The 57,671-nt window shown below is 32.3% G+C and carries 29 protein-coding genes (1 of these 29 running past the window's edge); 20 read left to right on the top strand and 9 right to left on the bottom strand.

Annotation, left to right across the window (positions count from 1 at the left end; translation table 11 throughout):
* Positions 1-90, top strand: partial view of a rhodanese-like domain-containing protein gene (locus DK508_RS03010; RefSeq protein WP_109299275.1) — the final stretch only. 309 nt of this gene lie to the left of the window's left edge; only the last 90 of its 399 coding nucleotides appear in the window; its start codon lies off the left edge, out of view; the stop codon is at positions 88-90.
* 211 nt (positions 91-301) lie between these two features.
* Here DK508_RS03010 and DK508_RS03005 read toward each other — a convergent pair whose 3' ends face one another.
* The 9 genes from DK508_RS03005 to DK508_RS02965 all read right to left on the bottom strand — a co-directional run bounded on the left by DK508_RS03005 (position 302) and on the right by DK508_RS02965 (position 10,921).
* On the bottom strand, positions 302-1,615 hold the full coding sequence (locus DK508_RS03005; RefSeq protein ID WP_109299274.1) for a lytic polysaccharide monooxygenase: 1,314 nt from the start codon (positions 1,613-1,615) through the stop codon (positions 302-304).
* A gap of 565 nt (positions 1,616-2,180) precedes the next feature.
* On the bottom strand, positions 2,181-3,257 hold the full coding sequence (locus tag DK508_RS03000; protein ID WP_109299273.1) for a Gfo/Idh/MocA family protein: 1,077 nt from the start codon (positions 3,255-3,257) through the stop codon (positions 2,181-2,183).
* 27 nt (positions 3,258-3,284) lie between these two features.
* Positions 3,285-4,043 carry an SDR family NAD(P)-dependent oxidoreductase gene (locus DK508_RS02995; protein ID WP_109299272.1) on the bottom strand — a complete coding sequence of 253 codons (759 nt, stop codon included), beginning with the start codon at positions 4,041-4,043 and terminating at the stop codon, positions 3,285-3,287.
* Between the two features lie 67 nt (positions 4,044-4,110).
* Positions 4,111-5,082 carry an aldo/keto reductase gene (locus DK508_RS02990; RefSeq protein WP_109299271.1) on the bottom strand — a complete coding sequence of 324 codons (972 nt, stop codon included), beginning with the start codon at positions 5,080-5,082 and terminating at the stop codon, positions 4,111-4,113.
* A 55-nt stretch (positions 5,083-5,137) separates the two neighbouring features.
* Positions 5,138-6,316 carry a glycoside hydrolase family 18 protein gene (locus DK508_RS02985; protein ID WP_109299270.1) on the bottom strand — a complete coding sequence of 393 codons (1,179 nt, stop codon included), beginning with the start codon at positions 6,314-6,316 and terminating at the stop codon, positions 5,138-5,140.
* Positions 6,317-6,399: 83 nt separating this feature from the next.
* Positions 6,400-7,494: a heparan-alpha-glucosaminide N-acetyltransferase gene (locus DK508_RS02980; protein WP_109299269.1), complete on the bottom strand. Its 1,095-nt coding sequence runs from the start codon at positions 7,492-7,494 to the stop codon at positions 6,400-6,402.
* A complete protein-coding gene (locus DK508_RS02975; RefSeq protein WP_109299268.1) occupies positions 7,491-9,302 on the bottom strand; it encodes a sodium:solute symporter family protein in 1,812 nt (603 codons plus the stop codon). Before DK508_RS02975 ends, DK508_RS02980 begins: the two co-directional genes overlap by 4 nt.
* 108 nt (positions 9,303-9,410) lie before the next feature.
* The gene (locus tag DK508_RS02970) at positions 9,411-10,139 is read right to left on the bottom strand and encodes a LytTR family DNA-binding domain-containing protein (RefSeq protein ID WP_109299267.1); all 729 of its coding nucleotides are present in this window, start codon (positions 10,137-10,139) and stop codon (positions 9,411-9,413) included.
* Complete coding sequence (locus DK508_RS02965) at positions 10,136-10,921, bottom strand: sensor histidine kinase (protein WP_235016261.1); 786 nt, start codon at positions 10,919-10,921, stop codon at positions 10,136-10,138. Before DK508_RS02965 ends, DK508_RS02970 begins: the two co-directional genes overlap by 4 nt.
* A gap of 491 nt (positions 10,922-11,412) precedes the next feature.
* Here DK508_RS02965 and DK508_RS02960 point away from each other — a divergent pair, with 491 nt between their 5' ends.
* From DK508_RS02960 to DK508_RS02870, 19 genes are all read left to right on the top strand, one after another.
* On the top strand, positions 11,413-14,532 hold the full coding sequence (locus DK508_RS02960) for a SusC/RagA family TonB-linked outer membrane protein (protein ID WP_109299266.1): 3,120 nt from the start codon (positions 11,413-11,415) through the stop codon (positions 14,530-14,532).
* Between the two features lie 39 nt (positions 14,533-14,571).
* Complete coding sequence (locus tag DK508_RS02955; protein WP_160114543.1) at positions 14,572-16,107, top strand: SusD/RagB family nutrient-binding outer membrane lipoprotein; 1,536 nt, start codon at positions 14,572-14,574, stop codon at positions 16,105-16,107.
* Between the two features lie 134 nt (positions 16,108-16,241).
* Positions 16,242-18,170, top strand: coding sequence for a glucosamine-6-phosphate deaminase (nagB, locus tag DK508_RS02950; RefSeq protein ID WP_109299264.1), 1,929 nt, complete (start codon positions 16,242-16,244; stop codon positions 18,168-18,170).
* Positions 18,171-18,265: 95 nt separating this feature from the next.
* The gene (locus DK508_RS02945; protein WP_160114542.1) at positions 18,266-20,257 is read left to right on the top strand and encodes a beta-N-acetylhexosaminidase; all 1,992 of its coding nucleotides are present in this window, start codon (positions 18,266-18,268) and stop codon (positions 20,255-20,257) included.
* Between the two features lie 31 nt (positions 20,258-20,288).
* Positions 20,289-21,128, top strand: coding sequence for an SMP-30/gluconolactonase/LRE family protein (locus DK508_RS02940; RefSeq protein WP_235016259.1), 840 nt, complete (start codon positions 20,289-20,291; stop codon positions 21,126-21,128).
* Between the two features lie 25 nt (positions 21,129-21,153).
* A complete protein-coding gene (locus DK508_RS02935) occupies positions 21,154-22,032 on the top strand; it encodes an N-acetylglucosamine kinase (protein WP_109299261.1) in 879 nt (292 codons plus the stop codon).
* Positions 22,033-24,366 carry a family 20 glycosylhydrolase gene (locus DK508_RS02930; RefSeq protein WP_109299260.1) on the top strand — a complete coding sequence of 778 codons (2,334 nt, stop codon included), beginning with the start codon at positions 22,033-22,035 and terminating at the stop codon, positions 24,364-24,366.
* 11 nt (positions 24,367-24,377) lie between these two features.
* Complete coding sequence (acs, locus tag DK508_RS02925) at positions 24,378-26,294, top strand: acetate--CoA ligase (protein ID WP_109299259.1); 1,917 nt, start codon at positions 24,378-24,380, stop codon at positions 26,292-26,294.
* Between the two features lie 145 nt (positions 26,295-26,439).
* Positions 26,440-28,038 (top strand): carbohydrate-binding protein, encoded by a 1,599-nt coding sequence (locus tag DK508_RS02920; RefSeq protein ID WP_109299258.1) that lies wholly within the window; start codon positions 26,440-26,442, stop codon positions 28,036-28,038.
* 302 nt (positions 28,039-28,340) lie between these two features.
* Positions 28,341-32,918, top strand: a complete 4,578-nt coding sequence (locus DK508_RS21320) for an Ig-like domain-containing protein (RefSeq protein ID WP_200831834.1) — start codon at positions 28,341-28,343, stop codon at positions 32,916-32,918.
* A gap of 109 nt (positions 32,919-33,027) precedes the next feature.
* A complete protein-coding gene (locus DK508_RS02910) occupies positions 33,028-36,408 on the top strand; it encodes a VCBS repeat-containing protein (protein WP_160114541.1) in 3,381 nt (1,126 codons plus the stop codon).
* A gap of 245 nt (positions 36,409-36,653) precedes the next feature.
* Complete coding sequence (locus tag DK508_RS02905; RefSeq protein WP_109299255.1) at positions 36,654-37,352, top strand: 4'-phosphopantetheinyl transferase superfamily protein; 699 nt, start codon at positions 36,654-36,656, stop codon at positions 37,350-37,352.
* A 697-nt stretch (positions 37,353-38,049) separates the two neighbouring features.
* Positions 38,050-44,538 (top strand): non-ribosomal peptide synthetase, encoded by a 6,489-nt coding sequence (locus DK508_RS02900; protein ID WP_109299254.1) that lies wholly within the window; start codon positions 38,050-38,052, stop codon positions 44,536-44,538.
* A 185-nt stretch (positions 44,539-44,723) separates the two neighbouring features.
* Positions 44,724-45,704, top strand: coding sequence for a 2,3-diaminopropionate biosynthesis protein SbnA (gene sbnA / locus DK508_RS02895; protein ID WP_109299253.1), 981 nt, complete (start codon positions 44,724-44,726; stop codon positions 45,702-45,704).
* Positions 45,705-45,773: 69 nt separating this feature from the next.
* Entirely contained in the window at positions 45,774-46,748 is a 975-nt protein-coding gene (locus DK508_RS02890; RefSeq protein WP_109299252.1) for a 2,3-diaminopropionate biosynthesis protein SbnB, read from the top strand.
* A 162-nt stretch (positions 46,749-46,910) separates the two neighbouring features.
* Positions 46,911-48,395 carry a serine hydrolase gene (locus DK508_RS02885; protein WP_109299251.1) on the top strand — a complete coding sequence of 495 codons (1,485 nt, stop codon included), beginning with the start codon at positions 46,911-46,913 and terminating at the stop codon, positions 48,393-48,395.
* A 39-nt stretch (positions 48,396-48,434) separates the two neighbouring features.
* Positions 48,435-50,825: an ABC transporter permease gene (locus DK508_RS02880; protein WP_109299250.1), complete on the top strand. Its 2,391-nt coding sequence runs from the start codon at positions 48,435-48,437 to the stop codon at positions 50,823-50,825.
* Between the two features lie 235 nt (positions 50,826-51,060).
* A complete protein-coding gene (locus DK508_RS02875; protein WP_109299249.1) occupies positions 51,061-55,806 on the top strand; it encodes an aminotransferase class V-fold PLP-dependent enzyme in 4,746 nt (1,581 codons plus the stop codon).
* A gap of 26 nt (positions 55,807-55,832) precedes the next feature.
* The coding region (locus tag DK508_RS02870) for a condensation domain-containing protein (RefSeq protein WP_160114540.1) at positions 55,833-57,671 on the top strand (1,839 nt) is incomplete at its 3' end.

The raw sequence follows: 57,671 nt of genomic DNA, 5'->3' as shown, positions 1-57,671 counted from the left end.
TATATGAAAAAAGCTGGCTTTACTAAGATTTATGATTTAGATGGTGGTATTACCGAATGGAAGTTTAAAGGCAAGAAAACCGTTAAATAAAATAATTTAATCGTTATACGTTATCAAAAAAAGCAAAACCTCATGGTTTTGCTTTTTTTATTACTTATTTAATTTATAGCGTTCTCGAAAATTAAGGCTCAAAAAAATATTAATCGCTCAACGTTTAACTTGATAATAAAAAGGGCTGTCTACATCTTTTTAGACAACCCTTTTGTAAATAAGATGAAAAAATAATATTTCTTTTTTTACATTACTTTATGAAAATCTTTTGGACCTGAGTCTTATTTCCTGTAGTAACATGCATAAAATAGATACCTGGTGACAGATGATTTAGTTTTATTGTTTGATTTATTTTAGTTGTTCCTTCAGGTGATTTTAATATTATGGTTTCTAAAGTCCTTCCATTGATATCTTTAATACTCATCATAGAAGATGAAGATTTCAGATTATAAACCTCCAGATTAAGAACATCTTTTGCTGGGTTAGGGAAGACAACGAAATTTAACTCTCCAGAATAGAATGCTTCATTAGTAATGTTAGACTTCGAGGTACATGATCCAAGATTTTTCCATACTTCCCATTGACCTGAGTTTTGTTCTGGGTTTTTTCCTGTATTCCACCATTTGGCTTCATATTCTACCTCATTGTATACGACTTTATTACCAGCAACATAGGTTGCATTGGTAGACCAAGCACTTATACCAGCACAACCAGCTCCTCCAGAACATTGTCCTGTAGAGTTATAGGTTGTTTGATTACAAGTAATAGTAAAATTACCTATTTGATCCCCTGATGGATTTCTGGTTTCCCATTGGCTTCCCACCTTAGCAGTTGTAGCATAAGAACCTCCTGCATTGGCAGACCCTTGTAAAGAATTATTCTGATAATACTGTAATGTACAATCTGTATTATTGGTAAAAGTCGCACTTATTGCATCACCGGTAGTACATCCAGCACCACCACCTTCAACTATTATATCACTTACAGAATAAAATGCTTCATGACTCTCACTGTAATCTCTTTGCCATATACTTACTAAAGCAGCTCTTTTACCGGCATAAGAATCAGGAATAAAAGATCTGATAATTGTAGATGATGCTGGAGGCCCTTGTCCTACACTACCAATTTCGATTAGGTCATTCCATCGTAATGGTTCTGTAGGGTCCCAATTTAACTGAGTAATGTAAACCTTATAATATTGAGTTTTATGAGGTGCGGTATTCGTCCATTCCACATCAATATAACCATGATTAACAGTTGTTGCTGGCCAATCACTACTTAGTGCATCAAGACAACTAAAATCTACTGCACTACCGTTACCACCACTGGCAATTTGGCCGTCAGGAATTAAAGCCTGGTGATTTCCGAAATTGGTATCCGGTTGTAAAACTCCCCTCCATTCATAAATTGCTCCGCCACAAGGGGTGCAAATGGGGGTGGATGAATTGTTGAAACAATTGTAAATCCTGCTAGGAGGATAAATAACAGTACCGTGTGAGAATACTGGTTGAGCAATGCCCAATAAGAAAAGAAAAAATCCGAGAAATTTAAGAGTTTTCTTCATAATTGAAAATGGTTTTAAGTTATAAATGGATTAACGACCTGAGATTTTTAGTAGTAATCTTAGGCTTAATTTTTTTATCTACTGTAGTAGATCAAGAATAGATGTATTGATCACTAGCTAATGGATAACATCGATATACGCTATCCTTTACAATGACTCTGAATACGGGTAACCTATTTTGTTTGTTGGATAATTGTAGAAATATTTTTCTAACCAATTATTTATTACTGCACGTGGTAATAAAAAATGGAATAGGTTAATAAGTAATTTTGAAAAATATTAAATAGGTATAGAAATTTTTGGTAATAGTAGATTGCTTCGGTTCATGTTGATTTGTGTTTTAATGGTTGCATAAATTTAAACATCGCTTTTGCTAAAAAGAAAATATTTAGACCAACTGCATAGTTTTGAAGACATCATGTTTTTAAAATCCTACCAAATGCTTTTTTGAAAAGAATAAACCTTGAAAATGAATAAGGTAAAACACTGAATATTTTGTGTTTATGCCTTTTTTTTAGAAAAAAATATGAATTAATTTTCTATTGGTTATCTAATGTAACATTTTCTAATTCGTATTAAGCATTATTGTTTTACCCAGTTTATGAGATTGATCCGCGGCAAAAACAATTTTCATGCTCTCGAGTACGCTATTCATGTGATCTGTTAAATCAATATTTGTCGTTATAGTTTTTAACAAAAACTCTTGCTCCAAGAAGCATAATTCATCATGGTTTGGTTCATCATTAGTATATATAAACTCATCACTAAAGGCAAATTCACCTTTAGAATCTAATACACTATGATGTATTTTGATACCTTCTGTTTTTGTGTGACCTTCAATGTTTTGTGATTTTTCTTGTGATTTATTGGTCATGGATACAGATCCTTTGGGTCCAAAAACATCTTTTATAAAAAATGCAGACTCACTAATCATCGGACCCCATCCTGCCTCATACCATCCAACAGAATCATCATCAAATCGTATTTGTAACTGGCCATAATTATACATATTAGGTGAGATCTCTTCTGATAGTCTAGCACCAATAGCAGATACAGTTATAGGTTTAGCCTGGGTCATTAAACACATCATATCTGTATAATGCACACCACAATCTACTATGGGAGATACACTTTTCATTAATTCTTTGTGAGTATTCCATTGTGTACCAGAACTTTGTTGATTCAAATTCATACGCATGACTAATGGTTTTCCTAATGTTTGAGCAAGCTCTTTAAACTTTTTCCATGCAGGATGCACTCTTAGGATATAACCGATAACGAGTTTTTTGTTTTCTTGCAAAGCAAGTTTTATTAAGGAACTAGCTTCTTCTAGTGTTGTGGCTAAAGGTTTCTCTACAAAAACATGAGCACCAGCTTGCAAACTTTTACGTACATATGCTGCATGTGTATCTGGATATGTATTTATAGAAACAACATCTGGTTGCGTCATTTTCAAAGCATTTTCGAAATCACTAAACATGGGTAAACTGCCTAATTCTAGTGATAATTTTTCACGACTTTCTGGACTCCGACTCACAAGACCGACAATAGCGAACTCTTCTATTTTATGATATGCTCTCGCATGAGAAGCTCCCATGTTTCCACATCCCACTACCAAGACTTTTATTTTTTTTGCCTTCATGATGTTTTTTTGGTATTAATTTGACTTTTAATGAGAAACCATTATTCCTCCATCAATAGTTATTGCCGAACCTGTCATCCATGAAGATTTTTCTGAAGCCAAAAATACAGCTAGCTCAGCTATATCTTCTGGAGACCCCAAACGTCGTAATGGTGTGGATTCTTTAACAGCATTTACAGCTTCTCGCGGTTGATCAAATGCTTTTGCCGAATCCCAAATTAACGGTGTATCTACAGGACCAGGACATATTGCATTAACTCGTATGTTAGGCCCGTAGTCTAGTGCCATTTGTTTTACCAAAGAAACCATTGCTGCCTTTGAAGCACAATAAGCTGGATGATTAGGGAAATTTTTGAATGCCGCAATAGATGCATTGGCAATAATAACACCTTTTTGTTTGATTATATGGGGGATAGCGAACTTACTTAGATAAAAAAAAGAATTAAAATTGGTGTCAAAAGTATGTTGCCAATCATTGATCGAAATATCAGTGATTTTACCCAAACCCAGTATTCCGGCATTAGCAATAATACCATCTAATCGCCCAAAAGTCTCTAATGCACATTTTACTAGTTTTTCATTTATTGCTGGTTTCCCAACATCACCCTGAACAAATAAAGCTTTTTTGTTATTACCAAGTAGTATCTCTAGAACTTCATTGCCTCGTTCATTATTTCTTCCATTGATAACCAAAATAGCCCCTTCTTTGGCAAATTGAAGTGCTATAGATTTACCCATACCACTGGTAGCACCTGTTATGATAAATACTTTGTTTTTAAGAATCATTGTTTAGTATTATTTTTTAGATAAAAGTGCCGTAGCTATAAAACGTAACATTATTGTATAAACCTGTTTAACAAGACCAATTGGTAGGAACCCTATCCCATCGATGATTTCTTAAGTTTGATATCCAATGTTTTGATAAGCCAAGACCATCACTTATTGCCATATTAGCTTTTACATTTCGTAATTGCCTCATTCCTGGGATCATTGCGCTAACAGTTGGGTTGGATGCGATAAATCGTAATGCTAATTCGGCCAATGGCATCTCTTCTCCTAACACTTTTTTTAATTGTGAAATACGCTCAATGGTGGGAGGCAGGTTTTCTGGTCCAAAATATATATTTCTAAAATCACCTTGTTCCCATTTAGATTGTAATGATAGTTTTCCTGTAAGAGATCCTTCATCAAAAGGTACTCTTGCAATTACAGCAATATCATTTTTTTTGCAATAAGGAAACAATTGATCTTCAGGAGATTGATCAAATATATTGTAAATGACTTGTACCGCATCAATCAATCCACTTTCTAAGGCTTTTATACAATTAGAAGGTTCCCAGCGGTTTGCGCTAATTCCAAATGCAGAAACTTTTCCTTCTTTTTTTAATTTGAGAATGGCTTCTTTCCACTCATCATTATCTGCCCAACTATCTTCCCAAACATGAAATTGTTGTAAATCAATAGTTTCAACACCTAAATTCATCAAACTTTTTTCAGTGTATTCTATGATATGGTCTGAAGGATATATATCCTCCAAGGTTGAAGATTTACTAGGAGGCCATTGATCAATTTTTGGAGGGATTTTCGTAGCAGTGTACAGTTTTTTTTCAGAATGTCTTTTGAGTACTCCAGCTAAAATCCTTTCACTTCTTCCTTCGGCATAACCCCAAGCCGTATCAAAAAAATTACATCCTAATTCTACAGCTTTATCAAGAGATTTATTTGAAGTAATATCGTCGGATTCTGACCATCCTGCCATACCCCACATGCCATATCCTACCTGACTAATTTTCCAATCTAATTTTCCGAATTTTTTGTAGACCATGTTTTTGTTTTCTATAATAGTTTTATTTTGAAAAAAAATGTTTGAAATAGATTTCTTAATCTATAAGTAAGTTTTTATAAATGGTTTTTGTTAATGTTCCATCATCGCCTTCTAGTCGCCAAAACATGATTCCTCCCATTTCTTTTTCTTTCACAAAATTTGTTTTATACTGTATTGATTTTGCATTATCATAGGTTAAAAAAAGAGAATCTTTTTTTCTCCATATGTAAGGTGTTTTAGTCTCATCATTCCAATAAGCGGTAAATTTGTTTTGTTTTAGACTATCCGTAATTTGGTAATAATCATACGAACCAGATAAATTACCTTGAACAAACTGATATTGACCATTAGATGTAGGTAACACGCTTTTCCACCATCTGCCATAAAAAGGAATTCCAAGTACAATTTTATGGACCGGTATTCCTGCTTTTATGTGTTGTTGTACTGCTATTTCTGCACTCCTTACAGATTGCTCTGCTTGTTCTGATTTGGCTGCATATAAATTGGCATGATGTCCAGTTTTTTTGGACCATCCGCCGCAAAAATCATAGGTCATTATATTTATAAAATCTAAATATTGCTGTGCTTCTTTCATATTCGTATGATCCAAATAATCTTGACTCGCACCAGTGGCTATGGTTAATAAATAAGTCGCTTCAGTTTGTTGAGATAATGAATCCATTTTCTTTCTGATCAATCGTAAAATAGATGTGAAATTTTCTTTATCCTCAGGTCGATGTACATTACCGTTTCCTTCAAGTCCTGGATATTCCCAATCTAGATCTATTCCATTAATTTGATGTTTTTGTAAAAAACGAATAGTACTATTTGCAAATTTCTCTCTTGAAGCATTTGTTAAAACTGCATCCGAAAAATTACCAGACCAAGTCCAACCTCCTATAGAAATCAATGTCTGGAGGTTAGGATTTATTTCTTTTAATTCATTCAATTTGCTAATATGTAATGAGTCGGTATCTTTACCCTCTACAATTTCTCCACCCTTAATATTGGCAAAAGCATAATTAATGTGTGTTATTTGATTCGCTCGTTCAAAATTGGACCCCCATTGATCCTTGTTCCAGTCGGTAACATAGGCAATGATTTTCTTATTCGTTAGGTTGGTGTTTTTAACAGTTTCTTTTTTAACACTATTGTTTTCTCGTTTTTTCTGACAAGCTATTAGAAAAAAACTAATAAGAAGGAGGAGTGAGATTCCTTTTTTAAGAGTTGTCATAAGTATTGTGTTTTATTGATTTAACAATTTTAAAAATGTCTATTTTTTAATATTTACTTTGTTAAGTAAAAGATTGTATGGTATCACACTTTGATAAAAACCTTCTTTTTATGTAATAAATAAGCTACGATTAGATAAAAACACACAACTAGTATAGCATAGATAAAAGATGAGAATTTAAGGCTCAAAAAATCATATACAAGAAATGTTTCAAATAACCAATGATGTATGCTGGTCTCTGCTTTTATAGTAATGAGGTAAAAAGATTTTGCTATAAAAATGGATAAGAAATATATGAGGATTGAATTGGCTCCTACTGCTTTAATAATATTACCTATCTGTATTTTTTTTTCATCCTGTATATAATATAAAAAGGCTAATACAATAGTTGCGTATCCAGCAGTTACAAGAACGAAACTACTTGTCCAAATAGCTTTGTTAATCGGAAAAGTAAAATCCCAAATATAGCCAGTTATGAGCAGTGCAATTCCTAATGTTAAAAGAATAAAATGTTTATTTTTTCGATAACTTATTAGTATTCTTCCAATAACCGAACCAATGCAAGCGGTTGCGATCGAAGGAATTGTACTTAAAACTCCTTCCGGATCATAATCATGCTTCCAGAGATGCCCTTTTAAAAAAAGAACATCAATATAATTTGCCCAATTATGAGTACTCCTATCTAGTGTAGGAGTTATATTATCCGGAAGAGGTACAAAGACCAGCCATACCCAATAAAGAATAAGACTAGCTATAATTAGTGTAATAAAATAGGCTTTACTACATATGATATATAAAATTGAAGTTATAAAAAAAACAACTCCTATACGCTGTAATACTCCTGGTATTCTTAGTGTATTAAAACTTTCGAAAAAAGGGAAATACGGTAGAAAAGCATTTAAAAAAAGGCCCAATACAATAAGTTTTAAACTTCGAGTCAATATTTTTTTAAACATGCCCAACTCCATTCTCTTTTCTCTATAAACTAATGCAATTGATATGCCTATTATGTATAGGAAAAATGGGAACACAAGGTCGGCAAAGGTTAATCCATGCCATTTTGCATGTAATAATGGAGCATATACATAGGACCAACTGCCAGGGTTATTGACTAATATCATAAGAATAATAGTAAGCCCTCTTAGAAAGTCTACAGAAGCTATCCTAGCATTAATCATTCAATTAGATTTTTACCTATTTTATTCCAAACTCTTTTAAGTAAAAAACCTGCTAACAATGTTGTTACACCTGTAATTGCGGCATTTTGAACCTCTCCATAAAGCATATAACCCGTTGTAAACAGGGCTCCATATACAAGGCAACATCCTAATAACATGGCTAATATCCCAGAGGGGACAGCCCATTTTTTATTATCGGTAACAATAGCAACATTTTTTTGATCAGCCTTATCAATAATTACTTTCCAACCGGGTCCACCTGGTTGTAATTTTTTATAAAAACTAAAAAGTTTTTCGTCTGTATCAGGTTTTGTTAGAAAAGTCACAATGATCCAAACAAATGTGGTTATAATAACTACAAATGGAATGCTAAACCAGGTAGGAAAAATACCATTAGTACCAAAAAGAGTTTCATTAACTCCAGATTGTGTTATGATTAGGGATATAATTCCCGAAGAAAACATAGCCGAGATTTCACTCCATGCATTTATTCTCCACCAAAACCATCTAAGAATAAATATGAGCCCTGTTCCCGAACCAAACATTATGATATATGTAAATATTTGTTCGGCATTATTTAATGCTAATGCTAGCAAAACACTTAATGCCATTAGTACTACGGTCGATAATCGACCAAACCCTACCATTTCTTTTTCGGTGGCATTAGGCTTTATAAATTGGCGATATACATCATTAACCAAGTAAGAAGCTCCCCAATTTAAATGGGTCGAAATACTTGACATATATGCAGCTATTAGAGAAGCTACTACAATTCCTAAAAGCCCACTTGGTAACTTGGTTAACATTGCTGGATAAGCTAAATCATGCCCTAGTTTATCTGCTGTCACATCTGGAAAAGCTTCTTGAATACTTGCCAAATCTGGAAATACTATTAATGATGTAAGTGCAACTAATATCCATGGCCATGGTCGCAGAGCATAATGCATAATGTTGAAAAAGAATGTGGCGCCGATAGCATGGTTCTCATTTTTTGCAGCAAGCATACGTTGTGCTACATATCCACCACCACCAGGCTCTGATCCTGGATACCATGAACTCCACCATTGTACTGCTAATGGTATAAATAGTAAAGTAATAACCGCTTCTTTATTTCCGAAATCAGGAAGTAATGAGATTTTATCGGCTACATTGGGATGGGATATTAAATTTTGTAACCCGTTAACTTCGGGTAAATTTACACAATAGTATGCTGCGCCTATGGCTCCAGCCATAGCAACAAAGAAAAGCAAGAAATCTGAATATACTACTCCTTTAAACCCTCCTAATGCGCTAAATATTACAGTAACTACAGCGGCATATCCAACAGTTTCTATTGCGCTTAATCCTAGCATTACTTGACCAATCTTTATGGCAGCTAATGTAATACCAGACATGGCTAAAACATTAAAAATCAAACCTAAGTATACAGATCGAAAAATTCGTAAGAAACGAGCTGGTTTTCCGGAATAACGAAGTTCATAAAATTCCATGTCTGTATTCACATTAGATCGTCTCCATAGACGTGCATATATAAAAACTGTAAGTAAACCTGTTAATAAAAAAGCCCACCAAGCCCAATTACCTGCCACTCCTTTTTGTCGTACAAGATCTGTAACCAAATTGGGAGTATCTGTCGAGAAAGTAGTTGCAACCATAGAGAAACCTAATAACCACCATGGCATGTTACGACCTGATAAAAAATACTCAGAAGCACTTTTTCCTGATTTTTTGGATACTATTAGGCCTATAAATAATGTGGTTAAGAAAAAAAATATGATGATTCCGTAATCGAGTTTACTTAAAGTCATTTTATTGTATTTGTTGATTAAGCATTTAAGTTGCTAATGATTTATTTTTGAAATGTGTTGATGCGTTGAAAATCAATTTTATTTGGAGAAACAATGTTGTTTGTATATTTATTCATTTAGAAGATTTCCTTTGTTTCTCAATATTTTTTGTTTGGCATGTATGGTATAATTCCGCCCAATAGGAATTCGTTTATTTTCTATTTCAATTTGGTTTCCTTCTATAGATTTTACTTTGTCGATGGCTATTGTATATGATTTGTGTACTCTGATAAAGTTTTCTTCGGGAAGTTCGTCAGTTATACTACTTAATGACTTATGAGAAACATATGTACCTTCTATACTAGATACTTTGATATAATCCCTTAAACTTTCTATATATAATATATCATGTAAAAATATTTTCATCAATTTCCGATCTACCTTCAAGAAAATATGAGGAGCTTGAGAAAATTCTGGAGAAGTTTTAGTTTTCTCCAAGTTTACAAATCTGGCCATTAATTTATTAATAGATTTTAAGAATCGATTAAATGGGATAGGTTTTACTAAATAATCTAATACTTCTAATTCATAACTCTCGATAGCATATTCTTTGTATGCAGTGGTTATAATAATTTGAGGGTACTTATTAAGACTTTTTAAAAACTCGATACCATTCATTCTTGGCATATTAATATCCAAAAATATTACATCGATATCACCACTTTCCAAAATTGGTAAGGCTTCTAAAGGATTCTTATAAATACCAGAAATCTCAATGTTCTTAAATTCTTCTAAGTATGATTCTATGATACCTACAGCTAAGTGCTCATCATCGATTATAATACTTTTAATAATCATGTTTTAGGGGTTTTTAATGTGACCTTATAGATCTCGTCTGTAGTTTCTATTTTAAGTTCATAATTTTTTCCATACAATAAATCTAATCTTCGTATAACGTTTTTTATACCTATACCATTTTTAAATTTAGATAAAGTTTTTGGGTCATAGCTATTTTCTGATATAAACGTTAATGTTTTATCCTCGGCTTCAAAAAAAACCTTTAAATCCATTTGCCCATTATTTTTAAAACCATGTTTAAAAGCGTTTTCAATGAAAGGTAAAAAAAGTAAAGGAGTAACTTCTATATTATCGATATTACCAATAATATTTACTTCAGTATTTATTAGATCACCATATCTTATGTTTTCTAAATCTATATAATTATCAATATATCTAATTTCTTGTAACAAAAACACCTTTTTTTTATTTGCATCATATATTATATATGACATAAATTGAGATAATTTAACAACAACTTCAGAAGCTTTTGATGATTTATGCAGAGTTAATGCATACAAACTATTAAGCGTGTTAAAGAAAAAATGAGGTTGTATTTGAGCTTTAAGATATTGCAATTCTGTTTTATAGTGTAGTGCTTTAAGTTGCTGATTTTTGCTCCTTTCTAAAATAAAATCTACGCTAAACTTTATTGATGAAGTAAGTCCTAATACATATAATTCGCCAAGTGTAACTGCTATAATATGATTAAAGCCAAAAGGCTGATTTTCTCCTTGAGCTTCTGGCCATATGTTTTCGGTAACAAGCCAATAATTTAAACCAGACCTTATTATATAATGCATTCCCAAGCTAAGAATTAAGAAAACAATATATTTGAGATACTTGCTCCTTAATAAGTACTTAGGAATAAGATAATAGATATTAAAATATACAATTATCAAATGGAGCGGGAATTCTACCAAATTCGATTTTAATGAATACCAATAATCATTGAAATAACTACCCCAACGTATCACATTAAAAAGAAAATAGGCACTCCAAAAGAAAAAGTGATATTTCCTTTTAATTGTCTTTCCCACGGGATTATCATAATTTTTAACTTCCTCTATATACAATGCAAAATTCCTTAAGTAATCATTAAAAACTGGTAAAAAGTATTACTAATTGTGTTAAAAAACAAAAAATAAACAGATAACAAAAAATTAACATTCGGGATGTCTTTTCATACATGTCGTTTGTTGTTTATTTTTTGTAGTTGGTATAAAAAAAATTTTTAAAGAATCGCGATTCCATACTTTAGAAGCAGTAAATAATCAATACAAAAGGAGAAAACATGAAAAAACTATTTTTATTCTTATTTCTATTTTCATTAGTAATACCTAATGTATTCTCGCAAGAGATACAGGTATCTGGGACTGTTACAGATTCAGATAAAAACCTTCCATTACCAGGTGTAAATATATTAGTAAAGGGAACTAGTATAGGAGCACAAACAGATTTTGATGGTAATTATACAATTAAGGCATCAACAGGAAATATTTTGGTGTTTTCTTATCTAGGTTTAAAAACTATTGAAGTTGCAGTAGGCACATCAAACAAGATTAATGCTGTCATGGAACAAGATTCAGAACAGCTAGACGAAATCGTTGTAACGGCATTTGGTATAAAACAAGAATCAAAAAAACTCGGATATGCAGTGCAACAACTTAAGTCTGAAACTTTGGTTCAAACTGCAGATCCTAATATTGGATCTGCTATTCGAGGAAAATTAGCAGGAGTTAATATTAATGCAAATTCAGGAGGTATAGGATCTTCGGTTTCTATAAATGTAAGAGGAATTAGTTCTTTGAGTCCTAATAATCAGCCGTTAATTGTTTTGGATGGTGTGATTATCGATAACAATCAAGGAGCGCAAGGAGATTTTGCTGAAGGAGTTGATTACGGAAATACATTATCGAACTTAAACCCAAATGATATAGAGAACATTTCACTCCTTAAGGGAGGAAATGCTACCGCATTATATGGATTTAGAGGAATTAATGGTGTTTTAGTAATTACCTCAAAAAAAGGAAGATCAGATCGGCCAACTGTCGAAATAAATACTTCTGTAACAGGAAGTTCTATTCTTAGAGCACCAAAACTTCAAAATCAGTTCGGTCAAGGTTTTTTTGACACAGCTAATAACGAACTTACTTATAGTATTACAGACGGTAATAGTTTTGGGCCTAGATTAGACGGATCTCAGCGCGAACGATTTGATGGTGTAGGGACGGCACCGTATTCTGGAAATGATAATGATTTCAAGGATTTTTTTAGAACTGGTTTTTCTTTTCTTAATTCAATAGCTGTCTCTCAAGGTACGGCAGATTATGATTATCGTTTTAGTTATTCTCGATCAGATGATGAATCTATTGTACCAGGAAGTGAATTGGTTAGACAGAATTTTAGTATCAAAGCAGGTGCAAAAATTACTGATTGGATGAAAGTTGTAGGAAAAATTGATTACATTAATCAAGATGCAAGAAATAGACCAGAGTTAACAGGAGGTCAAACAAATATAACACGAGCTCTTTCTTTGCGACCAAGAAATATCTCAAATACTTTACTTAGAGATAATTTTTTAGAACCAGATGGCACACCAAATACTTGGGCAGGAGCCTTTTTAACGAATCCTTATTATACAGCGAACGCAAAGTTAAACGAAGATGAAACAGATCGTTATTTAAGTTTGTTAGAGCTTAATTTTGATATTGTAAAAGGATTAAAAGCTATAGCAAGAGTTTCTCAAGATCATATTGTAACCAGTCAGCAAATATTTAACCCTCTGGGTGCTTTTGATATTGCTGCAAATGGTAGATTTATTGATACAAACTCAACGTCTAGAACGAATAATTATGACCTTATATTTACTTATAATACCAACTTAAACAATGCTATAAGTTTGGCTTCTACAGTAGGGTTTAGTCATTCTGATGTTTCATTTAAATCATTACGAGCTACAGGAGAAACATTTTTAATACCAAATTTTTTCTCTTTAAATAATTTTGAAGGTGTAAGTGTTACTCCTGGTGCAGCACGAAACTCATCTAACTCTGTATTTGGATCGGTTACATTTGGAGTTAATGACTTTTTGTTTACCGAATTTACAGCTAGAAATGATTGGAGTTCTACATTACCTATTGATAATGCATCGTTCTTTTACCCTTCAGTAGGTGTAAGTTTTGTAGCTACAGAAGCTATTCCGGCGCTTAGAGATAATGAGGTATTAACAAATTTAAAATTGAGAGGTAGTTATGCGCAAACCGGAAATGCAACAGGCGCTTTTTCACTCGTTAATACATTTAATGTCTCTTCTAATTTATTTAATGGACAGCGATTTTTCTTTTTCGGAAATGCAGAAGAAGGCGCTGGTGCTGGCCCGCAACTTAAAAATCCAAATCTTGTTCCAGAAATTTCTAACACTTTAGAATTTGGTCTTGATGCAGGTTTCCTAAGTAATAGAATAAATTTGTCGGCAACATATTATAGTATACGAACCGAAGATCAAATTCTCAGTTTAACACTTACTCCAGCTAGTGGAGCGGCAAATCAAGTTATTAATGCTGGATTAGTTACGAGTAAAGGTCTCGAATTTTCAATTAATGCTGATATCATAAAAAATGAAAATTTTAGCTGGTCGACAAGCATAAACTATACTACAAACGAAAATGAAGTAAAAGAATTAGCGCAAGGAATCACTCGAAACCCTTTATTTACTGATTTTAATGGTAGGATAATAGTGGCAGCCGAAGTAGGTACAAGCCCACAAGCATTATTTGGATCTACGTTTAATAGAGACGATAATGGAAATATAATTTATGATACTGCAGGTCTTCCTGAAGTAGGTGAAGTTGGAAAAATTGGTGACGCCGCACCAGATGCTTTTGTAAACTGGGGAAACACATTTACATACAAACAGTTTTCTTTAGGGTTCTTATTTGATGCTCGTTTTGGTGGTGATATCTTTTCTTTTTCAGATAGCCAGAGACATACAAGTGGTACCGCAATCGAGACTCTAGAAGGGCGAGAGTTTTTTACAGGAGGACAAGGAATTGCTTTACCTGCCAATGCAGTAATCAATGGTACTTTGAATCCAGGAGTAGCAGAAAATGGCGTGAACCCACAAACATATTGGGGTAGAGTAGGAGGAATTTCAGAAAACTGGATTGTTGATGGAAGTTTTATTAAGCTTAGAGAAATTTCATTAGGATATTCTTTTCCTAAAAAAATGATTAAATCTTTAGGGTTAAGCAATCTATCATTGAATTACATAGGAAGAAATCTAGCAATACTTCATAGTAACACAGATAATTTTGATCCAGAAACTGGATTTAATACCAGTGTAGGCGGGCTCGAATTTTTCGGGATACCATCAGCTTCTAGTCATGGTTTAAAAGTAAACATGACTTTCTAAATGATTATAAATAAAATGTTGGATGTAAATAAAAATAATATGAAAACTAAACAGAATGTATTAATAGCATTAGCTACTATTTTTATACTGGCAATGACGGTATCCTCGTGTACCAAAGATTTTGAAGAAATCAATACAAACCCTGTTGATCCAGAAAATGCTTCTATAGATGGAATCATGGCTGGTGTACAATATTTCGAATTCGCTGAACCTCGTTTTTTGACCTGGAGAGGAAATCTAATTTACTCAAGTCAATTCGCAAATCAGTTTAGTTATAATGCTGAAGGTTCTTGGTTTGGAGGTGATGCTTATGTGAATAACCAAGGTTGGACAGACGCTATATTTAATGCATCGTATCAAAAAGTTTCTCTGAATGCTAGGAATTTATTAGGAACCTATAATGATTTAGGAGATGCTAATGGGGCTGCAGTAGCACAAATAATGATGTCTTGGTTTTATCAAAAAATGACAGATATCTATGGAAATATCCCATACAGTGAAGTTATCGGAGATGAACTTATATTAGAAAACCCACAGCCTAAATATGATAACCAGAAGGATATATATATGGGTATCCTAACAAATCTTAAAGCGCAAATGGATGCTATAGGATCTTCTACACAAGTAATACAAGGAGCTGAAGGGGATTTTCTATATCAAGGAGATCCACAAAAATGGAAAACTTTTGCAAATACACTTCGACTTAGAATGGCGATACGGGCAAGAGATGCGTTCATTCAATCTGGTGATCAGGCATTTGTAGATGGAGTAATTAATGATTGTTTGAGTAATGCATTGATAGATGAATCTAATCAAGCCCTAGTATCGAAATCAGAAAGCGCACTGATTTTATCATTTCTTGATGGAGGTTTTGAAGATATATATCATGGATTTGGAGGTTTAGGATCTAAATGGGTGTTTTCGGATCGCTATATGGGGTTGTTAAATGATAATAACGATCCTAGAAGAGAGCAAATGGCAGAAGCTTCAACAACAGGAATGTATGAAGGTACAGCAATTTCTCAAAGAGGAGTAATCCCAAGAGATGATCTTGCCATTCCATCTGTGAAAATAATCGGTACTTCTACTACAGATGTTGCCAGTGTAGTTCCTACACAAGTATTTACCGCCGGTGAATCCTATTTTTTACAAGCCGAAGCTGCCTTACTAGGGTATTCAGGAAATGCTCAATCATTATATGAATTAGGAATAAGAGCAAGTATGAATTTTTGGGGTGTTGAAGGATCAGATATCGATGACTTTATTAGAGACGAAGCTATAGCAACTTTATCAGGTACCCCAGAGCAACAATTAGAGAGTGTATGGAATCAACGTTGGTTGGCATTGCTTATGAATGGATATGAGGCGTGGTCTTTAGTTAGAAGAACAGATCTTATTCCTACGCTTACGGATAATGACGTGTTTTTTGTTTCGGCTCCAAACAATGGTAGAGTCCCGAGAAGACTACAATATTCTACAGGAGAACTTGTCGCGAACGAAGCAAATGTACAACAAGCAATCGAAGATCAAGGACCAGATCAAATGACTACAAATTTATGGTGGGATATTCAATAACCCATTAATATTCAATCTTAGAAAAAGATAAAACAATCACATTAATATTAAAACAGATTCGATTAATGTGATTGTTTCCAATCAGAATATAGAAATGTGTACACATTAGTTCAATACCAAAATTAAAATTGATAATGATAAAAGATATTAAATTCAGACAAGTAGGTAAGTTCGAGGACACGAAATTTGAAAAAATTCATAGTGAAATATTTCAAGAATCTTCTTATGCATCTAAGTTAGTTGCTCATGAAATATCTGATCTGATTAAGCAAAAACAAAAAGAAGGTAAACCTTGTGTTTTGGGATTGGCTACTGGATCGTCTCCGATAAAAGTTTATGAGGAATTGGTGAATTTATATACTCAAGGAGAATTGAGTTTTAAAAATGTAATCACATTTAATCTGGATGAGTATTATCCTATGAATCCGGATAATCAGCAAAGTTATTATCATTTTATGCATCAGCATCTTTTTGATCATATTGATATAAACCCTCAAAACATTAATATTCCATCAGGTAATATTGCTCAAGAAGAAATAGACCAATATTGTATTGATTATGAGATGAAAATCAAAGAGTTAGGTGGTCTTGATTTTCAGCTTTTAGGAATCGGAAGAACTGGACATGTAGGATTTAATGAACCTGGGTCTCATCAAAATTCTGGAACGAGAATTATTACCCTGGATCATATTACACGTAGAGATGCTGCATCAGATTTTAATGGAATAGAAAACGTACCAAAACGTGCTATTACAATGGGGATAAGTACTATTATGAATGCTAAGCGAATTTTACTTTTAGCTTGGGGGCATAAAAAAGCAACTATCGTTAAAGAAATGATCGAGGGTAAGATCATTTCAAGAATTCCGGCTTCCTTTTTACAAGAACATAAAAATGTTACCATTGTTATGGATAGCGAAGCGGCTGGTGAATTAACAAGAATTAAAACTCCATGGCTGGTTGATCAATGTATTTGGACAGAAGAGTTAAAATTAAAAGCTGTTACCTGGTTAAGTCAAAAAGTAAATAAACCTCTACTTAAATTAACAGATAAAGATTATAATGATAACGGTATGTCTGGCCTTCTTACATTAGAAGGGTCTGCTTATAAGCTCAATATCAAGATGTTTAACCATCTACAACATACAATCACAGGTTGGCCAGGAGGTAAACCAGATTCAGACGATACCAAACGTCCAGAGAGGGCACTTCCTTCTAAAAAAAGAGTACTATTATTTAGCCCACATCCCGATGATGACGTTATTTCTATGGGAGGTACGTTCTCAAGATTAATTGATCAAGGACATGATGTTTATGTTGCGTATCAAACTTCAGGTAATATTGCAGTGACGGATGAAGAAGCTTTGAAATTTGGAGAAGTAGCTATAAAGCTCACCGAATTTGCGAATACTCAAGAATGTGATGTTTTTAAGGATATAGTAACTACTATTAAATCTAAAAATCAAGGAGATATTGATGCCCCCGAAGTAAGAAAAACAAAAGGGTTGATTAGAAGAATGGAATCATATGCAGCTACGAGATACTTAGGGTTGCCAGATCAAAAAGTACACTTTCTTGACCTTCCATTTTATGAAACGGGACGAATAAAGAAAAATCCAATAGGAGAAGATGACATCAGTATTATCTCCAATTTAATTTCAGAAATCAAACCGCATCAAATATATGCCGCAGGAGATTTGGCAGATCCTCATGGAACACATAAACTTTGTTTAGACTCCATATTCGAATCATTGGATCGCCTTAAAAAGCTTGACTTTATGAAGGATTGTTGGGTTTGGCTATATAGAGGTGCTTGGCATGAATGGGATATTCATGAAATAGAAATGTCAGTACCGCTAAGCCCCGATGAGGTAAATCGAAAAACAAATGCTATTCTATTTCATCAATCCCAAAAAGATAGGGTGATGTTTCAAGGAGAAGACTCTAGAGAATTTTGGATGAGAGCGCAAGACAGAAATAGAAATACAGCAATACTATATGATAATCTTGGGTTAGCCAACTATGAAGCTATTGAAGCTTTTAAGAGATATCATTTTATTTAGTGACAGGCAAGTTTAATCTCTACAATTTTGAAGATGCAAGTATTATGTGTGATTTAAAAAATAAAATCGTAGTCTTTTTCATAGTGGTACTATCTATGATGCACTTTTGTTATGGGGTGACAGATAGTATTGGTACTACTAGTAGAGATGTAAATATTTTGCCTTGGCCTAAACATATTTCATTGGAAAGTACAGGTCAGTTTGTACTTTCCAATGATTTTTCGGTACATGTAAAGGGAGATTATAATCCCAGAATTAATACGGCCATATCTTATTTTCTGGATAGAATCGATCAAAAAACAGGAATCTTATTCATAGACAAGGATATAGTTGGCGATAGTCACAAGAGTAATCTTATTATTAGCATAAAACGCCAGGGTGATTTAGAATTATTTGAAGATGAGTCGTATACACTAAAAATTACAGCATCCAAAATTCTTTTAAATGCTACAACAGATCTAGGCGCAATACATGGTTTAGAAACATTATTACAGTTATTAACTCATAATAAAACATCATTTTTTTTTCCTTTAGCAGATATTGCCGATACGCCAAGATTTCCTTGGAGAGGGTTAATGATAGATGTTGCAAGGCATTATCAGCCAGTTCACGTTATTAAACGCAATATAGCGGCTATGTCGGCTGTGAAATTAAATGTGTTTCATTGGCATTTAAGCGATGATCAAGGTTTTAGAGTAGAAATAAAAAGTTATCCAAAGTTGCAAGAATTAGCTTCTGATGGATTGTATTATACTCAGGAAGAAATTAAGGAAGTTGTTCAATTTGCATCAGATAAGGGAATACGCGTGATTCCAGAAATTGACGTTCCTGGCCATGCAACAGCTATTCTTACTGCTTATCCCGAATTAGCAAGTAAGGATACACTATATCATATAGAACGCGGTAAAGGAGTTTTTGATGCTACTTTAGATCCAACGAATAAACAAACATATGAATTTTTAGAATCTATTATATCAGAATTGGCAGTGCTATTTCCTGATAAATATTTTCATATCGGAGGAGACGAAAACAAAGGGAAGCATTGGGGTGAAAATATAAAAATCCAAGAGTTTAAGAGAAAAAACAACCTGAAAAACAATCATGAAATTCAGACCTTTTTCAATATTAAATTACAAGAAATATTGAAAAAGAATGGAAAAATAATGATGGGATGGGATGAGATATTTCAACCTAATTTACCAAAAGATATCGTTATTCATTCTTGGAGAGGAAAAGAAGCGATGATCGAATCGGCAAAGAAGGGGTATCAATCTATTTTATCAAAAGGATATTATATTGATTTACTCTTTGATACAAAAACACATTATGTTAATGATCCTATTCCTTTGGATCATGGTTTGAAACCACAACAATTAAAAAATATACTGGGAGGAGAGGCAACTATGTGGGCAGAATTGGTTAGTTCGATAAATATAGATTCTAGAATATGGCCAAGAACAGCAGCTATTGCAGAACGATTTTGGTCCGAAAAAACCATTACAGATTTCAATAACTTAATTCCTAGACTTAATGCTGTAAGTATCTCTTTAGAAGATCATGGTCTAACACATTTAAAAAGTAGAAGACAAATATTGAGAAATCTTTTTCAAACGTTAGACATCGAACATCTTGTTGTATTATCAGAAGTCTGTAAACCGATAACAGCTCGCGAACGAGTTGGTCAATTTTATAAAACATTTCACCCGCTTACTTTATTTGTTGATGCGTGCACTCCCGATACACCTCAAACGATTCGTTTTTTTGGACTAGTACAAAAGTTTATGGCAAATCAAGAGAATAAAGAGGAGATCATAGAGATGTTAACGCTCTGGAAAGAAAATCATCAAAATATAATGGATAGTACAAAAAATCCAATACTAAATGAATTGTTAGAACTCTCGAAAACACTTGAAATGCTTTCAGAGATGACACTTAAAAAAATTAAAAATGAAGAAATATTCACTGTCCAAGAATTAAAAAAAGCAGATGACCTTTTGGTTATAGCAGATATGCCAATACAAAATGTTCGATTGGCTATTGTAGATGAATTTAAATCTCTGATAAAAGCAATTAATACTCATTATTAAGAAAATGGCGAATACTCTTAAATATTTTATTTTGTCAATACTTGTAGCACAATTCTTCATTTCGTGTTCTCTAAATGTAGATAGTAAAGATTTTACAGAAGAGGATCAGTTTACCGAAGGTATAGAAGGGCCAGCAACAGATAGTGAAGGCAATATTTATGCGGTAAATTTCCAGAGGCAAGGAACTATTGGTAAAATAACAAAAAATGGTAATGCTTCGATTTTTGTAGAGTTACCTAATGGTAGTATTGGTAATGGAATTAGATATAGAGGTACAGATCATATATATGTAGCCGACTATACTAATCATAATATTTTAAAAATTAACCTTGTTACTAAAGGGATAAAAGTTCTTGCCAATCAGCCTTTGGCTAATCAACCCAATGATTTAACAATTGCTCCAAATGGCACGATCTACGCAAGTGATCCAAATTGGAGTAATGAGACTGGTAATTTATGGAAAATTACCAAAGAGAAAGGGTTTGAGCTTTTAGAAAAAAATATGGGTACAACAAACGGAATAGAAGTAAGTCCAGATGGAAAAAAACTATATGTAAATGAATCTATACAACGAAATATATGGGTATATGATATTGATAAGGATAATAATCTAAGCAATAAGAAACTCCTTACCAGATTTAAAGATTTTGGTATGGATGGAATGCGCTGTACCTCTAAAGGTAATTTATATGTATGTCGATACGGAAAAGGTAGTGTAGTGGTTTTAACTCCAAATGGAAAAATTGTAAAAGAGTTTTTTCTAAAGGGGAAAAAACCAACCAATATAACTTTTAGTAACGATTATGAAATAGCCTATGTAACTCTTGCAGATAGAGGTTGTATAGAGAAGTTTAAAACACTTCAATATTAAGTTTTTAATTTTAAAAAAGGATCTAATGATATTAGTAGCAGATAGTGGTTCTACCAAGTGTGATTGGGTAATTATTGATAATACCGGAAAACGCATTGTAACCTATGCAACCGAAGGAGTAAACCCTCTGATATTGTCTCAATCCGATATTATGAATACGATTAACAAATCATCAGAGATTGTATATCTGAAGAGTTTGGTTTCTGAAATCTATTTTTATGGAGCGGGATGTGGCACAGAAAAAGCAAATAACAAGATAAAAACATGTTTGTTATCTGTTTTTAAAAACGCCGAATTAATTGATATACATGAGGATATAATTGCAGCCGTACATGCCACTACAAAACAACCTGGGGTGATAGCTATTTTAGGTACAGGTTCTAATTGCTGTTATTTTGATGGAATCGAAGTGATACAAAAAGTACCTTCGTTAGGTTATATTCTCGCAGACGATGCAAGCGGTAATTATTTTGGTAAAGAGCTACTTAAGAGTTTCTATTTACATCAAATGCCTAAAGACATTGAAGTAGATTTCAAAAATACTTTTGATTCGGATCTTAACATACTTTTTCAAAAATTATATAATTCGCAATACCCTAATCGATATTTAGCATCTTATGCTGGTTTTCTTTTTAAACATATCCAACATCCATTTATTAAAAAAATATTGGATAAAGGAATTCGCTTATTTATAGAAAACTATTTGATGTTATATGCTAAAGAATTGGCCAATGCTCCTGTTCATTTTGTGGGGTCTATTGCATATTATTCTCAGGATACTATCAATCACCAGCTACATGAAAAAGGTTTTCATGCCAAGAGTTTTATAAAAAAACCAATAGATAAACTCATTACCGCTATAATTTCTAACACAACTTCTACTGCTTTAAAAAAGATATCATAAATGAAAAGAATAATAACAATGCTTGGCTTCATAACCCTTTTTGGATCTTGTACCACATCTTCGACAAATGAGATTATAACAACCACAGATGTAGCAATTATCCCAAAACCTAATTCAATTACAAAAAGTGAAGGTATTTTCGAATTAAGAAATACAACTTCGTTTAAGTTTAATGATGTTTCCATTCAGCCAGTTGTAGATCTTTTTGTAGAAAAAATAAAGTATCTAACAGGTGTTTCAGTTCAAATTAATAAGGAGAAGGAAGAAGAAAGTAATATCCGTCTTGTAATAAATAAAGAGTTGGATATTAATGAAGAAGGATATCTATTTTATGTTAAAAATGAACATATAGTTATCGAGGCAAAATCGGCAAAAGGAATTTTCTATGGATTGCAATCTTTTGTTCAATTACTCCCTATAATTTCAGAAGAAAAAAAGTCTGAAGAATTGATCATTCATATTCCAAAAGTTGAAATCAAGGATGAACCTGCATTTGCGTGGCGTGGAACCATGTTAGATGTTTCCAGGCACTTTTTTTCCGTAGATTTTATAAAGAAACAATTAGATGTTCTTGCATCATTTAAAATAAATAAATTTCATTGGCATCTTACCGATGATCAAGGTTGGCGAATAGAAATCAAAAAATACCCGAAACTTACTCAAATTGGAGCTAAAAGAGGTGATAATAGTAACACTATGTATCATGGGTTTTATACACAAGAAGAAATTAAGGAGGTTGTAGCATACGCAAAAGAAAGGTTTATAGATGTTATACCAGAATTTGATATTCCTGGTCATGCATCAGCGATTTTAGCGTCATATCCTGATATGGCTTGCGTAAAGGGGCCTTTTGAAATCAGAAAAATTTGGGGGATTGATTATAATATTCTTTGCGCCGGAAAAGAAAATGTATATGTGTTTGTTGAAGACGTAATTAATGAAATGACAAAATTATTCCCGTACGAATATTTTCATGTTGGAGGAGATGAGGTACCAAAGAAACATTGGAAAGATTGTGAGTTATGCCAAAAAAAGATAAAGAAAGAAGGCCTTAAAAATGAAGAAGGACTACAAAGTTATTTTATGGCTAGAGTAGAAGAGATGCTTCAAAAAAGAAACAAGAAGATGATTGGATGGGATGAAATTCTAGAAGGAGGAATTACAGCAACCACTAATATTATGTCTTGGCAAGGAGAAGAAGGGGGTATAGAGGCGGCAAATAAAGGGCATGATGTGATTATGACACCTTTGGATTACACGTATTTAAATTTTTATCAAGGGGATCATATTGCAGAGCCAATGGCGTTTGGAGGATATACACTGTTAGAAAAGGTATATAATTATATACCTGTACCTAAAGCTATAGATAAAGATAAACGACATCATATTCTTGGATTACAAGGTAATTTTTGGGCAGAGCATGGCAATAGTGATTCTATAGCCGAATATCAGTTGTATCCAAGGATTTTGGCAATTGCCGAAGTAGGTTGGACAACTAATAAAAATTACAAAAACTTTCTTAAACGATTAGAAAAAACATATCCTCTATTGGATCAATATACTATTAATTATCATATACCATTGCCAGAAGGACCTATTTCTAATCGAATTGTTTTTAATGATAAAAAAACTTTAGAGTTTGAAACTACCCATCCTGTAGAGATGGTATATACAGTTGATGGGTCAGAACCTAATCAAAATAGCGAATTGTATAAAAAACCACTGACTTTTGATGAAACAACAATTCTAAAAATAGCTTCTGTTTTACCTCATGGTAAGATGAGTATGACTAGAGAATTATTACTTAAAAAGGAAGACCTAATACCTTCGGTGTCTCAATTCAAAAAATTATCCAAAGGCCTACAAGTAAAAACTATTATGGGGCATTTTGTTGATGTTAATACTATTAATGATACGCTAACTACAACCTATGAAACCATAAAGGAAATTAAGGATGTTAATGATACTTATGATTGGGGGCATGCTATTAAGGAAGAAAATTTCAAAGCAGTATTTATAGAAGGATATATTGATATTTTGGAAGATGGGGTTTATTTCTTTTCTAGTACTCAAGATCAAGTATGGATTGCAGATCAATTGGTTATAGATTATAAAAAAACAATAAAAAAACATCCGGAGACTAGTTCTATTGCTTTAAAAAAAGGGAAACATAAGCTTAAAATTGTATATCTAAACAATATAATAGATGGCTGGGCTTCCGATTGGAATACAGTCGAAATAAAATATAAGAAAGAAAAAGACACCGTATTTAATACCGTAGGTAAGGATATGATCTATTATCAAAATTCAGAAACAGATCTTTCTCTAAAATAATCCGCAAAAGCATGGAAACAGATCAAAAAAATGAATTAAAAATGATTTCTTCATATGAAGATTATCATACAAAATATGAACAAAGTGTAAAAGACCCAGAATCTTTTTGGTCAGAAATAGCAAATACTTTTGTTTGGCATCAAAAATGGGATAAAGTATTAGCATATGATTGGGAAATTCCAACAACAAAATGGTTTACGAATGCTAAACTTAATATTACCGAAAATTGCCTAGATAGACACTTAGAGTTTAGAGCCGATCAAACAGCAATTATTTGGGAGCCGAATGATCCCAGTCAACCTTCAAAGAAATATACGTACCGAGAATTGCATGCAAAGGTTTGTCAATTTGCCAATGTACTTAAAAATAAAGGTATTCAAAAAGGAGATCGAGTATGTATATATATGCCAATGGTGGTTGAACTTACGGTTGCAATGTTGGCCTGTGCCCGGATAGGGGCTGTTCATTCTATTGTATTTGCTGGATTTTCTTCTGAAGCACTGGCAACCAGAATAAATGACTCTTCCTGTAAAATGTTGATAACGGCAGATGGAGCATATAGAGGAACCAAAAACATCCCTTTAAAAAACATTGTCGATGAAGCATTAAAAAGATGCCCTATCATCGAATCTACAATCATTCTTAAAAATACGGCTCAAGATATTCACTGGGTACCTGGCAGAGATTCTTGGTGGCATCTTGAGTCAATGGATGTTTCTAATTATTGTGAAGCAGAAATTATGGACGCCGAGGATCCTTTGTTTATTTTGTATACTTCTGGATCTACAGGAAAACCCAAAGGTATGGTGCATACTATTGCGGGTTATATGGTATATACATCTTTCTCTTTTTTGAATGTATTTCAGTATCAACAAGGTGATATCTATTGGTGTACTGCCGATATAGGGTGGATCACAGGGCATAGTTATATCGTATATGGGCCATTGGCAGTTGGGGCTACATCAGTCATTTTTGAAGGGATACCGAATTATCCAGGGTATGATCGATTTTGGCAGGTGTGCGAAAAACATCAAGTATCACATTTTTACACAGCACCAACAGCTATTAGAGCTTTAAAAAAACATCCTTCATCACTGGTTGAAAAATATGATCTCTCTTGTCTTAAAGTGTTAGGAACCGTTGGAGAGCCTATTAATGTTGAAGCATGGCAATGGTACAATGATATAGTAGGAAACAATAATTGCCCCATTGTAGATACATGGTGGCAGACAGAAACAGGTGGGATTATGATTTCCTCATTAGCAGGAGTTACACCGCAAAAATCAACATTTGCAACATTACCCTTACCAGGAATACAACCAACATTACTCACTCCTAAAGGAACAGAATTATCTGAAAAAGAAGCAGAAGGAATCCTTGCAATAAAGTTCCCCTGGCCCGGAATGGCACGAACAATTTATGGTGATCACAACCGATATAAAAAGGTTTATTTTTCGGCTTATCCGGGCTATTACTTTCCAGGGGATGGTGCATTAAGGGATATAGACGGAAATTATAGGATTACGGGGCGTGTAGATGATGTAATTATTGTATCAGGTCATAATTTGGGTACTGCTCCTATAGAAAATGCTATTAATCAGCACCCTTTGGTGGTAGAGAGCGCTTTGGTGAGTTATCCTCATGAGATTAAAGGTAATGCACTATATGCATACGTTATCACTTATGATAAAGATGAGAAAGAAGAAAATTTACACAAAGAAATAAAAGAAATAGTTTCTCGTTTGGTTGGACCAATAGCAAAACCTGATAAGATTCAAATCGTAACAGGGCTTCCTAAAACACGAAGTGGTAAAATCATGCGAAGAATACTAAGAAAAATAGCAAATAACGATATAGCAAGCATAGGAGATACATCTACACTACTAAATCCAGATGTAGTAAATGATATTATCAAAAATAAGAAATAGAACTATATGCGATAGAACACATGATACATCTCCATGAATTCAAAAATATAAACTCAACATATACTGTACATAAAAAATAATATGAATAGAAACTATACTATCAATGATAGTTAACATAATTATTAACCTTTAACACAAACATTTTATGAACTTTTTTAAAAATCTTATTTTCGGAATAGCCATTTTACCAATGCTATTTTCATCATGCTCGAACGAAAGCTTTATAGAAAGTGAAAACTTAGGCGAAATCGAATTAAATGCAACCAAATCTTCGATTAGTGAACCAATAATATTAGGATATTTCCCTTCCTGGTCAGAGAGTTGGACATCTGGAGATAACGGATCTAAGTTAAGAGATATTCCTGAACATGTAACTCATGTATTCTTAGCTTTTGCCAGACCTAACCTTAGATACCAAAAAGGATCTTTGGATATTACCAATACAGGGATTCAAACACCATATGGCGGAGCAACTCTAAAAGGATCTGTGGCGGCCTTAAAATCTAAGGGTACTAAAGTAATATTATCGATAGGTGGAGAAACTTACTGGGGTTCGGATGCTGCTTATGATATCAATTATCAACAAATAAAGGATTTGGTAGATGATATGGGGTTTGAAGGAATTGATTGGGATTTTGAACCCAATGGTAGTTTTGCAACTATAGGTGATCCCATTAATGTTCAGAGATTTATTGATTTTTTTAATAACTCCCGAGCTATTATGCCTAAAGGACAATATCTTCTTGCCTGTGCACCTGCAGGAGTTGGTGCTTTGGGAGGTGTAAATAATGATGATCCTTCATCTCCTTTTGCACACAGTAATCGAAATACTTTATCAGGAGAATCTGATGCGAACTTGTACAATGCAACTACACCAAATCAAGCTATTAGTTTATTTGGATTTGCGACTACGGGTCATATGATACCAGTTATGGAAGCTGTTGGAGATAAAATAGATTTAATCGCATACCAAGGTTATAATACAGGTGCCGCTACGAACAGAAAAATCATGTATGATGCATACAAACATTATGCAGGAAAATATGGTTTCTCAATTGCAGCAGGAACACATTATCCTAACGAACCTTGGGGACCGTACTACACTTATACTTATGATAGCATGGCAGATCTTTCTGCTCATATTGCTTCCAATAACACGAACAATGATGGGATTATGATTTGGCAAATGTTATTAAGTGGAGGTTCATCTTCGGCTTATGGATATCTACATATTGCTAGCCAGGTGCTTAATGGGATATCTACATCTCAAGCGATTGCAAACGCAGAGAATTACCCAGAATCTCCCTACACCGGTGGTGGTGATGGCGGCGGTGATGGCGGTGGTAATGGTACTGGTTGTGATAATGCCGCACAGTGGAGCAGTGCAACTGTATATAATGGCGGTCAAGAAGCTATAGAACAAAATAAATTGTATAGAGCAAAATGGTGGACACAAGGAAACAATCCAAGTTCAAGTACAGGTAACGGACAACCATGGGAATTTGTAAGCAATTGTAGTGGCGGCGATGGCGGCGGTGATGGTGGCGGAGACGGCGATGGAGATGGAGGAGGAACAGGTAGCTGTACTTCTAGTCAATGGAATTCTTCTACGGCTTATACTGGAGGTGTAGAAACTGTATATCAAAATGCTTTGTATAGAGCAAAATGGTGGACACAAGGAGATATACCATCTGCAAATACAGGTGATGGTAAACCATGGGAGTTTATACAGAATTGTAATTAATTCTTTTATTTCATAGACTATTTAATTAGTCACCCTTTTTAGTTAAACAATTGTTTTAAGTAGAAACTCCGAAATGTGCTTGGTTAGTATTGAGTTTATTTTCGGAGTTTTTTTAAGGATGATATAATTCTAGTTCATATGTCAAGTATTGCAATTTTATTGAATACTATTATTCAAACTGGATATAATCTAATATCGATAGATCACATCTACAATCTGATCTATTAAGTTTTTTCTCAGTTGTAAAGGAGCAATTCTAAGAATTCAAAACATTAAAAAAACGTAAATCAAACTTTCTAATCATGAAAAATAATTGTCATTATTTATTCAAAAACTCATGCATGCCTATAGTGTTGTTAATGCTAATGGTTATGTTTAGTATTAATACTAGCTATGCAGACATTATAAAGCGTAGTAAGGTTAATAATGAGATCAATAAAATTATAGAAAAAGCCTTACCTGATGCAGAATATATATTAATTCAAAATAACTGTGAGAATACTCAATTATGGTCATCAACTAATACATATACTCAAGGAAACGAAGTACAACTTAATGATAATAAATATATTGCTAATTGGTGGACGCAAGATAATCCTGAAACTAATAATGGCCCTTCGGGAAGTGGCCAACCATGGACTTTAATAGGACCATGTGGAGGGCTAAATCAGTCACCAACTGTTAGTATCACTCTTCCTACTAATGGTACTGTTTTTGACCAAGGTGATGTTGTAGCTATAGCTGCAAATGCCTCAGATCCTGATGGATCTATTACTCAAGTAGAATTCTTCTCGGGCACAACAAGTCTTGGGATTGATACATCAAGCCCTTATAGCTTAAACTGGACCAATGCTGCTGCGGGTAATTATAATATAACTGTTAGCGCAAGGGATAATAACGGCGCAACAACTACTTCATCTGCTGTGACAATTACGGTAAACCCTGTAGGACCACAGTCCCCAGTTGTAGGTATTACTTCTCCTTCTAATAATACAAATTTTACAGTTGGAAATAGTATAAATATTACAGCCAATGCTTCAGATGCAGATGGCTCTGTGAGCTTGGTAGAATTCTTTCAAGGTACTACAAAACTCGGTGAAGATACATCTGCTCCTTATTCTTTTACTTGGTCTGGAGTTGCTGAAGGAAACTATGCATTAACTGCTATTGCAACAGATAATGATAATAACACAACAACTTCTTCTTCTGTTAATATAAGGGTTAGGCCTGCTGGCGGATCAGACGGAGAATTACCCGATAGAGTAATTGTAGGATATTGGCATAATTTTGATAACGGTTCTGGTTTCATACGTCCCGAAAATGTGTCATCTAAATTTGATGTAGTTAATATTTCTTTTGCAGAACCTGTTTCTGGTAGTACTTCTCTTATCGATTTTACACCTGATCCGGCAAATATTTCTGATGCAGATTTTAGAAATGGTATTCAAATATTGCAAAGTAGAGGTCAAGAAGTAGTGATTTCGATTGGAGGAGCAAATGGGTTGGTGCAGTTAAATACAATAGCCGAAAGAGATGAATTTGTTAGTTCAATGATTTCTATTATCGAAAATTATGGTTTTGACGGAATGGATATAGATTTTGAAGGACAATCATTATCGCTTAATTTTGGGGATGACGATTTTCGTAACCCGACTACACCTCGTATTGTAAATCTCATTGATGCAATTAATACAATAACGGATCATTTTGGAAACAAATTCGTTCTTACTATGGCGCCCGAAACGTTTTTTGTTCAATTGGGATATAGTTTTTATGGAGGTATTTCTTCTGGAGCCGATAGAAGAGCAGGAGCTTACCTTCCAGTTATTCATGCATTAAGAGATAAACTAACCTTCTTGCAAGTGCAATATTACAATTCTGGATCTATCACAGCTTTGGATGATCAGTTCTATGCTATGGGTAATGCAGATTTTTATGTGTCATTAGTGGATATGCTTTTAAAAGGATTTCCAATAACAAGAGATACTTCTAAGTTTTTTCCCGCCCTTAGACAAGATCAGGTTTTGATCGGTCTTCCAGCTAATGCTAATGCAGGTGGTGGATTTGCTCCGCCAGCCGAAGTACACAAAGCGTTGGATTATTTGATTAAAGGGATTTCTTTTGGAGGTAATTATACGCTTACACAAACGTATCCCAATCTTAGAGGATTAATGACCTGGTCTGTAAACTGGGATGCTTTTAATAATTTTGAATTTTCTAATGAACATAGAGCTTATCTAGATGCTTTGGATAATAGTAATCCACAACCTACAGTAAATATAACCGCTCCAGTAAATAATGCTGATTTTGCAATAGGAGATACTGTAACGATAAGTGCAAATGCTTCTGATAATGGTAGTGTTACTCAAGTAGAGTTTTTTGTTGATGGAACAAGTGTAGGTATCGATACAACAAACCCATACAGTACTACATGGAGTACAAGCACTGTAGGGACATATAATATAACGGCAACGGTTACAGATAATTTAGGTGCAATTGTAACATCAAATTCTGTATCTGTTGATATTATAGATACTTCTAATGATCCTCCTGTAGTTGCTATATCTTCCCCTTTGGCCGGAACAACTTTTGATGAGGGAACAATTGTTTCTATTACGGCAAACGCATCTGATACCAATGGAACGATAACTTCTGTAGAATTTTTTGTAGATAACGTGAGTGTAGGTACTGATACTACGAGCCCGTACAATGCAACATGGAGTAATGTAACATCCGGGACTCATAATTTAACAGCCATTGCTACAGATAATCAAGATGCAATAGGCAATTCTTTACCTATTGAAATTACAGTAGATCCAATTTCTGGTGGAGGGTGTGCAGGTATACCTATATGGTCATCATCAAATACCTATACCCAAGGAGATGAAGTGCAACTTAACAGTAAAAAGTACCTTGCGAATTGGTGGACTCAAAACAATCCAGAAACAAGTAATGGTCCCACAGGAAGCGGACAGCCATGGACATTGTTAGGATCTTGTTCTGGAGGGACTAATCAATCCCCTAACGTTAGCATAACGTCTCCATCTACTGGCAGTGAATTTGAAGAAAATACCACAATTGAATTAACTGCAAATGCCACAGATGATGGAAGTGTTACTCAGGTAGAATTTTTTAATGGAAATTCAAGTTTAGGAATTGATACAACAAGTCCATTTAGTATTAATTGGGATAATGCTGTTGTAGGGGAGTATACTATAACTGCCATTGCAACAGATAACGATGGTGTTAGTACAACTTCTAGTGCTATAAATGTTTCAATCATTGCTGTGTCAAATTCATTATCTGTAAGCATAACATCACCGAACGCAGGAACGGTATTTACACAAGGAAATGCAATTTCAATAACTGCTAATGCGTCCACTACTAATGGTAGCATTGCTCTAGTAGAATTTTTTGATGGCACAACTAAATTAGGAGAGGATACTACAGCTCCATATGGTATTTCCTGGTCATCAGGAAACTTAGGAAATCATTCTTTAACAGCTAAGGCTACTAATACTAATAATGATACAACTACTTCTACTGCCGTAAATATTTCTATTACCGATGGTACACCTCCGCCGCCAACAGATCTTGCAAAACATATTATGGTAGGATACTGGCATAATTTTAATAATGGTTCTGCTGTATTGAATTTGGGAGATGTATCTACTGATTGGGATGTAGTAAATATAGCATTTGCTGAGCCTGCTACTTTTGGACAGGCGGATATGGCCTTTACGCCAAGCAATGATGTTACCACAGAAGCACAATTTCGTCAAGATGTCACTTTATTACAAAGTAGAGGGCAAAAAGTGCTTATTTCGATAGGAGGAGCTAATGGAAGAATTGAACTTCTTACGCCACAAGATGCTCAAACGTTTGCAAGTGCGATGATCGCTATTATTGAGGATTATGGTTTTGATGGTATGGATATCGACCTTGAAGGTACGTCACTTGGATTATCTACAGGTGATACTGATTTTAGAAACCCAACATCTCCTAAAATCACTAATTTCATTGCTGGTACTCAAGCTGTATTAAATCATTTTGGGCCAGATTTTATACTAACCGCTGCGCCAGAAACTGCATTTGTACAGGGAGGAAATAGCACATATGCAGGCTCATTTGGAGCATATTTACCTGTAATTTATAATTTTAGAAATAGATTAGATTATATACATGTACAGGATTACAACTCTGGATGTATGTTAGGTTTGGATGGTGTATGCTATTCTCAAGGTAATGCCGATTTTCATGTCGCTATGACCGAAATGTTGTTACAAGGATTTCCGGTAGCGGGCCATACGGTAAACTTCCCAGCTTTACGACCTGATCAGGTGGCTTTTGGTATACCAGCATCTCCACAAGCAGCAGGTGGTGGATATACTGCACCAGCCGAGGTGAAAAAAGCATTGGATTATCTCATTAAAGGAATTTCATTTGGTGGTAGATATACCTTAGTTAATCCTAGTGGATATCCTGAAATGAGGGGGTTAATGACCTGGTCAATTAACTGGGATGAGTTTTTTAATAAAGAATTCTCATTAAATTATAGACCCTATTTTGATGCTATTTTAGGACGTACTTCTATTAAAGGAAGTGGGTTGCTATCTGATACAGCAATGGCCATAGATGCCTATCCTAATCCTGTAACTACAATGGCTAATTTTAGGCTTAATTTACAAGAAAAGAGCAATGTTGATTTGTTATTGTATAACCTCTTAGGTAATAGGGTTCAAGTATTAAATAACAATAAATATTTAAAAAAGGGAATTCATGATTACCAATTAGATATGAGTAGCTTTCCTAATGGGATTTACTTTCTCCAATTAAGAGTAGATAGTACAACTCAAACTCTGAAATTGCTTAAGAACTAATAAAATATTAAGCACTGTATAAAGAGGTTGTTAAAATATATTTTAAACAACCTCTTTATTTTTATCTATGGATGTTTTAAAAGAAAATAATCAAATAAAGTATAAAACTATGACCGCGAATAAGGTAAATAGAACTCAACGTCACTTACTCTTAAATAGTAGAATTTTGGTATTGTTTTTTTTGATGTCATTTTCATTTTCGTGCACAGATAAAGAAGAAATAAAGCCTTATCCAGCAACTTTATTCGAAAAAATAGAAAGTAAATATTCTAATATTACTTTTAAAAATAATATTTACGAAGATGAATTCATGAACGCGTTCATATATGAATATTATTATAATGGAGGAGGAGTTGCAATTGGCGATATTAATAATGATGGATTGGATGATGTTTATTTCACTTCTAATTTTGAAGAAAATCACTTATACCTTAATAAAGGGAATTTAAGGTTTCAAAATATTACAAAAATAGCTAATACTAAAGGAGGAAAAGGGTGGACCACAGGGACGAATATGATAGATATTAATAATGACAATTTATTAGATATCTATGTATGTAAATCCGGACCGTTTAGAGGATCTCAAATGTTAGAAAATGAACTTTATATCAATAAAGGACTGGATCAAAACGGAATTCCAATTTTTGAAGAATCTGCAAAAAAATATGGAATCAATGATTCGGGCTACTCAATTCAATCAGTTTTTTTTGATTATGATAAAGATGGTGATTTAGATATGTATTTAATGAACCATAATCCCGAAACATTAAAACCTGGTACACTGACCAAAGGGAGATTAAAACAATCGCAAATTGGAGATAAGTTTTATGTCAATGAAAATGGTAGATATATAGATAAAACAAGCGAAACTGGTATTTATTCTAATGAAATATCTTATGGTTTAGGATTAGGGGTTAGTGATTTTAATCTTGATGGATGGCCAGATATTTATGTGTCTAATGATTATGAAGAACATGATTATATGTATATCAATAAACAAGACGGAACCTTTAAAGAAGTAATAAAAACTGCCACAAAACATATTTCTAATTTTTCTATGGGCAATGATATTGCAGATGTGGATAATGATGGCTTTGCAGATATATTAACCTTAGACATGGTTTCTGAACATAATTATGGAATTAAAACCAGTATGCCATCTATGAATCCCGAAAAATTTAATCAAGGTGTAAAAGAAGGGAGACATTTTCAATATATGTATAATACCTTTCAAAAACATACGACCCATATTGATTCTTTAGGAATTCCACATTATACCGAGGTAGGTCAAATTATGGGGATTTCAAATACAGATTGGAGTTGGGCTCCTTTATTGGCTGATTTTGATAATGATGGAAGAAAAGATATTTTTATTACAAATGGTATAAAAAGAGATTTTAGAAATAAAGATTTTCATAATAAAATTCAAACTTTTATAAGAGAGAACGCGGATGCTTTTACAAACCCTAAAAAAATAAAACATTTAATTTCTCAAACACCCAATAGACCTCATAAGAACTATTTTTTTAAAAACTCTGGAAATTTAGAATTTACTAATACATCAGATACATGGGTAAATAATACAATAAAAGGCTATTCTAACGGAGCTGCATATTCAGATTTGGATAATGACGGTGATTTGGATTTGATCATTAATAATGTTGATCAAGAGGCAACAATATTGCGAAATAATACGAATACAATTAGTAAGAATAATTTCATAACTATAGATTTTATTGGAGATCAATACAACAAAAAAGGAATTGGCGCCAAAATAATAGTATACAGTAATAAAAGAGAGCAAGTTTATGAGAATTACTGTGTAAGAGGATATCAGTCTTCGGTACCTCCCAAAATTAATGTAGGATTAGGAAAAGATGAGCATATAGATTCATTAAAAGTTTTTTGGCCAGACGGTAAAGTTCAAAAAACCAAAATAACTGCACTAAATAGAAAATATACCATAAACTATTTTGAGGACCCAGATAGAGTTGAAGAAGGTTCTTTTAAAGGCTCAAATACTTTTTTTACAGCTGCTAATTTATTCCCCGATATAACCCATGTAGAAAATAAATATGACGATTATCAACATCAAATCCTGTTACCTCATAAACTCTCACAATTTGGACCGGCCATTGCAGTAGGAGATGTTAATAATGATAAAATTGACGATGTGTTTGTTGGGCAAAGTACAGGAACTTCTTCGGCCTTATTAATTCAGAAAAATAATGGAGAGTTTATAATGCATCATGTTTTTAATGAAGATAGAAAATACGAAGATATTGATGCCAAGTTTTTGGATTATGACCTTGACGGTGATCTTGATCTTTATGTGGCAAGTGGAGGAAATGAGTTTATAGATAATGCATTTGAGTACCAAGATCGTTTATATGAAAATCGATCAGGTAAATTTATAAAGAGAACAGATTTGCTCCCATCTTCTATCCATAGTAGTAGTTCAAAAATTAGTATTGCAGATTTTAATAAAGATGGATATCCTGATATTTTTATTGGCGGAAGACACAAACCACATCAATACCCCGAACCTACGAGTAGTTATCTTTTAATGAATGTTAATGGAAAGTTTGAAAATGTAACTTCGCAATACATACCAGAGTTAAATGATATAGGAATGGTGACTGATGCAGTATGGTCTGATTATAATAATGATGGAGCAATAGATCTAATTATTGTTGGAGAGTGGATGTCGCCAACAATTTTTAAAAATACAACACACGGTTTTGAAATAGTAAAATCTAATCTTCTAAACAGTCTTTCGGGTTGGTATTTTAGTATTAAATCGCAAGATCTAGATAATGATGGTGATCCTGATTATGTGTTAGGTAATCTAGGTACAAATTATAAATATAAAGCATCAAAAAAAGAACCTCTCACACTATATTATGATGATTTTGATGCCAATGGAAAACAGGATATCATATTAGGGTATTATAATTTTGGCGCACTATATCCGGTTAGAGGAAAACAATGCTCTTCGCAGCAAATCCCTTCTTTATCAAAAAAAATACCAACCTATCATCAGTTCGGTAATGCTACTGTATTAGATATTTACGGGAAAGAAAATTTAGAATCTGCATATACATTATTGAGTTATAATTTTGAAAGTGGGATTCTTGAAAATAAAGGTTCTGGCGATTTTGAATTTATACCATTTCCAAAAATGACCCAAATCTCTTCGATAAATGATATATTAATTAAGGATGTAAATAACGATAATAAGAGTGATATTATAATAGCGGGTAATTTATATACTTCTGAAATTGAAACACCACGCAATGATGCGGGATTTGGTATGGTAATGCTTAATAATGGTGATTTACATTTTAGTAGCGTTCCTGCCCATAAAAGTGGATTGTTTATCCCTTATGATAGTAAATCTTTAGAGTGGATTACAGTAAAAGAAAATACTTTTTTAATTTCAGGAAATAATAACAATATCATTTCTACCTATAAACTAATAGAGGAATAAAGGAATTAAGTATAAAAAGAGTTTGTTTTTTTTGATTAACGAAATTTCAAGATGATGCGTTACGGAATTATTAGAAAATACAATAGCCAATTTTTAGACTCAATTTACAAGGAAAGAGAAGTTTTGATTTATTATTGTATCGCCTGATTGAAATTTGACATTTGAAACGAATTGCTTTTAGCGTTTTTATATATAATTGTTTAATTGAATTGTAAAACATTAATTTAGCATAAAAACCAAAATAAATGATTGATATTTTTTATTCTGAGTTTAATGAACCTCTTTCTAATGAATATTGGTCAGTTTATTTGAATATGCTCACTGATGATTTAAGAAAAAAAGCACTAAGTTATAATAGATGGCAAGATCGTCATGCTTACGTTTTTGGGAAGTTGTTACTGCTCCAAGGTCTTTCCATGCATGGATTTGATAAAGATGTTTTTTCCCAAATAAAATATACAAAATATGGCAAACCTTTTTTAGAAGGAAATATTAACTTCAATATATCGCACAGTGCTAAAAGGGTAGTTTGTGCCGTGGGAGAAAATGTACAGCTAGGGATTGATGTAGAGGCTATAGAAAATGTTAATTTTAATGATTTTGAGAATGTAATGACTGATTCGCAGTGGCAATTCATACATAATTCTTATAATCCTTTGAAATCTTTTTTTTCTTTATGGACTATGAAAGAAAGTGTTATTAAAGCAGATGGTAGAGGCCTTTCAATTCCTCTTTTAGAAATTCACATAGATAATAATATTGTGAGATATGAACGTAAAACGTGGCACCTTAAAGAGTTGTATTTTGATAATAATACTTGTTCCTGTTTAGCAACTAACTTGCCAAATAGCCCTGTACGATTTACAAAAGTTAATTTTGCTTTTGGAATAGAAAAGATACAGACATCGTTGGGATATAAATCTAGTAAAATGAATATCCGTTAGTTTGTTGTTTTTTTCTTGATATGAATATCTTAATTGTTCATACAAAGGGTAAAATAGTTTTTTCAAATCCTTTTAGAATAGTTAAAAAACAGTTAAAACAATGTTCGCTAATGTTTTGAAAACCCGCAAGAATAATTGTTTTTATAATGATAGTTTGTTGAAAATCAATTATTTGATTTTTTGTACAAAAATAATGATTATCCATTTTCTAACTTTCTTTCATTTTTTAATAAAATTATCAGTTTTACCATAACCTATAAATGATAAAACCTACGTATATTTACGTAACAAATTTTTGACAATTTTTTATTGAGTTATATTTTTTGAAAAAAACTTTAGGCTTTGTAATATTAAATTATATATTTGTCAAAGAGGTTTTACTCGATAAGACCATATTATTTCTTTAAAGACTTTCTGTAAGTCACTGTGGCGTAGCCCTGTTTAATAATCACATTTTTTTTAAAATATTATAAAGACATTCACTTGAAGTGATTTTGTCTTTAACTAAATGTCTTGAGAAAAATAGCTTGTACTATAAAATTCAATTTTTTTTGATGAAAAAGTAAGTATTGCTTCTTGATGGAGTAAAATCAAAAAAGAATATTCAAAAACCTTTTTTCTGAATGTATTTGGCACTCGATAATTATAAAATTTGAGGTGTGCATAATATTATAAATATTTTTTATATATCTAAAAAATGTCAAAAAATCAATCAAACCTTGACTTTAATTTTCTAACACTTAACGAAATGTTAAGTGCTAGATGTCAATTGGATAAAGTAGGAGTGGGTTTTATTGAAGGAACTGACAAGGAAGAATTCTTATCATATACAGATTTATATAATACTTCATTAAAAGTATTGGCATTTCTTCAAAACCTTGGAGTTCAACCAAAATCAGAACTGGTAATTCAGGTAGAGAATAACAGGGATTTTATTCTATTATTCTGGGCTTGTGTTTTTGGTGGAATTATTCCAGTTCCTGTTACTGTGGGCTATAAAGATGAAAGCTTAACAAAATTAATCAATATTTGGGAAATACTAAATGATCCATATTTTGTAAGTACTCAAAATAACCTAGATAAAATCAATAATTTCATTTCTAAAGAAGATACCAATGAAAGTTATACGTTTTTACAAGAGCGTTTTATTGATGTAAGTAATATTACGATTGAAACAAACAGGACTGTGACTCTTTTTGAAGCGAAGGAGGACGATTTAGCATTTATTCAGTTTTCATCAGGGTCTACGGGAAGTCCAAAAGGTGTTATGTTAACTCATAAAAACTTACTTACTAATCTTTATGATATTAGTACATCTGCACATTATGATATAAATGATAAAATGTTGAGTTGGATGCCTTTAACTCATGATATGGGGTTGATAGGGTTTCATTTAAACCCTATGTTTATGGGGGTACAGCACTATTTGATTCCAACCAATTTATTTGTAAGAAGACCATTTTTGTGGTTAGAGAAAATTTCAAAATATAGGGTTACCATTTCGTGTTCCCCTAATTTTGGATATCATTATTTATTAAAGAATTGGAGAGACATTAATAAAGGTACCCTAGATTTATCTTGTTTGCGCATAATATACAATGGAGCAGAGCCTATTTCCGTTGATATAGTAACTAAGTTCATTGATAAATTTGAAGAATATGGACTTAATAATGGAGTAATTCGCCCAGTTTATGGATTGGCAGAAGCTTCGTTAGCAGTGTCAATGTCAGGTATAGGAGAACCTATAAAATCTATTAATCTAGATAGAAATCACTTGGGCATTGACGATAAAGTAGAGCTAACAGTCAATACAGAAAAAAGTACTTCTTTCGTTAACGTTGGGGGAGCAATAGAACATTGTAAAGTGCGGATTACGAATACAGATAATGTAGAATTATCGGATAACCATATTGGTGTTGTACAAATAAAAGGGGATAATGTAACCAAAGGATATTATAATAATAAAACTAAAACAAGTCAGATTATAACTCCTGATGGTTGGTTAAATACAGAAGATTTAGGTTTTTTATCAAATGGTTCATTGTATATAACAGGTAGATCTAAAGACGTAATTTTTAAAAATGGACAAAATTTTTATTGTCATGATATTGAACGAATTGCAGAAAATGTTGATGGTGTAGAATTGAATAAAATAGCAGTTTCAGGCTATTTTAACCCCTATACACAAGAAGAAGAGGTTATTGCTTTTATCATTCATAAACAAAAATTACTTGATTTTGTACCGATTATAACTGCATTTAATACCTTAATGTCGACAAATTTTGGGATTGCATTTACGCATGTTATTCCGGTTCGTAAAATTCCAAAAACTACAAGCGGAAAATTACAACGATTTAGACTTTTACAACAATACAAAAGTGGGCTTTTTGATGATGTTAAAATGGAGTTAGATGCTTTACTAAAAGTTTCTGAGATAAAACCTATAGAGCCATTACCATTTTTCTCTTCTGATATAGAACAAAAACTCTATTCAATATGGCAAAAAGTTCTGATGGTTGATAAAATAGAGATCACAGATGATTTTTTTTCAATAGGAGGTAATTCGTTACGCCTTGCCGAGGTAAGTATGCATATTTATGAGGAGTTTGACATAGAACTTCCTTTAAATATTTTATATGAAAATCATACCATAGCTTCTACAGCAAAACAAATAAGTGAATATTTAAGGAAGAAAAAAACATCAATTTCTGTATCTGTAACAAAAGAAAAATATAACCTTTCATCTGCTCAAAAGATGTTGTTTTATGCTTGGGAAGTAAATAGAGATTCATTGGCATATAATAATCCTAGCGCGTTTATCATTGGTAATGAAATTAATATCGAAAAACTTCAAGATTCGATACGATGTTTAATTCAGAAAAACAGTACATTCAAAATGTATTTTAATTACTCTGAAGATTTAAGTTTCTCTTACTTGAAGGATGCTGAAGTAAATATTAGACTGGATGAATGCGAAGAGAAAGAAAAGAATAATAAACTTAAGTCTTTAATAAGACCTTTCGATTTGTCTAATCCTCCGCTCTTTAGAATACACATACTACATGTGTCGAGAAAGTATTTTATTCTGTTTTTGGATTTTCATCATATCATTTTTGATGGTATTTCGGTTTATAATTTTTTAGAAGATCTTTCAAAATTGTATGACGGAAGAAAGCCTCATGAATTAGTACATGAATATCAAGATTATGTAGCGTGGGAGAAAGAGACTTTTCTTTCAGAACGATTTAAGCGGCAAGAAGAGTATTGGAATAACCATTTATCAGATGCTATTCCCATTCTTAATTTACCAACAGATTTTAATAGGCCTTCAATTTTTTCGCAAAAAGGAGGCAAAATAGATTTTCTATTAGAAGCAGAATTGGTTTCGAAATTAAAAACGATTGCTAGTGAAAACTCATGTACAATCTTTGTAGTTTTATTAACAATTTACCAGCTTTTTCTCTCAAAATATTGTCAACAAAAAAATATAGTAATTGGAGTTCCTGTGTCGGGTAGAAATCATGTTGATCTGCTCAAAATGTACGGTATGTTTGTTAATAATATTGTTGTAAAAAGCGTAATCAATGATAAGGATAACTTCATTCAATTACTGGAAAAACAAAAACGTAATATGATTGAAGGGTTAAAAAATCAAGAATACCCTTTTTATAAATTAATAGAGAATAGTACCAAAGAAAGAGATGTTAGCCGTAACCCTATTTTTGATACTATGTTTGTGTTTCAAAATATGGGAATACCTAATGTAACATCATCTTCATTAACTTATAAAAGACAATTTTTTGATCCCGGATATTCAAAGTTCGATCTTTCATTAGAAATTTTTGATCAAGATAGCGTGATGGAATGCGCTTTTGAATATAACTCAAGTCTTTTTCGCAAAGAAACCATAAAACAATTTGTAGTATATTTTAAAAATTTGGTTTCTCAAGTTGTTAATTCTTCGAATGGTTTTACTGCAGAATTTCAGTTAATTGATAAAAAAGAATATGACCAAAAGATTAAGGTTATTAATGATACAACAAATACTTATCCTAAAAATAATAAGATTCATGAACTTATTGAAAAAGTAGTAGCAAAAAAAACAGATGCAATTGCGATGGTATTTGGTGATACTCATATCACATATGCAGAGCTTAATAGAAAGGCAAATCGATTAGCTCATTATATTCGAAATCAACATGATACACAAGGACCAATAATTGTGTTTATGGATAGAACACCGGATTTCTTGATAAGCATTTTGGCTATTTTAAAATCTGGAACATGCTTTTTACCAATAGACGTTGAAATTCCTAGAGATAGATTAGAGTTCATACTGGCTGATAGCAAAAGTAAAATGGTCATAACAAACAGTAAATATGCTGATAGGTTTGATAATTTGGAAGGGCCTTATGTTTTAGATATCAACGAAGTTCGAGAAGATAATAGCTTAGATTCGAGTTCTTTAGGGAAAATAAAAACCGGGGATATTGCATATGTTATATACACCTCCGGAACCTCGGGTGACCCCAAAGGAGTTGTAGTAGGGCATAAATCATTAGTTAACTATATTTCTTGGGCTGCTAAGTACTATTTAAATGATGAAGAAAGTTCATTTCCTCTTTTTACATCAATAGCCTTTGATTTAAGTATAACATCAATTTTCATCCCTCTAATAACAGGGAATAAAATTATTATATATGAAGATATAAAACACGAGGTTCTGATAAAAGAAGTAGTCTTAGACAACAAGGTTGATATTATTAAACTTACACCTTCTCACTTAAAAATATTAAAAGAAATTGAACCAATATTCAAAAATTCAAGAATAAAAAAGATTATTGTTGGTGGAGAAAAGTTTGATGTCTCTTTGGCACATCAGATTTACAATATGAAAGCAGGTGAAATTGAGATCTATAATGAGTATGGACCAACTGAAGCAACGGTGGGCTGTATGATTTATGATTTTAATATTAAAGAAAATTTAGACTGTCAATCGGTACCAATTGGTAAACCCATTAATAATACAAGTATTTATGTTTTAAATACATCTTTAACTCCAGTTCCTTTAGGTGCAAAAGGAGAAATTTATATTTCTGGAGATTGCCTGTCGATGGGATATTTATTTAATGAAAAATTAACCAATCAGACATTCATTCCAAATCCTTTTATTAAAGGGCATTTTATGTATAAAACGGGTGATTTGGCTAAATACCTAAGTGATGGAAATATTGAATACATAGGAAGAAGAGATAGTCAAATTAAGATAAATGGATATAGGGTAGAGTTGTCAGCTATTGAAGAGTGTTTTAGGAACTGTACTATAGTTGAGGATGCTATTGTTGTCCTAACAGCCTTAGGAGGAGAAGATGCACTAACAGCTTATTATAAATTGATACCAGATTTTAAAGGAAATTCTGTAAAGGAAATACGGACTTATTTAACTTTAAAATTACCTCGATATATGATTCCGTCTCACCTAATAGTTGTAGAATGTATTCCTCTTACGGTTAATGGCAAACCTGACTATAAAGCACTTCCTTCTCCAATAATGAAGTTGGATAAATCACAAAGTGAAAAATCATATACAAAGGTTGAAGAATTGTTGATTCAGGCATGGGAAGAAATACTACTTATTGAGAATATTACTTTAACAGATAATTTTTTCGAATTAGGAGGTGATTCGATCAAAGCGGTAAGAATAGCTTCAATGCTAAGACAAAATGGTATTTTGATTGAAGGAAAGGATATTTTGACATTTCAGACTATAGAGGTACTCAGTAGTAATGTGAATACTTTAGAAAATAAATCGATTTTCGAGCAAGATATGTTTGAAGGTGATATACCATGGACACCAATATTAACTTGGTTTTTTGAGAAAGAACATCAAAATTCAAATTATTATAACCAATCCGTTTTATTAAACATAAACTCTAGTATAGAAATAGAAAATTTACAAAAGGTTTTTAGAGAGATTATAACTCATCATGATGCATTTCGATTAAATTTCAATAAAGAGTTAAAAACTATTTATTACAATAATGATCTTTCGATTAATGATTTTGTGTTAGAAGAAATTTTTGTCAAAAACAATGATGAATTAAATATAGCATGCGAAGAAATCAAAAAATCAATAAATATCGAACATTCTGTATTGTTGAGAGCAGCTGTTTTTTATATCAATGAAAAACAAAAACATGTGTTTATCACATCTCATCACCTAGCAGTAGATGGTATATCATGGCGTATTCTACTTACAGATCTTTACAAGGGTTATTCGCAAATATCTAAATTAGAAAAAATAAGATTGCCTAAGAAATCTGCTTCTTTTAAAATTTGGAGTCATAAGCTAAAGGAATTAGCCTTGTCACCAAAATTTGAACAGGAATTAGATTATTGGAATAATATAGAATCAACCATATTCGAATTACCAAAACGTAGTATAGAAAAAAAGCACCCAACAGTAAGCGATTCTGCTTATATACAACACAAAATGAGTCAGGATCTTACTACGGACTTGCTTCATAATGTGCATGATAAATTTGGAACAGATACATCTATTCTGCTTATGGCGGCTTTAATTATTACGCTTAACGATTGGAAACAATTTAAAGAAACTATTGTCCATATAGAAAATCATGGAAGATTAGTTGATGGTGTAGAAGTTTATAATACAATAGGATGGTTTACAAATTTATATCCGGTCAAGTTACAATACGATGAGGATATGTCGAGTGTTATTAAGAAAACAAAAGAAACTATAAAAGGAGTGCCCAGTAATGGGATCGGATATGGAATAAATAAATATGAGAAGGGAAAACTATCAACTTCTAATGAGGTGCCAGAAATAATTTTTAATTATTTAGGGAATTTTAATGAAAAAATTAAAAACGACCTTTTTTCACTAAATACTCAAAAGTTAAGAGTGGATTCTGATCCTTTAAATTTTATTTCTGCTTATTGGGAATGGAATCTAATGATTATAAATAATAAATTGAACTTTGAAGTTACTTATGATAGTAGGGCTTTTAGTAGTACAGATATGAATACTGTTGTTCAATTGTTTGAAGATAATTTAATAAAACTAATTCAATATATTAAGAAGGAGGAAAATATTCATTTCACTCCTTCCGATTTTAACACATTAGATTTAGATCAAACAGAACTTAATGCCTTGTTTGATTAAAGCTTGATGACCTTTTAAGAAAACTTAAAAGTATCTATATGAATTAATTTGAGTACTTGATTGTACTAAATCTCTCACATATATTTTTCTTTTATGTACGTGCAATGCAAAAGCGTGTTTTATGTATTGATTTAAACATAACAATGCCTTTTTATTTTTATTAAACATTCTATAAATACGAAATAATGTTATCAAACATTTTAAATAAAGTTGGAAACACCCCTCTGGTATCTCTGAAAATAGAGTCACTGCCTAATATTAAGGTATTTGCGAAACTGGAATTTTACAATCCTACAGGAAGTGTTAAAGATAGAGCAGCATGTTATATCCTTAACAGAGGTTTGAATGAAGGTATCATAAATAAAAATAGTGTAATTATCGAATCCTCCTCTGGGAATTTTGGAGTTGCCTTATCTGCCTATGCTAAGTTACATGGATTGCGTTTTATTTGTGTAATCGATAAAAATACCTTACCAGTTAATGAAATGTTGATTAAACTCCAAGGAGCAGAAATAATTAAAATCACAGAACCAGATGAATACGGAGGATATTTATTAAACAGAATAAACAAAATAAAAACTCTCCTTAAAGAACGTCAAGATTTATATTGGGTTAATCAATACGAAAACCCTTTAAATGCCCAAGCATATTATTCTTCGTTAGGGAAAGAAATCTGCTTGGAAGCACCTGGACAAAAAGTGGAGTATGTGTTTATGGGAGTAAGTTCTGGAGGCACTATAACAGGAGTATCTAGACGTGTTAAAAAAGAAAATCCAAACGCGAAAATTATTGCTGTAGATATTTATGGCTCTGTTATTTTCGGTGGTAAAGCTAAAAAACGATACATCCCGGGTATAGGCTCAAGTATGACACCAACCATCCTTGATGAAGCATTCATTGATGATGTGGTAATGGTAAGTGAGTACGAAACTATAATTGCATGTAAAAAATTATTGGAAAAATACAGTTTATATGCTGGAGGATCTTCTGGTTCGGTATACGCTGGTATTAATAAATATTTTAAAGAGCTAAATATTGATCATCCGGTAAATGTGATGTGCGTTTTTGCTGATAGAGGTGAGAGATACATAGAAACTATATTTAATGAAAAGTGGTGCGAGAGAATAAAACCATATACGGAGGATGCCGCAATAATACATGGATAATGTTTTAAAGTATATCATAACCTAAAAAAAACAAACTTTCAAAATCAATTCTTTTAAATTAATAATACAATGATCTACATAAGTGAAAAAAAACTAAGAAACACTGCACCCAATTGGTCCCAAAATATTGATGTAATTGAAGACTGTGTAAGATGTATGCGTACAGAGGATTTTGTACAACCCATAAAACCTTATTTGCGATTCAGAAATTTAACAAATCGAATAATTGCAATGCCAGCTTTTGTTGGTGGTGATATTAACATGTGCGGTATCAAGTGGATCTCAAGCTTTCCGGAAAACCCAAGTAAATTTAATGTTCCTAGAGCGAATTGTGCCGTAATAATCAACAATCCGGAAACAGGAGAAATAGAGGGGATCATTAATAGTGCTAGAATTTCTTCGCTAAGAACAGCTTCTGTCAGTGGTTTTGTGATTCGAAAGTATTTGGAGACTAAACATATCGACACTCCTACTATTGGTATTATTGGTTTTGGGCCTATTGGCCAATATCATCTTGAAATGTGTGCTTCAATCGTAAAAACGAATTCTTTAAAAATATTGATATATGATTTGAAGGAGATTGATGAAGATAAAATTCCTGATGAAGTTAGAGATTGTGTAGAAATAGTAGATAGTTGGCAAAGTGTATATGATAATGCAGATATTTTTATGACCTGTACTGTTTCTAAAGAAAGATATATTGATCGAAAACCAAAACCAGGATCTCTTCACCTAAATGTATCTTTAAGGGATTACAAATCTGATGTGTTTAATTGGTTTAAAGATGGATTGATTGTTGATAATTGGGAAGAGGTTTGTAGAGAAAATACGGATATAGAGATGTTTCATCTTGAAAAAGGGTTACAAAAAACAGATGTTATTTCGATGGATAAATTATTAGATCCCACTTGGATAAATTCTTTATCAGACGAACAGGCCATTTTGTTTAACCCAATGGGAATGGCAATATTTGATATTGGTATTTCTCAGTATTATTTAGATAAAATGAAAATAGAAAATGAAGCATTAATTCTAGAGAATTAAGATGGTTTTTGATAGTAGTGTTCGGACAGTCGTAGCGTAATTTCTGATCTTAAAAGTATTAAGATGGTGTAGAGGTTTTAGTAAAAAACTAAAATCACAAGTTAAACATGGTCATTGTATACTTAATTTATAAAGGAATAAACATATTATAAGATAATAAAGATGAATAAAAAAATATATATTCTTACTTTTATAGTTCATGTGGTTTCATCCATATGTTTTTGTATACAATCTCAAAGTTTTCAGGTTGATAATCGAATAATTAATATTAAAGAACTCGATCAAAAAATTAATAAGATTTTAGATGAAACCGATATTCCTGGCCTTTCCTTTGCGATATTTGATGAAGGAGAAATAGTTTTTTATAATGCATATGGGTATAAGGAATATAAAAGTTCAGTTAATGGAGATGTGGAAGGAAAAGGAAAGGTTGATAAAAATACAGTTTTTGAAGCATGTTCTTTATCGAAAAGCTTTTTAGTTTTTGCTGTGCATAGGCTCGTTGATCGAGGTATTTTGGATTTGGATAAACCACTTCATGAATATTTACCGCATCCTAGGTTAATACATGATAATAGGTATAAGAAGATAACGGCAAGAATGGTTTTATCACATTTTTCAGGAATAGAAAACTGGCAATTTTATAATAATCCGGATGTACTTGAAATTATTAGTGACCCAGATACAGCTTTTAATTATTCTGGAGAAGGGTATATTTATTTGTCAAAAGTTATAGAAAAAATCGTTGGATTAGATATTCAAACTTATATGAAAAACCTGGTTTATGAACCTCTTAATTTGGAAAGAACTTTTACTACTTTCTCTGCTGATTCTAGTAAACCCAGTAATTATAGTGTTGGACATAATGCGCTTAGAAAATCTTTTCCGAAAATAAAAAATAAAGAACCTGAAATAGCTTCTATGATAAGTACAACGGCAAAAGATTATGCAAAAGTTTTAATAGGCATTTTTGGTGATAAATATTTATCTAAGGATAGAATTGATGACTTAATTCGAACAGGAATAAAAAAAGATAAAGGTTCACTATACGGGCCGGGTTTCCAGGTTCATCACACTGAAACATATAATGATACTGTCGTTTATCAAAGTGGAAATAATGATGGTTTTAAAGGTTTTGGATTTTATTCTGTTACAAAGAATTCAGGTTATGCTATGTTTGCTAATGGAGAATTGGGTGACAAAATTCAAAAAATATTAGATGATATAACATTGAATCACGGTTTATTCGGTGATGTTCATCAATATCCGGATCCTAGTTTCGAAATTCTAAATATTTATAATGAATATGGATATTCTGAAGCTTTATCTAAGTTTAAAGAATTAATTTTTCATCCTGATGAAGAAATGTTATCAAAAGAAAATATAGAAAGAATAATAGATGTTTTTATGTATAATGACCCCAAATTTGTAGAACAAATTGCAATGTTATATCATGAGAAAAAGCCAAATTCGCTTCGCCCGTTGTTTTTTCTGGGTAAAGCAAAAATGGAGGATGGGCGTTATAATGAAGCAATCCTAGAATTTAAAAATGCTATGAAAAAAGATAGTTCATCTAATGCCTTTTTTGAAGAAATGATATCCGTTTGTAATGAATTGATTAAAAAGAATAAATTAGGAATTAAATAAATTTGTACACACGAATAAAAACTAATAAACTCTACTAAAATGTCAATAGAAGTAAAAAAATATTTTAGAAGTATCAAACGTTCCAAAATCAGTTTCATCATCAATTTGATTGGTCTTTCATTGGGTATGGTTTGTGTTTTACTTATTTACCTATGGTCCAAGGATGAAATTGAGTACGACAAGTTTCATGAAAATGATAACCAATTGTACCAAATGATGATAAATCAAAGGCTAAACAACGAATTTCAAACAAATAAGTATAATTCGTTACCCTTTATAAATGCAATTGCCGAAAACATCCCAGAAATAGAGGATGTCGCTTCAGTAGTAAAGTCATATTCAACTAATGTATTATCACTAGGACAAAAGAATATTAATGTAAAAGGGATTTACGCCAGCAAAGATTTTTTTAATCTTTTTACCTTTAATTTATTAGATGGTAATAAAGAGAGTACTCTAAAGGACAAGTACAATATTGTGCTTTCTAAAAACCTAGCTGAGAAATTATTCGGGACATCAGAAAATGTTGTTGGAAAGTTTGTTAAGTTTGATAATAAACAGGAATTCTTGGTTACTGGGGTAACTGCTTCTTTTCCTAAAAATTCTTCTATCCAGTTTGATTATGTTATACCTATTTCTTTGTACGAAGAACATACTGGACTTGAATTAACATGGGGAGAAAATGTTGTCGAAGGGTTTTTTCTTATGAATCCTAATATTGAATTGAGTTTTGTGAATAGAAAGATCAAAACCTTTTTAGGTGAAAATGGTATTGATACGAATCAAACTTCTCTATTTGTTAGACGTTTCTCAAAAGGATATTTGTATGGAGATTATGATAATGGTATCCAAAAGGGGGGTAGAATAGAATATGTGCGACTTTTTATTATCATAGGTATTGTTATTTTGGTTATTGCCTGTATTAATTTTATTAGTCTTTCTACAGCAATGGCTATGGATAAAATGAAAGAAGTAGGGATTAAAAAAGTACTAGGAGTAGAGAGAAAATCAATCATTGTACGATACCTTGGAGAATCTACGCTGTTGTCTCTTTTTTCATTCTTGATTTCATTAATTTTTGTTTTTTTACTGCTTCCATGGTTTAATCAACTTACAGATAAAAATATGACATTAAGTCTTAATTATGACTTAATTTTACCCTTCTTGTTGATAGTATTAGCGGTAGGTATACTATCTGGGATTTATCCGGCACTTTATATTTCTAAATTTAAACCTGCGCAAATACTTAGGAATAGTATTTTAAATGTAGGAGGAAATCAAATATTAAGAAAAGGTTTAGTTATAACTCAGTTTACTGCATCCATAATATTAGTTGTATTCACTTTGGTCACTTATGATCAGTTTTCTATGATTCAAAATAGGAACTTGGGATATGATAAAGACAATGTTTTATATTTTGAAATGGATGGTGAGGTTGTTAATAAACGAGAAACTTTCCTTACAGAACTTAGGCGTGTTCCCGGAGTTGCTCAAGCATCAAGTGTATTTGTATTAAGGGATGGGATTTTAGGTCAAGATATGGTTACTAATGATATCACCTGGCCAACCAAACAAGCAGACGAAATCTTACTTATAGATTATAGGATCGTAAATTATGATTTTATAGAATCATTGGGTATTGAAGTTTTGGAGGGAAGATCTTTTTCTAAGGAATTTCCATCTTCAAATTCAAATGTTTACGAAATTGTTTTAAATGAGACCGCTGTAAAGATGTTAAGATTAGAACAGCCAGTTGGTAAGATCATCAATATATGGGGAGGTGATAAAGTGATTGTTGGCGTGGTTAAAGATTTTTCTGAATCTATTTATGACGGTAAAATTAAACCAATGGTATTCATGCATTTGATTAATAGAGGTTTTGGAGCCTTCAATACAATTGTAACTAAAATTGATCCTAGTTATAAATTATCAGAGACAATAAATAAAATTGAATCCTTTCATGCTAGTTTTAATCCAGGATTTCCTTTGAATTATAAATTTCTGAATCAAGATTTTCAAAATCAATATTCTTCAGAGAGAAGATTATCGGTTCTATCAAGATGTTTTACAGCACTGGCTATTATAATATCATGCTTAGGCTTATTTGGACTAACTGTTTTTACGGTTAATAAAAGAAAGAAAGAAATTAGCATTAGAAAAGTAATGGGATCAAGCGGTTCTCAAATTACCATATTATTGTTTAAAGATGTTTTTAGGCTGGTTATCATTACCTTATTAATAGGTATTCCAATTTCTTATTTTTGGGCACAAAATTGGCTTGAGAATTTTGCAGTGCGAGTTGATTTAAAACCATGGATTTTTATTATATCGGGACTTTTCTTTTTCGTTTTAGTAGTTTTAATATCAGGTATTCAGGCATCTAGAATATCTTCGATTAACCCGGCAACAACTCTAAAGAACCAAACATAATTGTCATTAGATTTTGTTTTTTTATCCTCATTAAATTTGAGGAATAGATATTCTTACTATGTTGGGTAAGCATATCTATGTTAAAAATTTTGCTCCTCTATTAAAGTGGACTTCACTTTAATGGAAGCAACTTTATACCCTTAAATGATCCAATTTATTTAGGCTGAATAGGTATATCTCACCCTATTTTAAATTATGATCGTAAGGATGTAATCTTAATCACAAATTTATTTATATGAGTACCAAAATTTCCAAACAAAACGTTCAGGATATCTTTGAATTGAGTTTAGTTCAAAAAGGTATGCTTTTTGGTCATTTACATGATGATAAATCAGGTATATATAATATTCAAATAGTATTTGATATTAAGGGAAATCTAAACATTGATTCACTGGAGAAAGCGATCTTTGAGGTAATTTCTAAAAATGAAGTATTACGATCTGTTTTTACCTGGGAAATTATAGATAAACCACTTCAAATAATTAAAAAAAATGTACCTCCGAGTATTACAATTCTAGATTTAACACATCACAATCTGAGGGGTAGAAATGCTTTTTTTGACTCTTACCTAGATAAAGACAAACAAAGTAGATTCGATCTGACATCAACACCTATTAGGTTTGGAATAATAAAGTTTTCAGAAGTACATTATAAATTACACATAACACATCATCATATTCTGTATGATGGTTGGAGCACTGGGGTTTTACTTAAAGAATTGTTTTCATTTTATAATTGTTTTACAAAGGATAACACTCCTCTTGAAATTAAAAAAACAAGTTACAAAGACGTTCAAAATGACATTAAAAATAAACTTGAAACTTATGATGGATCGGTGTATTGGAAAGATTATTTATTCGAATACAATATAAATAATTTATATGTAGAGAAATCATTAACTAGCAATTCAGGAAATCTTCAAAAAATTTATGTATCGTTCGATTCGGATATAGAATCTTATGCGACACGAAATAAGGTGACTAAAACATCTATAATTTATTCTGCATATGGTTTACTTTTACATAAATATCTTTTTACATCGGATATTGTTTTTGGAACTACTGTTTCCTGTAGAGAAGCAAGTGAAAAAAATTCTGAAGATGTTATTGGAAATTTTATCAATACAATCCCGTTTAGATTAGCTGAAGTTGATGATAAAACACTCAAAGAAATTATCCTTTCAACTCATCAAAACCTAATCAAACGAAATTCTTATCATAATACTTCTTATTTCGAGATTAAACAATTAATAGGATTATCACATCATAATGAACTTTTTGATTCTGTTGTTGTTATAGAAAATTATCCCGTAGATACAAATATTCTTAATAGTACAGAAGATTGTCAAATAAATTTAGATACAGTCTATGAAAATGCCGGTATACCCTTACATATTACGGTTTATACTGAAGATACTTTAAAAATTGAATTTGTATTTGATACTAATAAATTCTCTGACGAAATTATAAGGAAACTGTCCGTACATTTTGAAGTTATTCTAAATGAAATTTTAAACAACCCTAATAAGAAACCTCAGGATATAAATATAAATTCTAGAGAAGAGGTAAATCATCTTTTGAGATTAAACCCTCCTCCGGTAAGGTATCCGGATAATAAAAATATAATTGGATTATTTGAATCTTGCGCTCAGACAAACCCTAACGAAATAGCAGTATTTAATGATAAGGAATCTTATACATATAAATCTTTAAATGATAAAATAAACCAACTTGCTAATTTCTTAATCGATAGAGATGTAAATAAAGGAAATGTTGTTGGTGTTTTAATGGACCGATCAGTCGATTTTATAACATGTGTTTTTGCTATTTTGAAGGTGGGAGGTTCATACCTTCCTCTACCAATAAATTATCCTAATGAGCGGTTAAGTTATATGCTAAAGGATAGTGGAGCTACTTTTGTTTTGTGTAACAGATCAGCTATAGAGAAAAAGGAAATAGAAATACCATGTCGATATCATTGTTATCAAGGTGATCATGATCTTGTTAAGTATAGCACAGATAATATAAAGACGCAGATTCATAAAGATATTTATGTTATTTATACTTCTGGATCAACAGGAACTCCTAAAGGAGTAAAAGGATCACATAAAGGACTCTTAAATCGACTCAATTGGGCTTGGAACGAATATCCTATTAAAGAGGAAGAGGTTCATTGTTTTAAAACTAATATTGGATTCGTGGATCATGTGGTTGAAGTATTTTTACCATTGCTATCAGGAATTCCTTTACGTGTGTGTAGCGAGGAAGAAATACTAGATGTATCCAAGATGTATTATCTTTTGGTTATGGATAAGATATCTCGTCTTACCGTAGTCCCTACTTACCTTACTTCGATATTAGAAATAAAAAAAAGCATAGAAAAAAGAGAAAACCAACTTTCTCTACAATACGTGTTTAGTAGTGGAGAATATTTACCTTTTCAGTTAGCTAAAGAGTTTTATCAGGAATTTCCGGATACACTATTAGTTAATGTTTATGGTTCTACAGAGGTTGGAGCAGATGCAACGTATTATAATGTAGAAAGATATTATGTTGAAGACATCTTACGTTATTTTACAGATCAAAATACTCCTATGGACTATTTTGAGAATAGCAATTTTGAGAATTGTATAACCAAGCCCAATGTTGAAATATTAGAATTAACGAATAAGTTTAAAAATTATAAAATTCCGGATTACCCATCCAGCCCTCAAGAATATTATTCTAATTTTAAAAAAAGTATTCTACCTTATTCAATAAATACAGCTTCTCCTAAATTTATTGGGCATATGACATCGGTTTTGCCAAACTATGTTCATGATATGAGCAAACTTATATCACAACTTAATCAAAATTTGGTTAAAATTGAGACGTCTAAATCACTAACATTTATGGAAAGAGAAGCAATAGCAATGCTTCATAGAATATTCTATTCTTTTCCTGATAGTTTTTACAGCGAGCATATTCAAAGATTAAACTCTAATTTAGGAATTGTTACAAGTGGCGGTAGTACAGCAAACATTTCAGCATTATTAAATGCAAGAAATAAATTGCTTTTTGATAATGATAATACTGATGAAAGTGTATATCAAATAATTAAACATAAAGGATATAATGATCTAGTTATTTTGGGCTCTAGATTAATGCACTATTCAATTGATAAAGCTGCATCTCTTCTTGGTTTAGGAACCAAAAACATTATCCATCTTAAGGATACTAACGATGGTACCCTTGATTTAGAAGATTTAAAGAATAAAATCGACTATTGTAAAGATCAAAAACTTTTGATTGTCGCTTTAGTAGGAATTGCAGGATCTACAGAGACGGGAAGAATAGATCCCTTAAAAGAAATGGGGGAAATAGCTAGAAACAATAATATACATTTTCATGTGGATGCTGCTTGGGGTGGTTTATTAAAATTTTCGGATAAATATGATCATCTCATAGATGGAATAGAATTGGCAGATTCGATTACATTTTGCGGCCATAAACAACTCTTTTTACCTCAAGGTATAAGTGTTTGTTTATTTAAAGATCCTTCAGGATTAAGTTATAATGCAACACAAGCTAGATATCAAGCGACGGCAAATTCATTTGATTTTGGGCGTTATACTCCTAATGGATCTCGATCTGCATTGTCTCTTTGTTTGCATGGGGCGCTCAATATTTTTGGTAAGAAGGGGTATGGACTGTTGATGGAAAAAGGAATTGAATTGGCGAAGGTTTTTGAAAGAATAATTATAAATACCGAAAGTTTTGAGTTAATTTCAAGTCATATCAATATCATTAACTACAGATATATTCCAATCCGTTTTAGAAATAAGAAGTCATTAAATTCAATAGAAATTGAGGAAATAAATGAGATAAATTTAAAAATCCAGAAAGCACAATTTTTTAAAGGAAATACATTTGTTTCTAAAACAAGAGTAACATATAAAGAGGAGGATTGTGTGGTTTTTAGAGTGGTCCTTTCCAATCCTTTAACTAGACTTGAAGATCTTGAAAGTGTAATTACAGATCAGTTTAATATTATTGAAGAATTATATGATGAAAAGAATATACTTTCCTTAGAATATGATAATATAATTGATCAGAAGCGTCATAATAAAATAGAACTTGATGAACCGGAAATCCGCACTATACCTATAGGAGTTCCTATTTCGAATACCGAAATAGCCATTCTTAATAAGCATCATCAATTACAAGTAGAAGGATTCACTGGAGAAATATGTATATCCGGACATGGCTTGGCTTCGGGTTACGCAAGTAAAACATCTTCTTTTGACTATACTTTGATTAATGGAAAACAATTTTACCGAACAGGAGATATAGGTAGATGGATGCCTGATGGTCGTATAGATTTTTTAGGAAGATCAGATTTGCAAGTAAAGTTGCGCGGTCAGAGAATTGAATTGAGTGAAATTGAAGCGAGTTTAAATAACCATAAAGGGATTCAATCCAGCGCTGTTATGGTTAAAGGTCGGTATTCGTCTGGGAATTTAATAGGATATTATCAATCGAAAAAAGAATTGGAAGCATCAGAGCTTATGGAGTTTTTAGCAGATAAACTACCTCCATACATGATTCCCGTTGATTATATCTGGCTTGAAAAGATGCCAATAATGCCTAATGGTAAAGTAGATAGAAAATCATTACCTGATGATATAATGATTTCAGGAATCAATTTTGTCGAACCTATTAGTGAAACTGAAAAAGGACTTTCTGCAATATGGATGAAAATTCTAGAACTAGATGATGATTTTTTTGGAGTGAATACTAGTTTTTTTAAAGTAGGTGGCCATTCTTTGAATGCTATTGTTTTAGTAAATGAAATTCAAAGAAAATATGATGTAGAAGTATCTATACGTGATATTTTCTTTAGAAATACGATTTTATCATTGTCTGAGTTGATAGATACCAAAATTTGGGTACTAAGTGGTTGTGAATCTGATGGCACCGAAAATGATAAAGTTTTCATATAACATAGAGATAAATTTATTCACATCTCATGGATACACTATTATTAGAGTTAAGAAATAAAAATATAGGTGTTACCATTGTCGAAGGTAATATCCAGTTAGATGTACCTAAGAATGTGGATGCTTCTGATTTGATAACTAAAATCAGAACTAATAAGTTGGCATTACTTGAATATTTAAATAGCGTAAATCGAAAAAGTAAAAATATCTCGAAATCCCCGATTAAGGATTATTATGCTTTATCAGCAGCTCAGCGCAGGTTGTACTTTTTATATGAATTAGATAAAGAATCGTTGGCATATAATCAGTTTCAGGTACTTGAACTGGATGGTGTTTTGGATAGTGATAAGTTGAATTTAAGCTTTCAGGGTTTATTGGCACGACATGAAATATTACGTACTTGTTTTGAGGTTGTTGATGATTCTATTTATCAAAAAATATGCGAATCGGTTGATTTTGAGATTGCTTATTATGAGTCATCATTAGATGAATATGATAAAGTATTAGATGATTTTATTCGCCCTTTTGATTTAGGAGTTGCGCCTTTATTTCGTGTGGGTGTTATTGCACTTTCAAAAGAGGAACATCTATTAATTGTAGATATGCATCATATCATTACTGATGGCGTCTCTCATGGTCTTATGATTCATGATTTTATGTCATTGTATGAGGGTTTAAGTTTAGAGTCATTACCATTGCAATATAAGGATTACTCAGAGTGGCAACAGAGTGACGTGTATCAGTCAGGACTACAATTACAACGGAATTATTGGCTAGCCGAGTATTCTGAGGAGTTATCGTTGTTAACTCTTCCTATGGATCACTCTCGTCCAGAGATAAAGAGTTATAGGGGTAGTAATGTTTCACTTCACTTAAGTGGTGAAGTTACAAGCAGTTTACGCGAATTAGGAGATAGAGAAGGAGCGACTTTATTTATGACCTTACTTTCGATTCTCAATATTTTATTGAGTAAGTTAAGTAATCAAGAGGATGTTGTGGTTGGTACGGGTGTTGCAGGTCGTTCACATGCAGATTTAGAAGGTATTGTTGGTATGTTTGTCAATACCTTGGCGATTCGTAATTATCCTAAAGGGGATTTAAGTTTTAAAGATTTTTTAGAAAATGTAAAGGAGAAGACTTTAAAGAGTTTAGAGTATCAGAATTATCCTTATGAGGAGTTGGTAAATCATTTGGATCTCCCAAGAGATACTAGCCGTAACCCTTTGTTTGATGTTGCATTTGTGCTTCAAAATTTTGATAATAAAGAATTACATTTTTCAGATGTAAAAGCTAATGTAAAGGATGTAGAAAATAAGATTTCCAAGTTTGATTTGCAATTAACCGGATTGGAATCTGATGAGGGCTTAGCTTTAGATTTTGAGTATACAACAGATTTATTTGATAAGGATACCATAGTTCGTTTTGTTACTTATTTTGAGCGTATTGTAGATACAGTATTATCCAATCCGGATATTTTGTTAAGAGATATTGTTGTATTGGATGAAAAGGAACAAGTAGTGTTATTAGATAATTTTAATGCTACTGAGGTTGATTATCCAAGAGATAAGACGATTATAGAGTTGTTTGAATCGCAAGTAAAGGCTAATCCTTTAGGTACAGCATTAGTTTATGAAGGCAAAAAACTTAGTTATAGAGACTTAAATTCTCGTTCTAATGCCCTAGGATCTAAGTTAGTAGGGTTAGGCATTGGTAAGGGAGATATTATCAGTGTTTTATTATTGCAGTCTTTTGATATGGTGATCAGTCTTTTAGGTATTTTAAAGTCTGGAGCTTCATTTTTACCTATTGACGCTAAATCTCCCAAAGATCGTATATCCTATATGTTATCCGATAGTGGTAGTAAGTTG

Origin of the sequence: Aquimarina sp. AU474 (genome assembly GCF_900312815.1) — a bacterium.
Taxonomy (GTDB): Bacteria; Bacteroidota; Bacteroidia; order Flavobacteriales; family Flavobacteriaceae; genus Aquimarina.
This window is presented reverse-complemented; position numbering and strand designations above follow the sequence as displayed.

Excerpts from the sequence above, each read along its gene's own strand:
- DK508_RS02900 (WP_109299254.1), top strand. The coding sequence starts at position 38,050 with ATGTCAAAAAATCAATCAAACCTTGACTTTAATTTTCTAACACTTAAC.
- DK508_RS02990 (WP_109299271.1), bottom strand. The coding sequence starts at position 5,082 with ATGGTCTACAAAAAATTCGGAAAATTAGATTGGAAAATTAGTCAGGTA.
- DK508_RS02985 (WP_109299270.1), bottom strand. The coding sequence starts at position 6,316 with ATGACAACTCTTAAAAAAGGAATCTCACTCCTCCTTCTTATTAGTTTT.
- DK508_RS21320 (WP_200831834.1), top strand. The coding sequence starts at position 28,341 with ATGAAAAATAATTGTCATTATTTATTCAAAAACTCATGCATGCCTATA.
- sbnA (WP_109299253.1), top strand. The coding sequence starts at position 44,724 with ATGTTATCAAACATTTTAAATAAAGTTGGAAACACCCCTCTGGTATCT.
- DK508_RS02935 (WP_109299261.1), top strand. The coding sequence starts at position 21,154 with ATGATATTAGTAGCAGATAGTGGTTCTACCAAGTGTGATTGGGTAATT.
- DK508_RS02965 (WP_235016261.1), bottom strand. The coding sequence starts at position 10,921 with ATGCATTATATAATAAGGTCTGGTTTAAATTATTGGCTTGTTACCGAA.
- DK508_RS02945 (WP_160114542.1), top strand. The coding sequence starts at position 18,266 with ATGATGCACTTTTGTTATGGGGTGACAGATAGTATTGGTACTACTAGT.
- acs (WP_109299259.1), top strand. The coding sequence starts at position 24,378 with ATGGAAACAGATCAAAAAAATGAATTAAAAATGATTTCTTCATATGAA.
- DK508_RS02975 (WP_109299268.1), bottom strand. The coding sequence starts at position 9,302 with ATGACTTTAAGTAAACTCGATTACGGAATCATCATATTTTTTTTCTTA.
- DK508_RS02980 (WP_109299269.1), bottom strand. The coding sequence starts at position 7,494 with ATGATTAATGCTAGGATAGCTTCTGTAGACTTTCTAAGAGGGCTTACT.
- nagB (WP_109299264.1), top strand. The coding sequence starts at position 16,242 with ATGATAAAAGATATTAAATTCAGACAAGTAGGTAAGTTCGAGGACACG.
- DK508_RS02875 (WP_109299249.1), top strand. The coding sequence starts at position 51,061 with ATGAGTACCAAAATTTCCAAACAAAACGTTCAGGATATCTTTGAATTG.
- DK508_RS02960 (WP_109299266.1), top strand. The coding sequence starts at position 11,413 with ATGAAAAAACTATTTTTATTCTTATTTCTATTTTCATTAGTAATACCT.
- DK508_RS02955 (WP_160114543.1), top strand. The coding sequence starts at position 14,572 with ATGAAAACTAAACAGAATGTATTAATAGCATTAGCTACTATTTTTATA.
- DK508_RS02890 (WP_109299252.1), top strand. The coding sequence starts at position 45,774 with ATGATCTACATAAGTGAAAAAAAACTAAGAAACACTGCACCCAATTGG.
- DK508_RS02930 (WP_109299260.1), top strand. The coding sequence starts at position 22,033 with ATGAAAAGAATAATAACAATGCTTGGCTTCATAACCCTTTTTGGATCT.
- DK508_RS03000 (WP_109299273.1), bottom strand. The coding sequence starts at position 3,257 with ATGAAGGCAAAAAAAATAAAAGTCTTGGTAGTGGGATGTGGAAACATG.
- DK508_RS02885 (WP_109299251.1), top strand. The coding sequence starts at position 46,911 with ATGAATAAAAAAATATATATTCTTACTTTTATAGTTCATGTGGTTTCA.
- DK508_RS02920 (WP_109299258.1), top strand. The coding sequence starts at position 26,440 with ATGAACTTTTTTAAAAATCTTATTTTCGGAATAGCCATTTTACCAATG.
- DK508_RS03005 (WP_109299274.1), bottom strand. The coding sequence starts at position 1,615 with ATGAAGAAAACTCTTAAATTTCTCGGATTTTTTCTTTTCTTATTGGGC.
- DK508_RS02910 (WP_160114541.1), top strand. The coding sequence starts at position 33,028 with ATGACCGCGAATAAGGTAAATAGAACTCAACGTCACTTACTCTTAAAT.
- DK508_RS02880 (WP_109299250.1), top strand. The coding sequence starts at position 48,435 with ATGTCAATAGAAGTAAAAAAATATTTTAGAAGTATCAAACGTTCCAAA.
- DK508_RS02905 (WP_109299255.1), top strand. The coding sequence starts at position 36,654 with ATGATTGATATTTTTTATTCTGAGTTTAATGAACCTCTTTCTAATGAA.
- DK508_RS02970 (WP_109299267.1), bottom strand. The coding sequence starts at position 10,139 with ATGATTATTAAAAGTATTATAATCGATGATGAGCACTTAGCTGTAGGT.
- DK508_RS02995 (WP_109299272.1), bottom strand. The coding sequence starts at position 4,043 with ATGATTCTTAAAAACAAAGTATTTATCATAACAGGTGCTACCAGTGGT.